Genomic DNA, 57,671 nt, shown 5'->3' on the forward strand with positions numbered 1-57,671 from the left:
CGCCATCAAAGGCGTGCAGCGGCTGCCCCCACTCCAGCAGCACGTAGTTGGTCACGTCCACCACGTTGTTAATCGGACGAGTTCCCGCTGCCTGGAGCCGCCGTTGCAGCCATTCGGGAGAAGGGGCGATCGCCACGCCTTTGATCACCGTCCCCATGTAAATCGGGCAGGCCCCCGGCTCCGAAATCCGCAGCGCCAAATCTTTTCCACCGGACTTTACAGGCAATTCGGGCACCTCCGACAGCTTGAGTGTTGCACCCGTCAGCGCCGCCACCTCCCGCGCAATGCCCACCATGCTCAGCGCATCGGCCCGGTTTGCCGTAGAAGTCAGGTCTAAAATCACATCGTCCAAACCCAGCAGCGGACGGGCATCCATGCCCACCTGAAGCGAGTCCTGCGGAAAGATATGAATCCCTTCTGACTCCTTCGCCAGCCCCACCTCTGCCAGCGAACAAATCATCCCTTCCGAGGGCACATCCCGGAGCTTCCGGGGGCGAATCGTCAGGTCAATTATCGGCAGGTGCGTCCCCAGCGTCGCCACGGGCACGTAGATATCTGCCCGCACATTGGCCGCGCCGCAGACAATCGTGGAAGGTGCGTCGGCTCCAATGTCCACCGTACACACGCTCAGCTTGTCGGCATTGGGATGGGGCTGACGCTCCAGCACGCGACCCACCACCACGCCATCCGCCCAAGTGCGGCGATCCTCAATCTCTTCGACTTCAAACCCCGCCATCGTCAGCATATCCGCCAGCGCTTCTGGAGATACGTTGATATCGACTAGCTCTCGCAACCAGTTCAGAGAAATTCGCATCGCCTACCGTGCCTTTTTGCCCAGCAAAGATTAACGTGATCGAAATCTAATCCAGTCCAGCCCCGGCACGGCTCCATCCAGACATTAATCCCAGTGGAGCGACTGATAAACCGCCAAATCTCGTGCCTCGGCCCTCCCAATTCTACCGCCCGGTTGCCTCGGAACGCGCTTCTACCCCCTAGCACATCCATCAACAATCTGTTAAACAATCTATAGAAGCTAAATGCTTTTACCCGCTGCATCTCGCCCATCTAGCAGTCTTGGCAACATCTCGCTTGGATGCTTCGTCAGTGCTTTAGACTAGACGCTTGGGCGAATCGCTACCTGCTGACTCCGTGCATCTATGGATATTTACTGGGGCTTCAAGCGAATCAGCGTGATCTTTAGCAAGTCTTCAAGGGTTTCCCCGAGAGAACTGCACTCTACCTTCATGCTCTTGGGCCGATAATTGTAAAAGAGGTGCATGTTCTCACTATGAGATATACGCCCGGCGGTCAACCTAACGAGTGATGCCGAATGAGCTACTGCTTAAATCCTGCCTGTCCAAAACCAGAGAATCTGACTCATACTGAGCTGTGTCAGGCCTGTGGCTCCAAGCTGCTGTTGCGCGATCGCTATCGGGTAGTGCAGTCCCTGGGGCATGGCGGGTTTGGAGCCACGTTTCTGGCCAAGGATGAATCACTTCCCGGTAGTCCCCATTGCGTGATCAAGCAGCTTCGTCCTGTTGCCTCCTCGCCCCATGTGTTACAAATGGCACGGGAGCTGTTCCGCCGAGAAGCCAAAACACTAGGTAAAATCGGTAACCACCCCCAAGTGCCTCGACTGCTCGACTATTTCGAGGCGAACCAGGAGTTTTACCTAATCCAGGAATATATCAGCGGCTCCACCCTCCAGCAAGAAGTGAAGCAAAATGGCCCCTTCAGCGAAGCGGGGGTCAAGCAGTTTCTCAGCGAAGTGCTGCCGATGTTGCAGTACGTGCATTCCCAGCAGGTGATTCATCGCGACATCAAGCCTGCCAACCTGATTCGTCGCACTCAAGATAAAAAGCTGGTGCTGATCGACTTCGGCGCGGTAAAAGATCAGGTCAACCCTGTGCGGGCCGGCGCAACGGAGCAGACTGCCCTGACGGCCTACGCCATCGGCACTCCCGGCTATGCCCCGCCAGAGCAAATGGCGATGCGTCCGGTCTATGCCAGCGATATCTACGCGCTGGGCGTGACCTGCATTTACCTGCTGACGGGCAAAGCGCCGAAGGATATGGACTATGACCCGACCACCGGCGAAATTCTATGGCGCGAACAGGTTCACATCAGCGAACACTTTGCGGGCGTATTGCAAAAGATGCTGGAGGTTTCCGTTCGCCATCGCTATCAGAACGCAGGAGAAGTGCTGCGGGCGCTGGATCTAGAGCCATACCTCGACAGCCTAGCCCAGAGCATGGTCAAGCCTGTACGGCCTTCTGCCCGTCAGCCTGAGGTTTCGCCCCATCATTACATACCCTCTGGTGACCTCAGCGGCGACCTCTTCCCCTCTTCGCCTTCTGCCCGTATGGCGGCCGCGATTCGCGCACGGCAATCCAAGTCCGGCGGAGATTCTGGCGGTTCGCCCTACACGGGTGGTCATCGCCGCACCGCCATCCAAAAGCCTGTCTCCGTCACCACGATCGAGCGAGGTCGGGGCGCATCGGGCGGCAGCAGCGGCAGCTCTGGCGGACATCCAGCGCTGATGCCCAAACTGCGAGCGGATGAGTTGCTGAACGACTACGCCAAGGGTAAGCGCGACTTTACCTCCCGCGACCTGAGCCAGTTGAACCTGTCTAAGGTCGCGCTGACGGGGGCAAACTTTCACCAGTCCAAACTGCATAAGGCGAACCTCCAGGGCGCAAACCTGTTTAACACGGATTTTGGTCGAGCCAGTCTGAATCAGGCGATTCTGAAAAACGCAAACTTGGCGCGGGCCTATCTTAGCCATGCGGATTTGCAGGGAGCAGATCTGCGGGGGGCAGACCTGAGCTATGCCTATCTGAGCAACGCCAACCTGCGGGGGGCGAACCTTTGCGGCGCGGACCTGACCGGAGCCAAGATTAGCGACGAACAACTGGCGCTGGCGCGAACCAACTGGGCGACAGTTCACCCCAGCGGCAAACGAGGGCTATGGTAGATAGGCGGGGCCCATCACGCCCGCTGAGTTTTACCTGAACAATTGCTAGGGTGGTGAATAGCCATGACAGATCGGTTGCGGGAGCGGGGCGAGAAGCTGAAAGAGCGTGATCCAGAAGCCTATGCTCGGCTAGTAGCAGAATCAAAAGCACCCTATCGTGGGCTGCGACAGTTTGTCTATCTGGCGTTTGGCGCGTCCGGGCTAATTGGCGCGTTCATTTTTGCCACGCAGTTTGCAGCCGGGCGGGGAGACAGCGACACACTGCCTAATCTGGCGCTGCAATTGGGACTGGTGGCGCTGATGGTGTGGCTCTTTCGGCTGGAACAGAAGGCTGCCGCTCGTCGGCGGGGATAACGGGTTTTGACGACGCTGCATAGTTTGTGCAGTTTGTGCATAGTTTGCATAGTGTGCTGTTGAGCTGCGCTGCTACCTTGTGGGCAAGTCGAATAGCACCGTGGTCATGTAGCGTTCTGCCCAGTCTTCGCCAAAGGCTTTTTCTAGCACGCGGCGGGTTTTGTCGTTTTGCTGCTGCTGGGCGCAGTAGTGCTGCTGTCCGGCCAGGATTTCAGACTGCTTTTCGGGGGTGGCCGGAGTGGCGATCGCCCGTTTACAGTGAATCTTCAGGTAGGCTTCGACGCGATCGAGAAACTGCTGCTGTTCATCCTCCGACTCTGGGCGGATAAACAGGCAATAGCTGGAAAAAATCGTGCCCCAGGTGGGGAAACTGCGCGTCTGCGAAAACTGGAGCGGCGGCAGAGATTCCAACTCGCCCACGTAGCTGCTGGGCAGGCTGCGATCGCCCCGCACGGGAGACAGATCGGCGATCGCCATGCTCACCTGGCCGCGCCCACCTACCAAATCTGCGCCAAACATGGGCAGATCATAGTCCGAACGGGGAAACATAACACAGTGTAGGATATCTAGCCCCGTGCCCAGCTTCGCCAGTTCTAGATGCAGCTTGCGAAACTGCGGCGTTTGGTAGCAGTGATTTTCGATCACCAGACGCTCGCCCTCTAGTCGTCCTTCTACGTAGCCCAGATCTTCGGGCAGGCGATAAGGCGACAAGTCCAGATGAGTTTGCCATACAGCCTCGATCCGATCTGCCAGGGCGCGAATCAGGGGATGCTGTTGGTGGCGGATCGAGTCGGACTGGGGAGCGGGCGATGGAACGGAAAAAGACATGGTGGTAAATCGTGATGACAGGTGTCGAGAGGCGGCTCTAGAGATAGGCTTGAAGTTAAGGTTTCGCTCTAAGGCTTTGCAGAGAAAACTTTTCAGTGGCGCTACAATTGGGCGGCATACCGGGCAGCATACTGGATGGTATGTTGGGCGGCAGGTTCAGCCATAGGCAGCGCCCCGAACGAACATTCATCACCTCAACTTTTGTATTATGTCAGGTCAGATACTTGGCGATCGTTACGAAGTGGAACAGCAACTCGGCAAAAAGTCTGGCCGCTGGACGCTGCTGGCCCGCGATCTGATGACCCATGAACCCGTCATCCTCAAGGTCGTGTTTATTGACGAAAACCTTGGTCCCGATGACCTCAAGCTGTTTACCCGCGAGGCCGATGCGCTGCAAGTGCTGGCCCATCCTGCTACGCCGCGCTACCTGGGCTATTTTGAAATCGACCTGCCTCGCGGCGGAAAGGCCCTGGCGCTGATTCAGAGCTATTTGCCGGGAACCTCGCTCGATAAATACCTCAAGGCCGAGCGCACCCTCAGCGAAGCCGAAGCCAAACAGGTTGCGCGGAAGGCACTGGAAATTTTGCAATATCTGCACGCGCAGCAGCCGCCCATTGTGCATCGAGACATCAAGCCCAGCAACGTGCTGCTGTCGGACGATGAAGGGGCGATCGCCACTCAGGTCAACCTAGTCGATTTTGGCTCCGTCAAGTCTCTTGCCTCTGCGGATGGCACCACCTTTAGCATCGTTGGCACTGAAGGCTACGTTGCGCCAGAGCAAATCGGTCGCCGCGCCATGACCGCCTCCGATCTCTACAGCCTGGGCATGACGTTGGTCGTCGGCATGACCGGAATCGAACCCATGAATCTGCCCCACCGGGGACTTCGCATCGATCTGGCTCAGTGCCTCCAGTGCAGCCCCGACTTTGCCACTTGGCTGAAGCAAATGACCGAGTCAGACGTAACCCAGCGATTTCGCACGGCCGATGCGGCGCTGGCGGCTCTGCCCACGGGGTAGAGGGGAGGGGATTTTGGATTTTAGATTGGGGATTTTGGATTTTGGATTGGGGATGGACTCGGACTTAATCCACGTAACCCAGCCACAGCAGACCCATCAGCGCCAGCAGCGACCCAATCGCAAAGACCCCCATGCCGCCTGCAAAGCTCAGAAAACGGCGCGTATTGATAGGTCGCCTGCGATAGAGCCAGAACGCCGCCAGCCACGCTGCCCCGCTGGCAAGAAAAATTGGCAGATGGCTCCCAAACGAGCCACTGCCCACCGGGATGCCCATAAAGCTTAGGAGGTAAGCACCCGGCGACTGCGCCAGCAGGCTAAACAGCGACACCCCCGCCAGCAGGCTCACAATCAGACGCATCACCGGGCCAAAGGGGAAATAGAGCAATGCCGCTGTGCTGATCCAGGTGCCGATGCCAGCGGCGATCGCCAGCCCATGCGTCAGCCATTGCCACTGGTCGTCGGAAATGCCAACCCCATACACTGTTTCCAGCAAAACTCGCCCAAAATAGTTAGCCACCAGCATTGCCATCCCCATGCCACAGGCAAAGCTGGCAATGCCCTTGGCCCAGCGCCCCGGACTACGCCACGCCCCTAGCGCCACCAGCACCCCGCCCGCCAGCGACAGTCCCAGCCCCAGCCCAATCAGCCCCAGGTCTCGCAGAGACATCAGCAGGTTAATGCCCCAATAGTGCCACCGCAGCCCGTTCAACTGTGCCGCGCTCAGCTCTAGGTCGCCCTGCAAGGTGTAGCGGTATTGCAGCCCACGCACAAAGTCCATCCCTGCTTCGCGGCATGAAACCGTCCGACCTGCATAGGTTGCGCCACAGTCCCCCAGTTCAGCAGGAAATGCTGGGCTATAGCTCCAGGTCAGGTCGAGCGGCTGTTCGGCCAGAGCAGCGCTGCACTGCCACTGGGCCGCACCCTGGGTGCAGTCAAAAATGCGGTTGGGCAGGTGGATCGGCCGGCCGGCGCGGGGCTGAATCTCGATGCTGGCAAAGGGCGTGTAAGCCAGCGTGGGCGATTCGCGGATCAGCAGCGCCACCAGCGCCACCGACAGAACGAGCCAAAGGGCGATCGCCCGCTTCAGCGAAAACCGGGGCATGGGGCATAGCTCCTTGAACAAGACGGTTGGACTCAAGAAGGAATACGGGCAGGTCTATCGATGCACCCAGATGAGCTAGAGTTCCGCTCGATCGCCGATCATAGCCCGCTTCTCATGTTTACCGTACAGGAAGTACGCCTTGTCAGTGAAGGATTATCGTTGCGCTGCTCAGAGCCGGAACTTTCCCCATTGCTGAGAGGCCTGGCTTTGAGTTCAAAGCTACAGGAACAGTTCCCACGATTCTCGAATGTGTTCTGGGGTAATGCCCTGTTGCCGGAGCGATCGCAGGCTGCGGGCCCCGTCGCGTTTTGCCAGTCGCTTGCCTGCTGCATCGCGCACTAAGGGACAGTGATAGAATGCCGGAATTTCCCAGCCCAGTGTGCGATAGAGCAAAATCTGCTTGGCGGCGGAAAGCAGCAGGTCTTCGCCGCGCACCACTTCGGAAATCGCCATTGCGTGGTCGTCGGTCACTACGGCCAGGTCATAGCTGGGCAGCCCGTCTCGCCGCCACACCATGAAGTCACCAAAGTCCTGCCCTGCAATGAAGCGCTGTGGGCCTAGATGTTCGTCTATAAAGGCGATCGCCTCGCCATCGGGCACACGAAATCGCCAGTTCACCTCGCCGGGTTCCGTTGCCACTTCCCACGTTGCAGGACGCAATTTGACGGGAAAGATCACTTCGCGATCGCCCTCATGGGGCGCACGGAGCGCATTGGCCACGTCTTTACGAGAGTGGGGACTGGGATAAATTGCGCCGAGATGGTTCAACTGCTGCCAGGTTTGGTGGTAGAACGACTGGCGATCGCGCTGCCTGTAGGGCTGAAATGGGCCGCCTACGTCGGGCCCTTCTTGCCAGCAAAAGCCAAACCAGACCAAATCTTCCAGCAAATCGTCAGCATATTCGGGTTTGCAGCGATTGCGGTCGAGGTCTTCGATTCGCAAAACCAGCACGCCGCCATGCTGCACAGCCCGCTGCTGCGCCGTCCAAAACGTTTTGGCATGACCCAAGTGCAGGTGCCCGGTGGGTGTCGGCGCGAGTCGCCCGCGATAGGCATGGGTCAATGGCAACACCGCAAATGAATCATCCACTTCCAACAAGGGCAGGACTTATGCACTTGCAATCAGCTTTCTAGGTGTTGGAGGATTTTTCGCGGGCGCAGCCCGCGAAAAATCCTCCAACTGCGTAAGTCCTAAAGGAAAATGGTAAACCCGAAGGCGCAATGTCCGCGGTGAATTCTCATGATGAATTCTCACGATGAATTTTCGCTATGAATTCTTGCGATGAATTCTGATGAATTCTACAGACTCAGCCTCACGTTGCCAGCAGGCGCATCTGCACTCGAACCGTTCCATTCTCCTGAAACTGGAACTGGAACAACCGAGACTCCGCTGTGCCGCTCTTGGGTGGTGTTCCGCCTAGACCTTGTGGAACGTCCAAGATGCATTCGTACTGATTCTCTGCACTTGGAACAGGACAGCCCAGCGTGTTTACAAAGGCTTCCAGGTTGTCCGCAGGCATCACAAAATTGACGTGGGCAATATATTCAATGTCTGTCGGAATGGGGCCGAGCAGCCCGCTAAAGTTCACCTCTGGCGTAACGCCGTAGGGTAGGGGAACCCCAATCATGCGTTCCGTCAGGTTGCGGGGCGATCGCCAGGGAGCCGCGCCCGCGGCCCATCCCAGCAGCACTATCGTCCCCAAAGCAAGCGTTCCGCAACCAATGGCAATCTTTTGAAGGCGGTTCATTCAGATTTCACCTCACGTATGGATTCTGAATAGCTAGAACAGTTTCGTAGACATGGCAGCAATAGGATGGGCGATCGCCCTAATTCGATCTTCCTAAATAAACTCGCATGTCTGGATATTGCTCAAAAAAAGCGACCGTTTCCATAATCCTGCCAGCATAGCCGCCGCACTCCATCACTCGATTATGCGGCATGGCTTTGGAGAGGATCTGGGGGCTAAGGGGGACTGGGAGGAGCCAGCGGGCAATTCAAATGCGATCGCCCCTGCTGGTAGGATGAAGGCTAGTAGCAAATCTAAAAAAAACCTAAAGCAGTCATGACTCACTTCCCCGATCCGGCCCCTGCCCACGGCGGGACGTTGATTAACCGAATCTGCACTCCAGAGCAGCGGCAAGAGTTTTTGGATAAAGCCGACTTTTTGCCCCGGCTCCGGCTCGATGAGCGGGCCGTGTCAGATTTGGAGCTAATCGCGATCGGCGGCTTTAGCCCCCTAACGGGCTTCATGGAGCAGGCAGACTATCAGCGCGTGGTCGATGAAATGCACCTGGCCAATGGGCTGCCGTGGTCGATCCCAATCACGCTGTCGGTGACGGAAGAAGAAGCCACGCCGCTGAAAGAGGGGATGTTGGTGCGGCTGGATGACTCTCTGGGGCGGTTCGTTGGCGTGCTGCAACTGACGCAAAAGTACACCTACGACAAGGTTCACGAGGCGCTACATGTCTATCGCACCAATGAAGAAAAGCATCCCGGTGTAAAGGTGGTTTATCGCCAGGGTCCGGTGAACTTGGCCGGCCCGGTGTGGCTGCTTCAGCGCGATGCCCATCCACGGTTTCCCACCTATCAAATCGACCCGGCTGAGTCGCGGGCGCTGTTTCGAGATAAGGGCTGGAAAACGATCGTCGGCTTCCAGACCCGCAACCCCATCCACCGGGCCCACGAATACATTATCAAATGCGCGATGGAAGTGGTGGACGGGCTGTTTTTGCATCCGCTGGTGGGCGCAACCAAAGAGGACGACATTCCGGCAGACGTGCGGATGAACTGCTACGAGATCATGCTGGAAAACTACTTCCCGAAGGATCGAGTGATTCTGGCGATCAACCCGGCTGCGATGCGCTATGCCGGCCCTAGAGAGGCGATTTTCCACGCGCTGGTGCGGAAAAACTACGGCTGCACGCACTTCATCGTGGGGCGCGATCATGCGGGCGTGGGCGACTATTACGGAACCTACGACGCACAGTATATTTTCGACGAATTTGACCCGCTGGCGCTGGGCATCACGCCGCTGAAGTTTGAACACGCCTTCTACTGCACCCGCACCAACCAGATGGCGACCACCAAAACCAGCCCCAGCACGCCCGAAGAGCGGATTCACCTATCGGGAACAAAGGTGCGGGAAATGCTGCGAAACGGACAACTGCCACCGCCGGAGTTTTCTCGTCCGCTGGTGGCGGCTGAACTGGCGCGGGCAATGCAGATTCCGCAGCCGTCGTTTGAGATTTAGGTGGGGCTTAGCATTGGATGAATTTAGGTTGCACGTGGTTTGGATTGTCAAAGAGGCAGATGGGGCTTTTCGATGAGGGGTTCCTATCTTCAACTTGCTGACCAAGGCCGGAATGCCGCCTGGCGCTATTTGGTCGGTATATTAATCACGATTTTTGTTTGGATAGCCGGCAGCGTATTGTTCGCGCTGCCGATCTTCATCGGGCTGATTCAGCCAGAGTCCCCTTTCGGTCTTACGCTAATGCTGCTTCCTTTCGGCCTGTTGCTTGCTAGCTCGTTGATGGCTGTGGGGCTACTTCATCAGCGTCCGAGTGCAACACTTATAGGGCCGCTTGGCAGAATTAGCTGGCCGCAGGTGTGGCGTGGGTTTATTCTGTTTTTCTTGCTAGCGGCGATCGCCACGATAGTCGAGGCATTGCTCCACCCTGGACGCTACAGTCTGAACCCCAGTTTTGTGGTTACCCTGCCTAGTCTTTTAGTTGGCCTTGTGCTGATTCCCATCCAAACCAGTGCTGAGGAAGTTTTTTTTCGAGGCTACCTCCTACAGGGCTTGGGACGACTGACGCAGAACTGGTTGCTACTAAGTGTTGCGAATGGCATTCTGTTTACCCTGCCCCATCTCTCTAATCCAGAGGCTGAAGGACAGCCTTGGCTAGCGGCGTTGAACTGGTTTGCGGCTGGCGCGTTTTTAACGCTAGTCACCCTGAGGAGTGGCAGCCTGAATCTGGCGCTGGGGATTCATGCAGCGTTTAATCTATTTGCGTTCGGTGTTGCGGGTTATCCCAATGCTGCGTTGCCGCTATTTTCCCTCTTCAAAGCCTCTACTCTAGATGCAAGGTTTGCTTTGGGGTCCTTTTTGATTTGCTGTGTAGTGGCTCACTGGTTATTGTTCCGGTGGCGAGGTATTATGGCTGAGCCTTCTTACCGCTGAACTGAGCGTTATCTGACCATTCACAAGGCTTTAGTTGCAGAGTCTTAGTCCTCTGAACCTTGGGTCAGAGCAGCAGTCAAGCTTAGTCTTCCTCTGCTGACTATGATGTTTAGAGATGTTAGGCAGAAATAAGGGGGTAGATGAGAGATGTCTGTTTTTCGTCAGTACATTGCGCCGCTGCTGGTGGTGTTGATGTTTGTGCTAGCGCTGGTGGTGGTGAGCGCCCGCATCTTTTTGCCCGAAGATATGGCTGCGCCTGCGCCAATTGAAGCAGTAGAGCAAGTCGGGTTGGGCGGTTCCGACGACGTGGCAGATCTGGGAACGGCTTCCTCGCTGGATGTGCTGATTCATGGGCTGCCGGATGAAGCGGCGATCGCCCCGGCAAGCTAAGCAGTTGCAACCCGTTCTGATAACCCGTGCTTGACACTGCTGACCTGTGCCCCGGATATCTGATTTACCGCAGCACTGGGGTTGATCGAGCGCTGCTAGTTAAGTTTATGCAGCGCACCTACTGCGAACTGTTTCCTGGCGAAGGGTTCGACCATCTCGCGTACACCGTCGAGCAATATTTCTCTGGCGACACGCCGCTGTGGTGGGTGCGGTCTCATACGGATGCGAACCTGCGAATTCCCGATCCGGTGGCTTGTTTGTGGATGGGCAGCGCGGTTGATCAGGTGCGGGGCGATCGCCACGCTCACATTTTCTTGCTCTATGTCTCGCCAGAGCATCGTCGCCGGGGAATTGGCACCGCCCTGATGCGGCAAGCTGAAGACTGGGCCAGGCTAAGGGGCGATCGCCAGATGGGGCTGCATGTGTTCTGCCAAAACCAGCCTGCCCAACGGCTATACGAATCGCTGGGCTTTGTGCCGCAGTCGATCTGGATGGTCAAGCTGCTCGACCGCTAGGCAGCGGGAAGGGTTGAGGTAGAGGGGCAGATTTGGGATTTTAGATTTGGGGCTTCGGTTGCGGGTGGAAGCATCAAGAGCGCTATGCGAGACTGATGTAGGTCAATTGGCGATCCAAAATCGTCAATCTAAAATCCAAAATGAATTATTTAAGTCAGATTGATGCAAGCAGGAGAACACCCCATGACCCCTACCGAAATTAACTGCGCCGAAGCGTGTAAAAACGGCTGCGTTCTGGGCGATCGCTGTCCCAATCAGGAATATCGCAACCAGGCGTCGCAGTTTATCGAAACCACGTCGCTGGATAAGATGCTGGAAATGGCAGAGGAAGCGCTGCGCCGCAAAGCGATGGAGCCGCCCAAGTGGGTTTTCCCAGAAGATGGAATCGGCCCGGATGTTGAGTAAGATACCTGGCATTGATGGGGACAGCCTGCGGAGGCACTGTGGATAACCGTCCGAGCAATGATTCAGGCGATTTTGACAATGAAGCGGTTGACGATGAAGCGTTTGACGATGAAGCGTTTGACGACCCGGAGCTAGCGCCCCAAGGCATTGATGCAGCCGTCGATGTAACCGCCGATGTAGCCGATCTGGAGCTAGTGGTGGATGCGGGAATCGGTAGGGGCGATCGCCTCGATCGCTATCTCGCAGCCCGTTTGCCCGATCTGTCCCGCGCCCGCCTGCAAAAGCTAATCGAGCAGGGGCAGGTGCGCGTCAACGGGGTTCCCTGCACGTCCAAAAAAGCGGAGGTTCAGGGGGGCGATCGCCTCACGGTGTCTATTCCGCCTTCTGAGCCGATGACGCTCCAAGCCGAAGCCATTCCCCTCAATATCCTGTTTGAAGACGCACACCTGATTATTGTGAATAAGCCCGTGGGTCTGGTGGTGCATCCTGCGCCAGGCCACACCACGGGGACGCTGGTGAATGCGCTGCTAGCGCACTGTCCCGACTTAGCGGGCATTGGCGGCGTGCAGCGGCCAGGCATCGTGCATCGGCTGGATAAAGACACCAGCGGTGCGCTGGCGATCGCCAAGACCGATCAGGCGCATCAGCGTTTACAGGCTCAGTTCAAAACCAAAACCGCCCGACGCACCTATCTGGCAGTAGTCTACGGTGCGCCCAAGGCAGATGCGGGTACCGTGGACGCGCCCATTGGTCGTCATCCGGTAGATCGCAAAAAAATGGCGATCGTGCCGGAAGATCGCGGCGGGCGACGCGCCGTGACCCACTGGCAGGTGGTCGAACGCCTGGGCAATTACACGCTGATGCAATTTGACCTGGAAACGGGGCGCACGCACCAGATCCGTGTCCACAGCGCCCACCTGGGGCATCCGGTGGTAGGCGACCCGGTCTACAGCGGCGGCAAATCTGTCGGCGTGAACTTACCGGGGCAGGCGCTCCATGCCTGGAAGCTGCGGCTGTATCACCCGATTTCTGAGAAAGAGATCGAGGCGATCGCCCCTCCGCCGGACTCTTTTGCGACGCTTTTGCGCGTTTTGCGGCAGCGTTTTGTGTGACAAATCTCAAATTAGCGAAGGACTTGTTTACATTGCTTAAAATTATGAGTACACTCAGACCGCCCTCAGAGAGTATTTATACCTTTGTCCAGGCAACGGTTTTCAGAATTCTTAAGAGAATCTAAAATGCCAAATTCTGCTTCTATGAGGAGTTGGCAGGCGCGAAAATGTAAACAAATGTGCCGGAAATGATTTGCAGAAATATGCCGCAAAGCTTTGCCTGTCAAGCCTTTGCGGGCATATCTGAGCGGTTCTATGCAATTTAATAACTTGTAACAAGTAAATGGGTTAACCGCATTGTATAAAGAGATTCGGAAGGGTACAAACCACAGACAGAGTACGACAATTCGCTGGTTTGCCAGGTTCTAAACCTTCTCATCTAACTGTGAAGTTTTTCTCAGATTTATGAGAAGCGCCTTGCGTCCGGGAAGATGAGTTCAGCGGCTAAGCCGTTCTCTCTCATCTGTGGGAGCCTTTCCAAGCTGCATGTGTCGCCGTGTTAACTCAGCACTGCTATCCATCAGCAACAGTGAAGACTGGGCTACCTTTCATCCAGTTTTTAAGACCGAACTCAACCAAAACGATTAGGAGATTGAGTCCATGTTAGATGCTTTCGCTAAAGTCGTTTCCCAGGCTGACACGAAGGGAGAGTTTCTGAGCAGCGCCCAACTCGACGCTCTGAGCAACGTAGTCAAGGATGGCAGCAAGCGTCTGGATGCCGTTAACCGCATGACCAGCAACGCTTCCACCATCGTTGCAAACGCTGCACGCTCTCTGTTTGAAGAGCAGCCCCAGCTGATCCAGCCCGGTGGAAATGCTTACACCAACCGTCGTATGGCTGCTTGCCTGCGCGACATGGAGATCATCCTGCGCTATGTGACCTATGCAACTCTGGCGGGTGACTCCAGCGTTCTGGATGACCGCTGCCTGAACGGCTTGCGCGAAACCTATCAAGCGCTGGGCGTGCCCGGTGGTTCTGTGGCTGCTGGCGTTGCCAAAATGAAGGACGCCGCAATTTCCATCGTCAACGACCCCAACGGCATCACCAAGGGTGACTGCTCTGCGCTGGTGTCTGAAATTGCCAGCTACTTCGATCGCGCTGCTGCTGCGGTTGCGTAATTTGGCTTTGGTGATGGGCTGGTGCTGTCCTGTGCAGCCTCAGGCTCTAGCCTACAGTTCTCGGCTCCGTGCCGACGGTTTTCAAAATACTCAAGGACAACTTTAGGTTTTTTAGGGAGATATCTCGACTATGAAGACCCCGATTACTGAAGCGATCGCCGCAGCAGATACCCAAGGCCGTTTCCTCAGCAACACCGAGCTGCAAGCTGTTAACGGTCGCTTCGAGCGTGCCGCTGCCAGCATGGAAGCTGCTCGTGCGCTGACCAATAATGCTCAGCAACTGATCGACGGTGCTGCAAATGCCGTGTATCAGAAGTTTCCCTACACCACCCAGATGCAGGGCGCAAACTTTGCCTCGGACTCCCGCGGCAAGTCCAAGTGCGCTCGTGACATCGGCTACTACCTGCGGATCATCACCTACTCGTTGGTTGCAGGTGGCACCGGCCCGCTGGATGAGTACCTGATCGCTGGTCTGGATGAAATCAACCGCACCTTCGATCTGTCTCCCAGCTGGTATGTGGAAGCTCTGAAGTATATCAAGGCGAACCACGGTCTGTCTGGTCAGGCTGCAAACGAAGCTAACACCTACATCGACTACGCAATCAACGCCCTGAGCTAGTTGATTGTGCTTGCCCGGAAAGGTAAGCAATTGCTGGTTCACGACTGGCAGGGGTTTACCTTTCCGGGCATTGTTATATCTGTGCGCGAGATTTGGGTGGGTGATGTCTAAGTTGCAGGATCTGAACGAAGCTTCTGCACTGGGCTATACCTAGTCTGATCTGTTCGCACCAATTTGCGATTGAAGCTTCTGTGTTTATTTCGACGCGCTTGTGGCAACGGCGGAAGCAGTCTGGGAACGCAGGCGATCAGAACCGGTGAAGTTCTGCTGGTTCAGGCTTCTGAGATTTTTGTTCTGGCGTTCGTTCTGGCCTGATGGATTGATTTTCCGCATTGGGCGCTGAGCTTTGAGCACCCTCTCGTCACAAGGGCTTTTCAAAACCGAGTGCCAGTTTTAGGAGGAGGGATTTGAGATGAGCGGTCTGGTTGCGGCAGATCGATTGGGCATTACTGCGTTTTCGCCGAGCGATCGCGTAGAACTGCGTCCAAACTGGACAGAAGACGACGTGCAGGCTGTGATTTGGGCAGCCTATCGTCAAGTGCTGGGAAATGATCACCTGATGGCAAGCGAACGTCTGACCAGCGCAGAGTCGCTCTTGCGCCAGGGGCAGATCAGTGTCCGCGACTTTGTGCGGGCGATCGCCCAGTCTGAACTGTATAAGGAGAAGTTTTTCTATTCCAATCCCCAGGTTCGATTCATCGAACTGAATTACAAGCATCTGTTGGGCCGCGCACCCTACGATGAGTCCGAGATCGCCTTCCATGTTGACCTGTATGACCAGCAGGGCTATGAGGCAGAGATTAACTCCTACCTCGACTCGACGGAATATCAGGAAAGCTTTGGCGATTCAGTCGTGCCGTCCTATCGCGGGTTCAACTCGCAGCGGGGGCAAAAGACCGTCGGATTTACGCGCATGTTTCGGCTGTACCGGGGCTATGCCAACAGCGATCGCGCTCAGTATGGCAAGAACCGCCCCCGGCTGACGCAGGAAGTGGCTCGCAACCTGCCTATGCCGATCCAGCCGCCTTCCACAGGCCGCGTCAGCGAGTTTGTCGGAGCCGGAGCTGGGTTGGTGGGTGCAGCAGCGGGCGATCGCGACCAGCTCTATCGAGTCCGCTATACCCAGTCCGTTGCCAGCGGACGGGCCCCTCTGCGGCTCAGCAATCGCGACCTGCTCGTTTCCTACGATCAGCTTTCCACGCGCCTCCAGCAGATCAATCGCGCAGGCGGTCGGGTGCTTAGCATCAGCGCCGTCTAGGGTTCAGGGTAGCCTCAAGAATCGCCCGCTACCCGTTTGAGTTCCGGTTTCTAGTGGTTGGGGTTTGGGGTCAGCTTCAAGCGCCAACCGCTTCCAAGCCATTCGCAAACACGAAGGAGAGATCGACCGTGCCAGTTACCGCAGCAGCATCCCGTTTGGGAACATCTCCGTTTGACGGAGCGCCCCGGGTAGAACTCCGCCCCAATTACACCAAAGAGGATGTCGAAAACGTCATTCGCGCCGTCTATCGGCAGGTGTTGGGCAACGACTACCTGATGAAGTCCGAACGACTCACCAGCGCCGAATCGCTCCTCCGCGACGGCAACATCAGCGTCCGTGAATTTGTTCGCGCCGTTGCCAAGTCTGACCTTTACAAGCAGAAGTTCCTTTACGGCAACTTCCAGACCCGCGTGATCGAGCTGAACTACAAGCACCTGCTGGGTCGTGCGCCCTACGATGAGTCGGAAGTCATCTTCCACCTCGACCTGTACGAAACCCAGGGCTTTGATGCGGATATCGACTCTTACATCGACTCCGAGGAGTATCAGTCTAACTTCGGCGAAAGCATCGTGCCCTACTATCGCGGCTTCGAGTACTATGCCGGGGCCCGCACGGTTGCCTTTAACCGCATGTTCCGTCTCTATCGCGGCTATGCCAACAGCGATCGCTCTCAGGCAGAGGGCCGCGTGCCCCACCTGGCCCGCGACCTCGCTCAAAACAAGCCGACCTCTATTGTCAGCCCCTCTGGCAGCGGCAGCTTTGCCTTCTTCCGCGCTTCAGATGATGTGGCTCCCAGCAAGTGCCTGGGTGGCTCCGTGGGCGAAAGCACCCGCGTCTATCGGGTAGAAGTAGCAGGCCTGCGAAACGGTGGCTCTGGCGTTGGCTATCCCAAGCTGCGCCGCAGCAGCACTGCTTACCTGGTGCCCTACGATCAGCTCTCTGCCCGGATGCAGCAAATCCAGCGCCAGGGTGGTCGCATCGTTAGCGTGTCGCTAGCCAGCGCAAGCTAGGTTTCAGGAATCAGGGTTTGGGACTTGGCGCTTGAGCCTTTGACTGGCTTCCAGGCTTGCGGCTTGACCTGAACCTCCTGAACCCTGATCCCTCCCTTTTATCCTCTAGACAATGGAGAACAGGACAATGTACGGTCAAACTGCTGTGGGAAGTGCCGCAAATTCGCCTTCTGGGGCGCGGATGTTTCGCTATGAAGTCGTGGGTCTGCGTCAGAGCCAAGAGACAGACAAGAATAACTACGCGATTCGCAACAGTGGCAGCGTCTTTTTCACAGTTCCTTATAACCGCATGAACGAAGAGATGCAGCGCATCCTGCGGATGGGCGGCAAGATTGTCAAGATCGAACCGCTGACGAGCGATTCATAAGCACGCGATCGCCCCTTTGGACGGAACGCGACACCCCCAGGTTCAGGAATGCTTGACGGAACATCGGAGACGCAGTTTGAGGAATCGACCGCTGTATCGGAAGCCACTGGCGCAGAAGCGCTGACGGTGGAGCAGGCGATCGCCAATCTTTCCCATCCCGACACCAGCTTGCGCTATTACGCAGCATGGTGGTTGGGGAAGTTTCGTGTGTCTGATCCGGCTGCTGTGGATGCGCTAATTGCAGCACTCCGCGACGAGTCCGATCGAACCGAACTGGGCGGCTACCCGCTGCGGCGGAATGCGGCCCGGGCCCTGGGGAAGCTGGGCGATTGCCGTGCCGTTCCGGGGCTGATGGAGTGTCTTGGCTGTGAGGACTTTTATGTGCGCGAGTCGGCGGCGCAGTCGTTAGGAATGCTGGGCGATGCGTCCTGCGTGCCCGCGCTGCTGGGCCTGTTGGCGGGCGGCGTAGCGGCGGCGATAAAGGTTCCGGGCCGGCCTCACCTGGCCCAGCCCTACGAAGCCATTCTAGAGGCGCTGGGCGCATTGGGGGCTGTGGAAGCCGTCGAGGTGATTCGTCCCTTTGTCGAGCATCCGCTCCAGCGGGTTCAATATTCGGCGGTGCGGGCGCTGTACCAGTTGACGGAAGACGCGGCCTACGGCGATCGCCTGGTGGCCGCGCTGCAAAGCGACGACATCAACCTGCGCCGCGTCGCCCTTTCGGATCTGGGTGCTGTGGGCTATTTGCCCGCCGCCGAGGCGATTGCCACTGCTGCCACCGAAAACAGCTTCAAGCTCTTTTCCCTGAAAGGGCTGCTGGAACGCGCCATGCGCCAGTCGCCCCACAGCCTCAGCGCCGATGCGGTCAAAGTGATGACGCTGATGGACGAGATGCTCTGAGCAGCCGCCAGGTTGGCCAGCCGCCAAATTGTCCGCCAAGTTATCAGATAGCAGAGTTGAATAGCGAAGTTGAAAAAGGCAGCGGGGAAGCAAGCCCCTACCCCTTTTCTCTCAACCCTGTGTCTTTTCACGCTGATCCTCTGTCGCTCCCCGCCTCTTTCCTGCTTTATTCATGTTCACCTCCCTTGCCACCCTTATTGCCGACATCGACCGGGCTGATTCCCCGGAACGGCTGATCGCGGCAGTGCAGGCCTTGGCGGCAGCGCGTCTGGAAGGGGGCATCCCAACGCTGATTCGAGCGCTGGGGTTCAACAATCCTGGCGCAGCGGTAACGGCTGTGAAGGGGCTGGTGCAGATGGGTGAAGCGGCGGTGATGCCTCTGTTGACGCTGCTGGATGACTATAACTACGGAGCGCGAGCCTACGCAATTCGGGCACTGGCGGCGATCGCCGATCCGCGTGCGCTGGATGTGCTGCTGTCGGCGGCCGAGGCGGACTTTGCTCCCAGTGTGCGCCGCGCGGCCACCAAGGGCGTAGGGCAGTTGCTCTGGCTCAAGCTGGCAGACTCCGAGCGGGCGATCGCCCAGTCCCGCACCTACGATACGCTCGTTCGCATCCTAGACGATGCTGACTGGTCGATCCGCTATGCGGCGATCGCCGGACTGCAAGCCCTAGGACAGTCCACACCCGACTTGCAGCCTCAGATTCTCGAAACACTGCGAACTCTCGCAGACTCGGATATTGCCGTGCAGGCGCGGGTTCAGTGGGCGATCGCTACGCTGCAATCTCCCCAGCCCGTTCCCAACAGCTTCCCTGGCTCCCAAACCCCAATCCCAAACCCCTAAACCTCTAACCACCATGTCAATTCCCCTGCTCGAAATCACACCCAAAACCCAGAACCAGCGCGTACCCGGCTACGATGTTCCCGACGAGGACGACGCTCGGATTTATCGCCTGACGGATGCCACCTCCGACACCGATGTCAACAACATCATCTGGGCCTGCTATCGCCAGATCTTGAGCGAGCATCTGATTTTGGAAAGCTATCGGCAGGAGTTTCTGGAATCGCAACTGCGGAACCGCGCCATTTCCGTGCGCGAGTTTATCCGAGGTCTGGGCAAATCGGAAGTCTATCGAGAGCAGATTGCCGAACTCAACTCCAACTATCGAGTGGTTGAGCTAACAGTGCAGCGCTTTTTGGGTCGCCCGTCCTACGGCAAACAGGAGCAAATCGCCTGGTCGATTGTGATTGCCACCAAAGGGCTGCATGGCTTTATTGATGCGGTGGTGGACAGCGACGAATATCGTTCCAACTTCGGCGACGACATTGTGCCCTATCAGCGCCGCCGCATGGAGGCACGACCGTTTAATCTGGTGAACCCGCGCTACAACGACTATTGGCGCGGTCGCCTGCTGGAGCGGGAAATGATGACCCGTTCTTACTACCAGGTGCGGCAGTATCAGGCGGGCGAACTGGATAAGAAAGTGGTGCGGCAAGCGATTCCGGCATCCTTCTTCATCATGGCAAAGGGTATCATCACGCCACAGCTTACGCCCCAGCGCGACGTGGCCCGCTCCACCTCCAGCGCCATCAAGGTGCCCGATATGAGCCGCGACGACAACGGCACCCCCAAGCCTACCGTCAAGCCTGTCGCCGCTCGGTTGCCCTACAGCTATATCCCGCCGCTGAAGAAGAATTAGGGTTTCGGTATCCGGTGTCAGGGGTTGGGGTTCAGGAATTTACTCACGTCCTGGCCCCTACATCTGGTTCCCAAACCCCTAACTCCTAAACTCTAACCTCTGGAAAACCATGAGCATTCCCCTTCTTGCATACAAACCTGCGTCTCAAAACCAGCGCGTGCCGGGTTATGAAGTCGGCAACGAGGACACCCCCTATATCTATCGCTTGGAAGACGCAGCCGATAACTCCGACATCGAGCAGCTAATTTGGGCGGCCTATCGCCAAGTGTTCAGCGAGCACGTCATTTTGAAAAGCAGCCGTCAGGGTGATCTGGAATCGCAGTTGAAGAACCGCTCGATTACAGTGCGGGACTTTATTCGCGGGCTGGCCAAGTCGGAAACCTACCGCAAGCTGGTGGTGGAAACCAATTCTAACTACCGGATTGTGGACATTACGCTGAAGCGCCTGCTGGGTCGTGCGTCCTACAACCAGGATGAGCAAATCGCCTGGTCGATTGTGATTGCCACCGAAGGCTTTGAGGGCTTTGTCGATCAACTGCTAGACAGCGACGAGTACAGCACTAACTTTGGTGACAACACGGTTCCCTACCAGCGGCGGCGCTATCGCGATCGCCCCTTTAACTTGGTGACTCCCCGCTATGGCGACTATTGGCGCGATCGCCTAGAAGCCGAGCGCTATAAGTGGGGTGACGTTCGCAACTTCCTCGAAATGGCGAAGGCCGTACAGCCAAAGCCGATGCAGTTTACCTCGGTGTCTACAGCAAATATCAAAATTCCCGATATGAGCCGCAGCAGCGCCACCGCAGGCGTGCCCGTGTCCATCAGCCCCTCGGCCAGCTTCCCCGTCCGCTAAAAGTCTGGCCTTCAGGCGTTGGCGGTTTGTGAAAGGCGGTTTGTGAAAACTGCGGATCAACCCTCAACGCCTGAAGCGCTGGAAACTGTTTAAGACACCTAAGGCACCTAAGGCGCATTAAGGCACGTTAGGATACGCGCTGATTTCCGTTCTAGATTGACCACCTCTTGCATAAGAGACTTGCATAGAAGATTGGATTTAGCCGTTCAGAGCTAATTTATGAAGCAAATCTTAAGAAGCCTGAAACTCTTGGCATGTGTGGCTTTGAGGTCATGTTTGCCCAGGAAAAGCGGTTTCTCGGAAATCCTTGATTAACAAGGCTTTCAGGCTCCTTTACAAATTAGCTCTCAAACTTGTCCGTTCAAACTTAGCCGTTCAACCATAGTTCGTGCAGTGATTCGCGCTAATTTTCTCAACTCTGGCTAAATCGTATTTTGAGATTGTTCTACTGTCGGGTTAGGGATTGGTTCGCAAAGATTGAAACCGGTGTGTTTTTTAGCTGACTGATTGTTTGATGAAGGGGCGATCGCCCGCATACTGTGCCCAATCGTTCCAGCTTACTCAGCCTGAATGCAACGCTATGCTCTGGTGCATTCGGGTTCCTGTAGAATCCCCGACCCCTGACTCTGTGCAAGAAGTCTCTTCACCTTTCAGATGTTGAAGGAGAAATCGAGATGACATTGCCTCTTTTAGACTACAAGCCAACCGCGCAAAACCAGCGGGTATCTAGCTTTGGCACGGTTGATACCAACGGCGACATTCTCTATATCTATCGGCTCGAAGACTCTCGTGCGGCGGATGAGGTGGACGAGTTGATCAACGCTGCCTATCGCCAGGTGTTTAACGAGCAAGAGCAGCTTCGGTTTAATCGCCAAATTGCGCTGGAAACCCAGCTCCGCAACCACTCCATTTCCGTGCGGGACTTCATTCGGGGGCTAGCCAAGTCGGAGCGATTCTATCGGCTGGTGGTGGAGCCAAACAACAACTATCGCCTGGTCGAAATGTGCCTGAAGCGGCTCCTTGGCCGTGCGCCCTACAGCAAAGACGAAGAAATCGCCTGGTCGATTGTGATCGCCACCAAGGGCTGGGGCGGCTTCGTGGATACGCTGATCGACAGCGACGAGTATGCCCAGGCCTTTGGCGACAACGTGGTGCCCTATCAGCGCAAACGGATGGGCGATCGCCCCTTCAGCTTTACCCCGCGCTATGGAGCCGCCTACCACGACAAGCTGCCGAAGCCCCGCCCCTACGTCCCTGCGGGTCGATTTGCCCTGATCTTTGACCAGCCTTTCGACCTGCAAGCCTTCCTCAAGACGGCCAACTGGGGGCGCGTGTCGATTGTTGTGCTGACGCTGGTGCTGATGCTGGTCGTGCTGGCGCTGGTGAGTTCGCTGCCCGGAGCCACCGGATAAGCTGGATTCCATTTGCAAAAAAGCCGATTGCAGATGGAGTCTAGAGGTTCAATCCACGGGATAATAAGCCAAAGACTGTCGTTAGACCGCTGGCTTGAACCATTTCAGACGTTCCATAAAACTGAAGGGAGATACTTGAATGGCGTTGCCGTTGCTTGAATACAAACCAACCACTCAGAACCAACGGGTTCGCAGCTTTGGCGCTGCTGACCAGAACGAGGACACTCCGTACATCTATCGTCTAGAAGACGCTGCGGACGATTCCGATATGCAGCAAGTCATCTGGGCGGCCTATCGTCAGGTGTTTAGCGAACATCAGATCCTCAAATTCAACCGGCAGCCCGCGCTGGAATCTCAGCTCAAAAACCGTGTGATCACCGTGCGCGACTTTGTGCGGGGGCTGGCGCTGTCTGAGCGCTTTTACAGCCAGGTTGTGAGCGTGAACGACAACTATCGCTTGGTGGACATTACGCTGCGCCGCCTGCTGGGTCGCAAAGCCTATAACCAAGACGAAACCATTGCCTGGTCAATCGTGATCGCCACCAAGGGCTTCGACGGTTTTGTGGATGCGCTGCTCGATAGCGAAGAATATACCAACGCCTTTGGGGACTATACCGTGCCCTATCAGCGCAAGCGCATGGGCAACCGCGATGAGGGTCGTCCTTTTAACCTGGTAACGCCGCGCTATGGCGAAGAGTTTCGCGACAAGGTGGGAACCACCAAGACCGACTGGCGCTTTGTGGTGGAGAAGTTCTACAGCCGCAAGTTCCAGGAGCGGATGCTGTCCGAGGGCGATCCCCGCAAGTATCGCGACATGGCCGCCGCTGTGGGGGCCAAGGGCAACTATGCTCAAACCCTCCGCGCCAACGATATCGACTACCTGAACAAGGTTCCCTATCGCGGTCGCCGCTAGTGGGGTTCAGGGATCACAGGTTGAAGATGAGCAGTGGGGCGATCGCCCTGTTGAACATCACGCCTTCCCGCTAACAAACCTCATCAGTGTGCCAACATCGCCAGAGCGCGATTTCCAGAATCCGGTTTTGCAAATCTTGAAGCTGCTCACAGACCGCGCTGCCTAAAGCGCCGCCCAGCGAGTGGTTTTGGGACTGGCAAAGCCGGATTTAGTTTTTGCGCCTTTGCTTCCAGGCCCCATCACGGCATAACGCTGAGCCAGCCAGATGGCGCTAAGCCAGCCGATGACGCTAAGCCAGCCAGCCTACGCGAGTCAGCGGCAAATTCCAGCGTGTCTCCGACTTTGGACGCAGCAGCGTTTGATAAAGCCCCATCTGATTCTGTTCAAAGCCGAGAGCAGAGCCAAGCAGATAGGCCCGCCAGAGTTGCAGATAGCGATGGGGCAGCGTTTCAGGCAGGGTGCTGGGCAAGCGGCCCGATTGCTCACTGTTTTCTAGCATTCGGTTCCGCATTGCGTCGCCCAAAAGCCGTTTTGCCTGAGCAGCAGCGTTTCGCAGATTGGCTTCCCAGCAGCGCAGGGTTTTGGCGTAGTGGAGTCGCCAGGCATCTACATCCACAATTTCCCAGCCTGCTGCTTCGGCCGCCGCCAGCAGTGTCGAAATCTGTAGCAGTTCGCCGTGGGGAAAGATGTAGCGGTTGATGAACCGTTCGCCCAGGCTGCTGCCGTTCCATTCGGTGCTGGCCGTGATGCCGTGGTTGAGGAATAGCCCCCCTGGTTTGAGCGATCGCCCAATTCGCTGAAAATAAACGGGCAGGTTCCTGCGACCCACATGTTCCACCATGCCCACGGACACGATCTTGTCAAATGTGGGCGTTTGCGGCAGGTCGCGATAGTCCATCAACTGCACCTGGAGGCGATCGCCCAGGCCCGCCTCTGCAATTTTTGCCTGGTTATAGTCCAATTGCGCCTGGCTGAGCGTGATGCCAACGCCGTGTACGCCGTATCGTTCCACCGCCCAGCGCAGCAGCGCCCCCCAGCCACAGCCAATATCCAGCAGCGTTTCCCCCGGCGACAGGCGCAGCTTGCGACAGATCAGGTCTAGCTTGGCTGCCTGCGCCTCGGCCAGCGACATCTGTTCTGTTTCAAAGTGGGCGCAGGAGTAGACCATGCGCGGGTCGAGCCAGAGCTGATAAAAGTCGTTGCCCATGTCGTAGTGGTGATGGATGGCGGCTCGGTCTTGTGCTGGGGTGTGGCGCGTCTTTTCGGAAGACAGGCTGGGCTGGGTTTTGAGGGAGGGCAGCGACAGGGCGGCGCGAGCGGCTTGCAGCGTGGTGAGGTTGAGCGGAATCGGGACTCGACCCAACTGCTGCATGGCCACGATCAGCGTTTCCAGATCGCCCACAAAATCACAGTCGCCGTTGAGATAGCCCTCTACCAGGATGAGCGGATCGCGGCGGGTCAGGAGCGATCGCACGATGCCAGGATGCCGAATCTGGAGGCTCACAGGCGGCGGATCGTCGGCATTGCAGTGAATCCAGAGTTGCTCACGTCCCCAAAAATCCAGGCAAAGGGGAACGGATAGCTGACTGAATGCTGCTTCTAGCCAGGTGCGGAGGGCGGGCGGCAGGGCGATCGCCCACTGTGGCGCTGCGGAAGCCTGAGACCGTTGCAATTCTGAAACAACCATCGGAGTGTCCTCCAGTTGAATCTGAGGCTAGTTATTCTAGGATAGTGTTTGCGTTGGGTCGGCTGCTTTGGCAGGCTCCGGGACGCAACACAACTGCAACACAACTGCAACACAACTTCAGAGACGGGTTCCAGAGACAGGTTTCGGGAGTCTTCGAGAACTCCGGGAACTCAACTCCCGGAACTCAACTCCGGGAACGAGTAGAGAAGCGTTTTATCGATCGAGTGCATGGCAGGACATAGTAAGTGGGCGAACATTAAGCGGCAAAAGGCTCGCGTGGATGCCGTCAAGGGCAAGACGTTCGCAAAAATTTCTCGACAAATTATCATTGCGGCGCGAAACGGCGTGCCCGATCCGGCGGGTAATTTTCAGCTCCGCACGGCGATTGAAAACGCCAAGGCAGCGGGCATCCCAAATGACAATATCGAGCGGGCGATCGCCAAAGGGTCTGGCAAGCTGGCAGGCGACAACCTGGAAGCCATTCGCTACGAGGGCTATGGCCCTGGCGGCATCGCCATCCTGATCGAAGCGCTGACCGACAACCGCAACCGCACCGCCGCCGACCTGCGGGCCGCCTTCAACAAGCGTGGCGGCAACTTGGGCGAGACGGGCTGTGTCGGCTGGATGTTTGAGCAAAAGGGAGTTGTGACCGTGAAGGCCCCGCCGCCCGCCAGCAAAAAGGAACTGCCTGTAATCGATGAGGATGACCTGCTGGAAGCCTCTCTGGAAGGTGGCGCAGAGTCCTATGAGCTAATTTCGCTAGAAGACGACATTCCCGGCGCGGAAGTCTTCACCGATCCGACCAACCTGGAAGCCCTGACCCAAGCCCTCAAAGACCGAGGCTATCTGGTCATCCAGGCAGAGCCGCGCTGGTTCCCAAACAACAGCGTCGAAGTCAGCGACCCCGCCCAAGCCTCTGATCTGCTGCGGCTGATGGATGCGCTGGAAGACCTGGACGATGTGCAGTCCGTCACGGCTAATTTTGAAATGTCGGACGAACTGATGTCGCTCAGCATGGCGTAGGAAGGAAGAAGGAAAAAGGAAGAAGGAAAAAGGAAGAATGAAAAACGAAGAACGAAAAACGAAAATTTTTCCCTCTTCTCTCTTCGTTCTTCTCTCTTCCCTCTTCCTCCTAGCTTCCTAGTAAAAAGTACGTCGTCATCTCGCCTTTGCCTTTGACCTCGATGGGGCCGCGCTTCTCGAACTGGAACTTGTCTTGCAGGCGTTCGTAGGTGGTGGCGCTGACCTGGATGCGGCCAGGCAACGAGAGCGACTCCATGCGGCTGGCGATGTTTACCGTGTCGCCCCAGAGGTCGTAGGTGAATTTCTTGATGCCGATGACCCCTGCGCCGACGGGGCCGGTGTTGATGCCGACGCGCATTTGCAGGGGGCCAAAGCTAGGGTGGATGTGGCTGATGTTGATCTGGGCGATCGCCTTTTGCATGTCCAGCGCCATCCGGGCGATCGCCTCTGCATGACCCGCCTGGGGCAAAGGTAGCCCGCCGACGACCATATAGGAATCGCCAATAGTTTTGATTTTCTCTAGACCGTGCAGTTCTGCAAGCTGGTCGAAGGTAGAAAAAATCTGGTTCAGCAGCGCCACCAGTTCTGCGGGGGAGAGCTTGGAGGAGAGTTCTGTAAAGTTCACCAAATCGGCAAACAGGACGGTGACTTCGGTGAAGTTATCGGCGATGGTTTGGGAGCCTTGCTTGAGCTGGTCGGCGATCGCCTTGGGCAACACGTTCAGCAGCAGCCGTTCAGATTTTTCCTGCTCTGCCTGGATGAGCTTCAGGTAGGACTGTTCCTGGTCGCGCAGCCGCTTTTTCTCCAGACACGCGCCGATTCGCGCCTTTAGCAGCGTCGGGTTAAACGGCTTAAACAGGTAATCTTCGGCCCCTAGTTCGATGCAGCGCACGACGCTCTCAATGTCATCCAGCGCCGAAATCATGATCACCGGAATATGGCGCAGGTCGGGGTCTTGCTTCAACTGCTCCAGCGTTTCGTAGCCGTTTAGCTCCGGCATCATCACGTCCAAAAGCACGAGGTCAAAGGGCTGCGATCGCATCTTGTCAATGGCTTCGCGCCCATTATTTGCCGTCACAATCGTATGCCCCTGGCGCTGGAGCCGCCGAGACAGCAAATCGCGGTTCATCTCGTTATCATCGACAACTAGCAGAACGCCTTGCTCAGGAGTCATTTCAGCGAGCCTTCCCCCAAAATCGCCTGAATTTTGCCTGTCAGCCGCGCAAAGTCTACAGGCTTCGTATCGTAATCATCACATCCCGCCTCTCGACACTTTTCCTGATCTCCCGCCATTGCGTGGGCTGTCAGGGCAATAATGGGAATTTCCTTCGTTTCCGATGCCGCCTTGAGGGTGCGCGTTGCCTCCCAGCCGTCCATCACGGGCAGGCTCATGTCCATCAGAATCAAGTCCGGACGCTCCGCCTGGGCCATTTCGACTCCTTGCGCTCCATCTGTTGCAATCAGCACCTCTGCGCCCCGCCGCAGCAGCCGCCGCGAGAGCATATCTCGGTTCATTTCGTTGTCTTCTACCAAGAGTATCTTAGGCATTTTTCAGATTCCCCTCCCATCATCTCTTTATCTCTCAATCCTGGCTGTCATGCGGATTGCTGGCAGGCCGCCACCAACTGACGAATTCTCACCAGCAGGTCTTCCTGGCTGTAGGCTCCTTTTTGCAGGATTTGTTCAACGTAGCCGCGCAGTCGAAACTGGTCTTCGGCCGTAATGTCTTTGGCGGTGATGATAATGACGGGGAGCGATCGCCATGCTTCGTGGCGCTGTAATTCTGCGACGAAACCAAAACCGTCCAGTTCCGGCATCATCAGATCCAGCAGGATTAGCTCTGGCTGGACGGTTTGCAGCTTTTCTAGGGCCACACGCCCGTTTTCGGCTTCGATCACCTGCCAGTGTTCTTTTTCCAAAAGCTGGCGCAGCAGGTCGCGGTTGGTGGGGTCGTCTTCTACCACCAGAATGGGGCAGGCAGGGCGAGCGCACTCATACTTTTTCAGCACCGAGAGCAACTGCTGGCGATCAATTGGCTTGATTAAATAGTCCGACGCACCCAGCGCATAGCCCATATTCTTGTTGTCCAGCATCGTCAGCATAATCACGGGAATATTGGCCAGGTCTGGATTGCTCTTAAACGCCGACAGCAGCATCCAGCCGTCCATCTTGGGCATCATCACGTCTAGCGTAATGGCGATGGGGCGGATGCTTTGCGCCAGAGTCAGCCCTTCTTCGGCGGTGAGGGCGCTGTGGACGGTGTAGCCTTCGCGGGCAAGCTGGCGGTGGAGCAGGTCGTGAATCGCCGGGTCGTCGTCGATCACCAGGATTGGGCGATCGGGGCGGGGCGGACTCTCTCCAAAATCCTCGCCCTCGTCAACCGATGCCATCTGATCTGCGTCCGCATCGGGCGCAGCGTCAGGATGATGAACGACCTGGGGCAGCGTCATGGTAAACGTACTGCCCTTGCCCAGGGTGCTGGTGACGGTGATATTGCCCTTCATCATCTGACAAAACCGCTGGGCGATCGCCAGCCCTAGCCCCGTGCCGCCATACTTGCGCGTGGTCGAAGCGTCTGCTTGGGTAAAGGCTTGGAACATCTTTTCCATCTGCGCTTCGGTCATGCCGATGCCCGTATCCGTCACCTGGAAGCAAATTACGGGTTGAGTTGTTTCGGGATGCAGTTGCTTTTCAACTGTGAGCGTAATGGTGCCGTTTTCGGTAAATTTGGCAGCGTTACTCAGCAGGTTCAGCAGATTTTGCCGCACCTTGGTCAGGTCGGCGTGCATGGTTTCTAGCTGGGGATCGGCGTGAACCACCAGGGTATTGTTGTTTTTGCTCACCAGCGGGCTGACCGTGTGGACGACCTCGCTGACTAGATCGGGCAGACAAAATTCTTCCAGATACAAATCCATCTTGCCTGCTTCGATCTTCGACAAATCCAGGATGTCGTTGATCAGGTTGAGCAGGTGTCGTCCGGCGGTGTGGATTTTCTGCAAATCGGGAACCAGATCCTCCTGTCCCAGGTCTTCTGCCTCTTCTTGCAGCATTTCGCTGTAGCCAATGATGGCGTTGAGCGGTGTGCGGAGTTCGTGGCTCATGTTGGCCAAAAACTGGCTCTTGGCGCGGTTTGCTTGCTCTGCTGTTTCCTTTTGCCGCAGCAGTTCCTCGGCCCGCTGGCGCTCGGTGATGTCGCGCAAGGTCAGGATGATGCTCTCCACCGCCGGATTATCCAGCAGGTTCGTGCCTACGGCCTCTAGCCGGGCCCAGGAGCCATCGATCCGGCGCAGTTGGATTTGAAAGGGCAATGTAATTCCGGGCTGGTGGACGGCGTGGCTGAGGGCGACGCGGGCGGTGGTGTGGTCGTCAGGATGGACGAACTCAAGCAGGGTCTTGCCGTATACATTTTGCGGGTCGTAGCCCAAGACGGCTTTGAGGGCGGGGCTGCTGTAGCGGATCTGGCCGTCGGCGCTGAGCAGCATGACGATATCGGACGTGTTTTCAATAATCGAGCGAAAATATTCTTCTCGGCGGTGCAGTTCAGCCTTGGCCTGGTGTAGCCCCTGTTCGCGATCGCGCACTTCCCCCACCATCCGCTGAAACACTCGCGCCAGCGTGCCCAGTTCGTCTTGGCGGATGGCTACGTCTGCCAGAGTTTCTGTGTCAAAGTCTTCTGTTTTCATGGCGGACTTGATCGCGTTGGCAGCATCGGTGAGGCGGGCGACGGGCTGCGTGACGCGCCGCGACAGGAGCAGCGACCCCAACAGTCCGGCGGCCATGATGCCCGTTGAGGCCAGGGCAACATGATACAGATCGCGCTGGAGGGCGCTGCGAACGGAATCGGTGGATAGATAGACTAGCGTTGCCCCCTGAATCCAGTTGGCGTTGCCCCGAATCGGCACGGCGACCTTGAGCAGGTTTTCGTCTAGGTAGGTTTTGGATTGTCCAGTCTCTAAAACGTGCAGCAGCTTGGCGCGATCGCCCGCCGACAGACTGACAATATTGCCGTTGCTGGAGGTGACGCTGCGGGCCAGGCTGTTGAGCTGGCGATCGACAATCCGAATACCCACTATCGCATCGCCATCCACCAGTTCATTGGTCAGGCGCTCCAGCCCAATCTGCTGGGGCAGGGTTTTAAGGATTTCGGCATCGTGCCCGATTTGCACAATACGGGGCTGATCGACCCCCGCCACGGCGACATACTTGAAGATTTTGCCGTCGGTATCCCTCGCTCGCGCATCCACATCGACCGTGGCCGCCCCCCCCATCAGCAAGGACTGAAAGCTGAGCGCCTGGGGTTGCTGGCTGCCCAGGGCAGACTGGTTTTGGTATTCCACCCTGCCCTCACGATCGGTAATCCAAAATTCGTCGATTGCTGTGGTCTTGGCCAGGTCTTCTAGCTGCTGATTGATTTCAGCGGGGCTGAGGTTGGCTTGCTGGGCGATCGCCACCAGCCGTGCGGTGAGGGCCGCCTGGGCCAGCATTTGGTCGCCCATCATCGTGTCTACATCGGCGGGAACCTGGTTGGCAAATCGCGACATTCGCGCCAAAAACTCCGCAATCAGTAACCCATTGGACTCCGTTTGCGCCAGGATCGACTGGCGAGTCCCCCAGGACAAAACGCCCGTTGTGACTGCGACCGTCGCCGCCAGCAGCGAGGTCACCATTAGCAAGATGCGGAGTTGGAGCTTCATAGCGCACTCGACAAATGAAGGAGGACAGCGTCGCGAATCTGGGTGAGAAAATCGCCCAAAGACCCCGCATCAGGCTGATCATGCTGAAGAAACTGCTCTAGCCGATCATTCAGCCGGGATTGGTCGGCCGGGCTGAGGTCGCGGGTGAGCAGGCTGATCACCGGGGGAACGCGCCCGCTCATTGTTCGCAGCGGGTAAACATGCTGAAACCCCTCTTTGGCCAGCACCAGCAAGTCCACCAGCAGCACATCCGGCAGCAGCGCATCCACGGCTGAGGATGATTTTGGACTGGGGTGGGGCAGGGTGTCTTGGGGGCGATCGCCCTCCGTCACGCGCCAGCCCGCCCGCTCTAGCACCTGTCGCAGGATGGAGCGCGTGGCCCGGTCTTGATGCACCAGCAGCGCTCGATTGCCCCCCTTAAGCTGTGGCGCTTGGTAGGTTTGCAGCAGGGCCGTCAGTCGGGAAAAGTCTGCGGGCCGGGTGAACTGGTCGGCAATGCCCAACACCAGGCCGTTGGGCGCATGAAGTCCGGCGGGGAGTTCGGCTGGGGGTGTGGCGGTCAGCATAACGGGAACCCCTGCCAGCAGCGGGTCGGCCTTGAGGGTCGCCAGCACGGTCCAGCTATCCAGCGCGGGCATCAGCACATCCAGCACAATCAGATCTGGCTGTAGCTCCTGCGCTAGCCGCAGCCCTTCCTGCCCACACCAGGCAGTGACCACGCGATAGCCCTCTTGGTTCAGGCTTTGCACCATCCAGTCGCGGATGCTCCGGTCGTCGTCGATGATCAGCACCAGCGGGCGATCGCGCGTCGAGGGTTCCTGCGGCTGATAGACCGGGGGAAAGCGGGCGGGGCGATCGCTACTGACCAGAGGCAGCCGCAGCGTAAACGTAGACCCATGCTCTGGCTCACTCTCCACAGAGATCGTGCCGCCCAGCATCTCGCAATAGCGATAGCTAATCGACAATCCCAGCCCCGTCCCGCCATAGCGTCGGGTAGAGGACTCGTCGCCCTGAGCAAACGGCTGAAAAATCTTCTCGCGCTGCAATGGAGCAATCCCAATCCCCGTATCGCTCACCCGAAACTCTACAAACGCTCCGCCGGGGACAGGGAACGCTGCCTCTGCCGCAAATTTCTCTCCGTCCTCCCAGCCTGCCGCCTCCAGCCCCTTCACCGCCACCGTCAGCGTAATGGAACCCTGTTCTGTGAACTTGGCGGCATTGCTCAGCAGGTTGACCAAAATCTGCCGCACTTTCGACAGGTCGCTGTACATTGTGCCCAGATGATCGGAACACTGCACTTGCAGTGTGTTGCCATGCTCCAGAACCAGCGGACGCACCGTGTTTACCACTTCTTGCAGCAGTGGGTTCAGCACCACCGTCTCCAGATCCAACGACACCGTGCCTGCCTCCAGCGCGGAAATATCGAGGATATCGTTGATGATGCTCAGCAGGTGTTGCCCAGAGGTACGGATTTTCCGCAAATCAGGAATCAGATGGGTGATTCCTTCAGCCTGCAAATCTTCCTGCACAATTTCGCTGTAGCCGATGATGGCGTTCAGCGGCGTTCGCAGTTCGTGGCTCATGTTGGCTAGAAACACGCTCTTGGCGCGGTTGGCGGCTTCGGCCGACTCTTTTTCTGCCTTGAGCTGCCGCAGGTAAGATTGCTCTTGGTCGCGGAGCCACTTGCGCTCTAGGCAGGCTCCCGTCCTCGCTTGCAGCAGCACTGCGTTCAGCGGTTTGAGCAGATAATCTTCGGCTCCCAGTTCGATGCAGCGCACCACGCTATCCAAGTCATCGGCGGCAGAAATCATAATCACCGGAATGCTCTGAAGCGCCGGGTCCGCCTTCATCTTTTCCAGGGTTTGCACGCCGCTGAGGCCCGGCATGATGATATCCAGCAGCACCAGGTCAAACGGCTGGTTTTTCAGCAGTTCTAGCCCTTCTTGTCCGCTTTCTACGGTTGTCACCGAGGCCACCCGATCGCTGAGGCGACGAGCCACCAGTAGGCGCGTTACTGCTTCATCATCAATGACCAGTACCGATCCCCAGCCTAACTTCATAGGGAAACCTCCCGAACCCTGGTGGGACAGTGGCGAATGCAGGTTAACACCAGATCATGGACTTCGTGCAGCAGTTCGTCGCGGCTGTAGGTGCCCTTTTGCAAGATTTGCTCTACATAGCCATTGAGCCGCAGATGGTCGGACGGGGTGAGGTCGAGGGCTGTGACGACGATGATCGGGAGCGATCGCCATTCGGGATTCTCTCGCACCGCGCTGATGAACTGAAAGCCATCCATCTCTGGCATCATCAGGTCGAGCAAGACCAAATCGGGGCGCTGTTGTTGGAGAACCTGTAACCCTACGCACCCGTTCTCGGCCTCAGCGACCTGCCAGTGTTCCCGCTCCAGCATTCGGCGAAACATCTGGCGGATGTCGGAGTCGTCTTCGACCACCAGCACCCGACGGGTTTGCGCCGCATCCCCTGAGCTATTGGACTGGAACTTTTGCAGCAGGTGGGTAAGCCGCTGATAGTCAATAGGCTTGGTGAGATAATCCGCTGCACCCAGCGCAAAGCCCCGGTTTTTGTCGTCCACAATTGTCATCACGACGACAGGAATTTCAGCCAGGTCGGGATCGGCTTTGAAAGCCGACAGCACGCTCCAGCCGTTTGTGTCGGGCATCAGCACGTCTAGCGTGATGGCATCGGGGCGAATCTGGCGGGCAAGATGCAAGCCTTCTGTGCCGTTGGCGGCCGTTTCTACCCGAAAGCCTTCTTTGGTGAGATAGCGCTGCACTAGGTCGCGCACGGCGGGGTCGTCGTCGATCACTAGCACGGTTCTGCGCTTCCCGCAGGGATCGCTTTGCAAATCGCCCAAGTTAGAGGAGGGGTTGTCGCAGGACGGGCGATACTGCTCCGCAAGAGTGCTGCGATCGCCCTTCTGAGGAGTCTCCTGATCCGTGTCAGCAGCAGGGGTCAGAGCGGGCAGCGCTTCAATCTGCTTGGGATCGACCACCCGCATCGGCAGCCAGATCGTGAAGGTGCTGCCCTTGCCCACCTCGCTCGACACCGTGATGTCGCCGCCCATCATCTGGCAAAAGCGGCGGCTGATGGCCAGTCCTAGCCCCGTGCCGCCATATTTCCGCGTAGTCGAAGCGTCCGCCTGGGTAAAGGCCTGGAACACCTTCGCCATCTGCTCGACCGTCATGCCAATGCCCGTGTCGGACACCCGAAACAGGAGGAAGGGGGCAGGCGCAAGGCTGAGCGGCGCGTCGGGGTTCTCGTAGGCAGGGCTAGTGACTTCGCGCGTTTCGACCGTGAGGGTGACCGTGCCGTTTTCAGTGAATTTAGCAGCGTTGCTGAGCAGGTTAAACAGTGACTGGCGCACCTTGGTCAGGTCGGCGTGCATGGTGCCCAGGCCGTCGGGGCAGTGAATCGAGAAGGTATTGTGGTTTTTGGCTATCAGTGGCTCGATGGTCGCCTGCACCTCCAGCAAAAGCAACTCTGGCTCGAAGGTTTCCAGGTACAGCTCCATGCGCCCCGCCTCGATCTTGGAAATGTCGAGGATGTCGTTGATCAGCGCCAGCAAGTGCTGCCCTGCACCGCGAATTTTTTCCAGATCGGGCACGATGTCGCCATAGCCAAAGTCGTGGGCATCTTCTTGCAGCATTTCGCTGTAGCCGATGATGGCATTCAGCGGAGTGCGTAGCTCGTGGCTCATGTTGGCAAGGAACTGGCTCTTGGCGCGGTTGGCCTCTTCGGCGGCTTCTTTGCCCCTGCGGAGGGCTTCTTCCGCCGCTTTGCGATCGCTAATATCCCGCTGCACCGAGATCCAGTGGGTATATTCGCCGCCTTTGTCGGCAATGGGAACCATCTCGATTTCCACCCAAAACTCGGAGCCGTCCTTGCGATAGTTAATTAGCTCTAGCTGAACCGATTTCCACTGCGCTAGGTCGGCCCGCGCCCGTGCCACTGTCTCTCGGTCAGTGTTTGCCCCCTGGAACATGGCAGGATTTTTGCCGATGACCTCCTCTGGCGCGTAGCCCGTCATGCAGGCAAAGGCTTCGTTGACGTAGACGATCTTGAGGTGGGCCGGGTCGCCCGCCTCCGTGATCATCACCGCGTCATTGGTGTTCACCACGACCGACTCCAGCAGACGCAGGCGCTCCTCGGTCTGCTTGCGCTCGGTGATGTCAAACAGCACGCCATCCAGACACAGCATGGTGTCGCTGTCAAACACGCCCTGTCCTTTTTCGTAGACCCAACGGATGCTGCCGTCTTTGTGCTGGATGGGATATTCCAAAACGTAGGGTTGCTTTTGGGCGATCGCCTGTTCCACCGTCTGGGCAATGATCAGTTGATACTCCGGCGGAGTAATGTCATTTATGCTCAGCCGTCGATTGCCGATGAACTCCTCTGGCTCATAGCCCGTCAGGTTGCGAATTGGATCGCTAATGTATTCCATCGTCCAGTGTTCATCGCAGGCGCAGCGATAGACCACGCCCGGAATATTGTTCACTAGGGAGCTAAAGCGGGCTTCTCGTTCGCGCAGGGCCGCATCGGCCTGGTAGCGAGCGGTAATATCCTGCACAATACACACCAGCCCGCCATCGTCTAGCGCTGTGAGAAATACCTCCTGGGGAAAGGTGCTGCCATCTTTGCGGGTACCGATTGCTTCGCCGCGCCACTGCCCCGTCTGGGCAAACTCCGGCATGATCTCCTGCTGAAATCTGGCTAACTCCTTGGATTGATAGAGCATAGTCCAGGATTGACCGATGAGTTCTGCTGGGTCGTCATAGCCATAGATGGTGGCGTGGGCGCTGTTGAGATAGAGAAATTCGCCTGCTGCGTTGAGGATGCCCACGCCTGTAGCAGATGCCTCGATTGCTGCCAGTTGTCGCTTCAGGGTTTCTTCAGCCTGCTTGCGCTGGGTGATGTCTTCGATTGTGCCTTCGTAATACAGCAGGTTGCCCTGCTCATCTCGAACGGCGATCGCATTTTCAGAAATCCAGATAATCTCTCCATCCTGGCGATAAACCTGGGACTCAAAATCCTCCACTGCGCCGTGGGCTGCCATCTGGTCGATAAAATCCTGCCGCCGAGTGGGGTCTACGTATAGCTGATGCTCGATGTCTTGCAGCGCCTCCATTAGCGCCTCGACAGACTCGTAGCCATAGATTTTCGCCAAGGCGGGGTTGGCGCTGAGATAGCGGCCGTCGGCTGTAGTTTGGAAGATGCCCGTGACCGCGTTTTCAAAGATGCTGCGGTATTTCTCTTCGGCGGCCCGCAGGCGGCGTTCGCTCTCGGCTAGAGCCAGTTCCGACCGTTTGCGCTCAGTGATGTCCATCGTCACGCCGACCAGCCGCGTGGGGTTGCCCTCGGCATCGCGCAGCACCCGACCACGGCTGGCGATCCAGCGCAGACTACCGTCCCGCAAAAGGACGCGATATTCTGGCGCGTAGTCTGCCCCGTCTTGGAGCGATCGCGCTTGGGCTTCGTTCACCCTGTCGCGGTCTTCAGGATGGATAAATTCAAAGAAGTCGGCATAGGTTCGGGTAAACTGTCCGGCTTCTAAGCCAAAAATGCGCTCTGCTTCTTCTGACCAGTTTTCCTCCCCTGTGAGGACGTTCCAATCCCACGCGCCCATCTTGGCCGCACTCAGCGCCATTCGTTGCAGTTCCTCGCTCTGGCGTAGCGCCTCCTCCGACAGCCGAATTTTGATAAACTGCCCCACTTGGCTGCCAATCGTCGTCATGACCTTGAGCAGGTCGGCATCGGGCCTTTGTGCCTCGCGGCTGAGGAAACACATCACGCCCAACACCTCGTCTCCATTCAAAATGGGGAACCCCAACCAACTCCGCAACCCCAGTGCTTCGATCACAGATCGGCGAATGGCTCTTTGCAAAAAGAAATCATCACTAAGGATATCAACCAGCCAAAGCGACTCGCGGCTTGTGGCGACCTGTCCGATGATGCCTTCGCTTTCGGCAATGGGGCGTTTCCATAAGTCTGACTCAAGCTGGACTGCGTCTAGCTGTGGGCAATGCCAGCCTGCCACATAGGCCAGTGTTTTGGTTTCTGGGTCGAGGCGGCGCAGTTCACCTACGTCCCAGCGGAAGCTTTCGCAGATCGTCTGTAGGATTTGGGGTGCAGATTCTTCCAGGGTGGTGGCTTCCGACAGGATGCGGGTGAGGGCGTGTTGGGTGGCGAGGCGAGTCTGCGATCGCCGCTGGCTGACCAAATTGCGGGCAAGCGAGATGAACACATAGAACACTGTCCCCAGCACCAGCAGCGCAAACGCTTCAACGGTGTAAATCTTGCGGGCAAACCTCTGAATTCGCCGCTCCAGCAGGCGATCGAGCTGGGCGGAGGTGTCTTGCCAGAAGGCATGGCTGGCGGTGAGCATTTCAGTTGCGGCAGCCTCGTACGCCACGGGATCATACGCCGTGGGCTGCACCTGCACGGTTTTGGACTGGGCAATAGCCTGCCTCAGCGCTGCCAGAAACCGATCGGTCTGTTGGGTTAGCGTCTGCATCGGCGCTTCCAGGGGAATTTGCAGCGCAGGGTTGTTGTGAATGGCCGTGTTCAGGCTGGTGCGGCTGTCTTGCACGATCTCCTGGAGCCGACCCATCAGCACGAGCAGGCGGCCCTTTTCTTCCGACGAGAGCGATCGCCGCTGCACAACCAACTCCCCAAGCTGCTGCACTTGCGCCATCAGGTCTTGAGCGCTGGGCAACTTGAGCAGAGCCAAATCCATCAGGTAATAGCTATCCAGAGCTGGATCAAGAATCAGTTTAGAAACGTCGCCTACCTGGGAGATCAGCCCGCGCACCTGAGCAATCAGATCGGTATACCGAGTTTGCACCTCGTCGGGAGGGAGGGGCGTGCCCGTCGCGTCTACCCCAGTCCGAAGCGCGTCCCAGCTTTGCACCAATGCCCTATAGCGCTCTGGGGTCTGGAGGCGCTGCCCAAACTGCTGTTCAACCGCTTGCAGTTGTGCCAGATCTAGGTCGATCTGACTCTGAAACGCTTCCTGTAACTGGGTTAACGCCTCCAAGGACGAGTCTTGGGCTGTCTGCTGGGCCAGTCGTCGTCCCTGAGGCAAGTCCAGCATCAACTGCTCTAGGGGGCGCAGGTAGGCGTTGCCGAAAATTTCATATTGAGCAAAGTTAATTCGCTGGTTGACTTCCGCCACCAGTTGGTAGACCACCATTGCAAACGGCAGGATAAAAATTAGCAGCAGCGCCACTAAGTTAATCCGCTCGGTGGTGCGGTTTTGCCCAAGGTTCTCCATATCCACCCTCTTTGGTGTGTGCTGGGGTTAGGTGCTAAAGGCGAGAGGCTGAGTTGAGACTAAGAGTTGAGACTAAAAGCCAGACTGCATTCATTCAGGATTGCCGAACTTGCGAGACTTTTCTATACGCGCTCTGCGACGCGAACAATCCAACCCTCTGCAAGGGCTGGTGTGAGCCTTTGAGGATGCTAAATGAGGATGCTCAAACGGTAAAAACTGAAGGTTTTACGGTTTGGCTTGGCGTTCGGTGCTAAATTCGGTTTAACCCAATGGCTTTCTTTTGGCTCTCTTTACTAATTCCCTGATTCGCTTCAAAAATCGAGATTCGGTCTGCGATTGATTTGGTTGGATTTCGTCTGGCTTTGATGGTCAGGGGTAGACGCTGGGATAAAGCCGTGCCTGAAGGCCGGGCGATCGCCCCTAGTAGTTTTCTATTCCCCAAAAGCCTTCATTTCGCAACAGCAGTGCCGTTAAAGCTGCTTTTTCAGTAAAAATGCGTGAATGCGGTAGATGAAGTTCTGTATTTACCCAAAGTTGCAGCGAGACTGTCTCTGGGCTTAATTTTAGAGTGCCCGAAATCTCAGTATTCTCGACTAAGGATCAGAATTTTTAACGCAAAGCATACGCAAGCTTCAAATTAGAACTCGTTGAAAGTGTGGAAATGTGGCAGTTTTCTGGCGATCGCCAACTGATTTGGGGCGATCGCACCTATCTGATGGGCGTGTTAAACGTTACGCCCGATAGCTTTAGCGATGGCGGCCAGTTTGACCAGTTGGACTCTGCGCTCCAGCAAGCCCATCGGCTGGCAAAAGACGGTGCAGACGTGCTGGATATTGGCGGCCAGTCCACCCGTCCCCAGGCCGAAGATGTGGCGCTGGAGGAAGAGTTGCGCCGGGTGATTCCGGTGATCCAGGCACTTCGCCAGGGGGCTGCCGATTTTGCGCCGCTGGATACGCTGATTTCCGTTGATACGACCAAGTCCGCCGTGGCCAGAGCGGCGATCGCTGCCGGAGCCAATATTGTCAACGATATTTCGGGAGCGACCTTTGATGACGCAATGCTGCCCACCGTTGCTGAACTGGGCGTGCCCATTGTGCTGATGCATATTCGCGGCACGCCCAAAACCATGCAGCAGTTAACCGATTATAAGGACGTGGTGCAGGAAGTCTACGACTTTTTGGCGAGGCGCGTCGAGATGGCGATCGCCCACGGCATTCCCCACCAGCACATCGCCATCGACCCCGGCATTGGCTTTGCCAAGACCGCCGCCCAAAGCCTGGAACTGTTGCGCCAGATCGAGGCCTTCAAGCCCCTCGGCTGCCCCATCCTGATCGGCCCGTCCCGCAAGAGCTTCATTGGGCATATCCTCAACCAGCCTGATCCGAAGCGGCGAATCTGGGGCACGGCGGCGGCCTGCGCGATGGCGATCGCCCACGGAGCCGATATCCTGCGCGTCCACGATGTGGCTGAGATGTGGGATGTGTGCCGCGTGGCGGATGCGATTGGGCGGGGAGTGTGAAGGTTAGAGTGCCAGAGCGGCACAAGGTGAGATAGCGTGATAGAAATAGCGTGATAGAACACTCATACTCCAGTTCTCCAAATGCCTCGATTTCTCCACATCGCCGATATTCACCTGGGCTTCGACCGCTACGACAACAAAGTGCGGACGCAGGATTTCTTCTACACGCTGATGGATGTGGTCGAACGGTATGCGATTCGCGAAGCGCTCCCTTCGGGCATTGCCCCCCAGGTAGACTTTGTGCTGATTGCGGGCGATCTTTTCGAGCATCGCAACCTCCAGCCGCACATCTTGAACCAGGCACAGGCAGTGCTATCCCTCCTCAAAGACGCAGGCATCCCCGTTTTGGCCATCGAGGGCAACCACGACAACCGACCCTACGGCGTGAATACAAGCTGGCTGCGCTATCTGTCAGATTGGGAAATGCTGTACCTGCTGGAGCCGGGGGACGTGGCGCAGGGCGAACCGTTCTATTCTCCCTGGGATGCAGAGAGGAAGCGCGGCGGCTACATCGACCTGCCCTGCGGCGTGCGGGTGCTGGGGTCAAGCTGGTATGGCTCGACGGCTCCCAAGGCGATCGAGCAAATTGCCGCTTCTATTGGGGAATTGCCGCCTGCGCCAGGGCCGACGGTGCTGCTGTTTCACCACGGGCTGGAGGGGCAGATTGCTCGCTATCAGGGGGCGCTGCGCTATAGCGATCTGCTGCCGCTGAAGCAGGCGGGCGTAGACTATCTGGCGCTGGGGCATATTCACAAAAATTACGAGATAGAGGGCTGGGTGTTTAACCCTGGCTCCCTGGAAGCCAACAGCATAGACGAAGCCCGGTTTGAGCGGGGCGCGTATGTGGTAGACATTGACCCAGACGGCATCCGGGCAGAACTGAAGCGCGACTATCGCCAGCGGCCAATTGTGCGGCTCAGGCAGTCCCTGCGCGGCTCGGAAACGGTGGAGGAGGTGGAACAAACGGCGATCGCCCTGGTTCAGCAGGCTATCTCCTTGGGACAACTCCAGCCCGATGCACAGCCAATTGTCGAACTGCGGCTGGAGGGTGAGGTCGGGTTTGAGCGGACGGAGCTAGACGTGCGATCGCTCCAGCAACAGCTCCAGTCCCTCAGCAACGCGCTGATCTTCCTGCTGAAATTCGAGGCAGACGTGCTGACGTTTGCCTCCCCTCTGGGGGAAGAGGCCAGCCGCGACCAGGTGGAACGGGAGGTGTTTCTCGACCTGCTGACCGCCAACAGCGCCTACAAAAACCGCGCCCCCGCGCTAGCCCAAGGCCTGATCGACCTGAAAAATCGCCAGCTTGAAGGGCGGCCAGAGCCAGATCTGTATGAGCTAGTGCAATCCTTGCTGACGAGCGAGAGCAGCGAGCGTAGGGATTAAGAGTGGCGGAGTGTGGGAGGAATCGGGTGTTTTTGGGGTGGTGCAGACCGTTGAGCCATATTGCGCCGCAATGCTGAATTGCACCGCAATGCTGATAATGCTGAGGTCAAGCTCTACCCCCATCACACCGCCATTTGCCCCAATTGCGCTAGTCTAGCCATTGCAAAAGCTGGGCCCGACACGGTTCAAATACAGACGAGACGTGTGAATCTCTCTGCACCCCCAAAGCTCCAGCCTCAAGCTCCACTCCCAGGCCCCAACCCCCGATCCCGATTTATTGACACTCGGTATGACTCGAAACAAACGCACGCGCTCCTTTGCGGCTTTTCTGGCCTCCCTGGTCGGATTCACGACCCTGGCCCCGGCGGCATCTGCCCAAGCTCCAGTGTCCGCCAATCGCCCCGCCCCTAGCGAAACCGTGGACTGCGAAATTCTGGTCGTCGGCGGCGGGCTGGCAGGCGTGGCTACCTCCTACGAGGCGCTGCTGGCCGGGCGCACCGTCTGCATGACGGAACTCACCGACTGGATGGGCGGACAGATCACCTCCCAGGGCACGTCGGCGCTGGATGAGGCGCGGCGGCAGCGGCAGTTGCTCTACTATTCCAAGGGGTATCTAGAACTGCGCGATCGCATTCAAAAGAAATATCGCAGGCTCAGCCCTGGCGACTGCTGGGTGAGCGTTTCCTGCTTTTTGCCCCGCGATGCCGAAAAGATTCTGGAAGACATGCTGCGGGACGCGGCGCGAAAGGGACGAGGCCGGCTCAAGTGGTTTCCCTCGACCGTGATTAAGGAACTGGACTACACCGCCGACGGCAAGCAGATCGCCGCCGCTACTGCCATCCAGCACAGCCCTGCCCCCAACACGCCGCCCCTGAATACGGAGCCGCTGTCGCAAATCATCGAAGATGCCTACCGCTACGAAAATTCCAGCCGTTTGAATAAGAAGGTGATCCGCTTCGTGCCCAAGGCGCGGCGACAGCCCGGTGTGGCGGATTGGTACGTGGTGGAGGCGACGGAAACCGGAGAGCTAATTGCCCTAGCGGACGTGCCCTATCGGCTGGGCCTTGATCCGCGATCGCACCTCAACCCGTCCCTCCCCACCACCAATGGCGACCCCTACTGCACCCAGGGCTTTACCTACACCTTCGCGATGGAGCGCACGGCAGAACCCCAGCCCCAGCAAAAGCCGCCTTTCTATGAGCGCTACGAACCCTATTACGGCTATGACCCCAACCCGCGCCTGGCCGACATTGACGTGGTGTTTACCTATCGCCGCATCTGGAGTCCAGAGCCTCGTTCCACCGAGCGCGTGTTTGGCGTGTCGCGTCCCAAACCAGGCGATATTTCGATGCAGAACTGGGTCTGGGGCAACGACTATCGCCCCGGCACCTCCCGCGACAATTTGATCTATACCCGCCAGCAGTTGCAGGAGCGGGGACAGCTTGCTGCCGGTGGCTGGCTAGGCGGGCTGCGGACGGAAACCCTGGCGGCGGGCGAAGAACTGGCCCTGGGCTACTACTACTGGTTCACGATGGGCACGACGGATTCGCAACTGGGGGATGGGGTGAAAAAGCCTGCACCCAATCACCGCTTGCTGGCAGGGCTAGAGTCGCCAATGGGCACGGTTCACGGTCTGTCGAAATATCCCTACATCCGCGAAGGACGGCGCATTATCGGTCGCCCCACCTACGGCTACCGCAACGGCTTTAGCATGAACGAGTTGGACATCTCTAAGGCTGACTTCCGCGCCGATTTTTACCGCCAAAATCTGTCGCCAGAGATGTATCGCAACCTGTGGATTGCGCTGGCGGGGCTGGAAACTGTGTCGGCGATCGCCAAAAACACGCCCCCCGACCAGATTCAGCGCCGCACCCGCTCGACGATTTACCCCGACGCGGTGGGCATTGCCCAATACGCCATTGACTTTCACCCCTGCATGGCCTATTCTCCACCCGAAGCACCGGGAAACATCGAGCGACCGGGCACGCGCCAGGGCCACGGGCAGGCCTATCCGGGGCAAATCCCGCTGCAAGCGATGATTCCCCAAAAGCTGGATAATTTACTGGTCGCGGGCAAGAGCATCGCCACCAGTACGATGGTCGCTGCTGCCTACCGGGTTCATTCCTTTGAGTGGTCTGTTGGCGCGGCTGCGGGTACGACGGCCGCCTTTGCCCTGCGGGAAAACGTCCCGCCCTACCAACTGGTAGACGACCTGCCCCGCCGCGAACCCCAGCTTGAGCAACTCCAGCGCCTCCTCGTCCGCAACGGCAACCCGATCGAGTTTCCCGACACGTCGATCTTCAACCTCGACTGGGCTGATTGGGCCCCGTGGTAAGGGAGGGCGGAAAAGAAGAACGAAGAACGAAAAACGAAGAACGAAGAACGAAGAACGAAGAGTGAAACTTTTTCTCTTTTCTCTCTTCACTCTTCGTTCTTTCCTTTTCTCTCTTTCCTTTTGCCTATGCTTCCTCCCTTGGTCCTTGCTTCTGCCTCTCCTGCCCGACGGCGACTGCTGCAACTGGCGGGGATTGAGCCGATTGTCTATCCCAGCGCTTTTGATGAGGCGCAGGTGCGGGAGCCAAATGCCAGCGTGCTGGTGCAAAAGCTGGCGGAGGGCAAGGCACGGGCAGTTGCGCCCAAGTTTCCCGATGCGCTGGTGCTGGGCTGCGACTCGGTGCTGGCGCTGAACGGCGAGATCCACGGCAAGCCCGCCCACGCAGAGGAGGCGATCGCCCGCTGGAAACAGATGCGGGGGCGCGTCGGCGAGCTATATACCGGGCACGCGCTGATCGACGGGACGCAGGGCAAGATGCTGGTGCGGTGCGGCATGACGCAGGTACAGTTTGCCAATGTGAGCGATCGCCAGATTGAAGCCTACGTTGCCACGGGAGAGCCGATGAACTGCGCCGGATGCTTTGCGCTGGAGGGTCGGGGCGGGCTATTTGTGGAACAACTGATGGGCTGCCACAGCAACGTCATCGGTCTCAGCCTGCCGCTGCTGCGCCAGATGATCGCCGAGTTGGGCTACGACGTGACGGGCTATTGGTCTGGAGGCTGAAGGATGGCGCTTGCTGTAGTTTCATGGCGAGGTGAATCCGATGGACGAAACTGGAACTTGTGCAACACGGCAGATCGTCGGCATACTTCAGCAGCCAGTCCCCTGTCGCACTCACCTGCCCCTCATTCCACCCCCTTATAGTCCATCCCCTTATATTGAAGACAGCCCACCCTACCCTGGTGCATCCGCCAGACCGGATGATTTTGCATGAACCTTGCCAAGCTCTTTGCGTCCAAGCGATTTCGTCAACTGCTGGTGCTCCTGGCGGCGGGCGGATTGACCACCATGACGGGTAGCGTCGTTACGCCTGTATTTCCAGAAATTGTGCGAGATTTGCAGCTCGATCGCTCCTGGGCAGGCATGTTGACCAGTACTCACGCCCTGACGACGGCGCTGTTTACGCCCGTGTTTGGCATTTTGGCTGATCGGGTGGGCAAGCGGACGGTGATGCTGCCTGCGCTGCTGTGCTATGCGCTGTTTGGGGTGGCGACGATTTTCATGACGACGCTGCCGACGCTGCTGCTAATGCGGGGGCTGATCGGCGCGGCCAGCGGGGCGGTGGCGGCGGCTACGATTGGGCTGCTGGGCACGATGTATGAAGGCGACGAGCGATCGCGCATTTTGGGCTTTGCCACCAGCGCCATGACCACGGCGGCGATTATCTTTCCGCTGCTGGGCGGCTGGGTCGGGCGAAACCAGTGGCAGCACGCTTTTTATCTCTACCTGCTGGGGATTCCGCTGATGGCGATCGCCGCGCTGGTGTTTCGGGAGGAACCTCGCAATACAAGCGGTGCGGGCTTGTCTGATACGGGTGGGCTGTTGCCCGTGGTGCGCCAGCCGTCGGTGCTGATGATTTACTTTTTTTTGGCGGCGGCGGCATTGGTGATGCAAGCCACCGTGGCCTATGCGCCGATTTACCTGAAAGAAACCATCGGCGCAGACCCGGCGCTCAACGGCGTGGTGCTGGGTCTGCGGGCGGCGGGGGCGGCGGTGAGTTCGGCGGTGCTGGCCAGTCGGCTGGCGCGACGGTTGAACAATCGACGGGGGGCGATCGCCCTTGGCTTTTGTCTGATGGGGCTGACCATTGCCACAATTCCGTCGCTCACGCAGATTTTTGTCATCCTTCCCGTTGCGGCCCTGTTTGGCGCGGGCTTCGGCATCATTACGCCAAATCTCTACGATTTACTCGCTGATCAGGCTCCGGCAGAGCTACGAGCCAGCGTCCTGGCCATTGGTACGGGGTTCAACTCGCTGGGCCTGTTTTCAGCCCCCCTGCTGCTGGGCCCCATTTGGAAAAACGTTGGACTCCCGTCTGTGTTTTACCTAGCGGCGGCGATCGCCCTGCTGGTCAGCCTTCTAAGCCTCCGCCGAGAGCGCAAATTGGGAACTAGGGGCTAAGAGCTAATTTATGAAGCAAATCTTAAGAAGCCTGAAACTCTTGGCATGTGTGGCTTTGAGGTCATGTTTGCCCAGGAAAAGCGGTTTCTCGGAAATCCTTGATTACTTTAGTTTGGACTAACTGGCATCACAATAATGCTCAACAGGATGCCATAAAGAAAGAATCTGCTCAACCGTTCATAACAGTTGAACTTAAGGAATTGGATACAATCCTGCTCGCAGTTAAGCTGCTGTTGCAACCGGACTGTTCAGGGATTGTTCGGATGTCTTGCGTTTCGAGGCTCGTTTTTTGACCATCGGATAGCAGGGACGAGGAGTTGGCTTGTGCCCCTTGCCTCGTCCTGGCGATTTACCACGAGGTTTAGGCGCAGGAGCAGGGGTGCCAATCGCTGCCAAAATGCCTGCAAACGCTTGTGCGACCCGACCCGGAGTCAACGTTTCTTGCGGTGCCTGCCAGGGCAAGGGGTGGTCAGTACAGTCCTTTCGCGCTAACCACAACTGCCAACTGAGCAACGGCATCAGGCTGCTCCACTGTTCGGTTGCCGATACAGAACTGAACTGGGGATGTGTCCAATATAGCCTCTGCTTGGCAAAGCGATACCAGTGTTCAATGGCAAAGCGACGGAGGTAGTGCAACCACAGGGTTTCTAACGGAGGCATCTGCTCACCCAGCCAAACTAACCACAAAGGAGCCAAGCGTCGCGTGCTGCTCTGTGTCTCCAGCACCTCCACGCGCAACACTTCCATTGCCCGTTTGGGGCAATTGCGGAAATGGTATGCACTCCAACGACTGACCCGCACTCGTCCCCAGTTGGGATCATCGACTTCAACGGTTTCGACCGGGACACTCCAAGTGTCAGGGTCATTGAGTTTCATCTTATGTCCATGCTTGGCAGGTGCGCCTCGCCCTCGATACGCTGGGGGCGCGCCATAGACACATCGATTGGATGTAACCCGCAGCAGCAAGTCTGCCTCAATCCCTGCCGTTTGGTTGACAAAACTGGCATTGCCGTACCCTCGGTCGTAGATCGCCAACGGACGCACCGCTAACTGCCGAGTCACTTGTTTGAGTTGGAATGCCGCTTTACTGGCGGGTGTTTCAAAGCTGGTGATGCGCTCATGCCGCAATGGTAATGCCCAACTGCCCCTGTCTTCAGCAATCCAGGCTAAGGTACTGTAGTTTTGTCCGGCTATCGGGGCATGTCCTGTTCTGCCTGATAAGGTGCGGTCTTTCAAACGCCTGGCAGCAGGACGGTTCCACCGACTCGCATCACCTGCCAACAACGGTTGCTGCTGAGTCGGTATCTGCTGCACCAACAGCTTCAGCACCTTTGAGCGGGGTAGGCGGCTATCGCGCAACGCTTCATAGGGGCTCGACCACTGGCGACGAAAGACAGGACTCTGCGATAGCCTCACAAACGACACGATGCACGCACTCACTAACACGGCATCCATCAGATCAAACAGGGCATCTCTGGCGTTTCCCAAGCTGGCATACAACGTTTGGCGAAATTGCTGAAGTTCGTTGAAAATCATGGGGTCAATGTTGGTTGTACTTCATTGACCTTACGGCAGTCGGTGCTTCTCATTGACTGCCTTCCTCTTCACCATTAGTCCAAACTAAAGACAGCATCCAGCAGAGGTGCATATGGACGCAAGAAAATGGGCTTGGGGAGGATCGACCAACGCTGACCTAGGCCCCAAGATAAAGCATCAGGAGAGTGGACGCTTGGTACTGCAAAGCCCAAGGTGGGAACCGATGGTTGCAGTCTTCATGTCAATGTTTGTACTTACTGCTCTCTTTTTTGGGGGCAGCAGTCGGCTAACGTGCGATCGCCCCACATTTTCGACAACGCACTGTCAAGTTACGCGCTTCTTTGGGCCAGGGCTGATTCCCTTGAGAAGCCTTGAACTAGGTTCCTTAACGGACGTGCAGGTCGTTCGTGAATTCCAGCATTCTGATAGCTGCGAATATTTGGTTTACGATGTTCAACTCACGGGCACAAAAACTACGACTCGACTGAGGCTGCACAATAATCGAGATATTGAACGGGCCCAGCAGATTGCTGACAATCTTCAGCGATTTCTCGCGAATCCTGCCCGTTCTGAGATTGCTGTAGATACCATCAATGTACTCGACGACTGGGCCCTCACGTCGATGTCTGTCGGAGGTCTGATAGCAATCAGGGCCTTGTTGCGTCGCAAGGGCTTTCGCTTCGAGTTTGACCGTTTGGCAGGTACGCTGCAAATCTCAAATCTTTGGGGCTGATGGCCGCCTCAAGCGGCAGATTTCTTTGAGAGAGATTCAGTCCATCGTGATTGAGCAATCCACTTTGGAAGGCCAGGCCGTGGCTCGAATTGTGTTTGTGATGCAGTCGGGCGATCGCCTTCCGCTCATACATACCTACAGTGCTGGTGTACCCGGCAAACAAGCGGTAGCCGAGGCGATTCGCGAGTTCTTAGAGTTGCCGCCAGTAGAGATGGAAGGTGGACTAGCTGCAAGAATTTGATCGTCGGCCCACCGTGCCTAGTAATCACTAATAATCACTAATAATCATACGGATTCTGGGGTTCCTCAATCGGGGTCAAGGACGTAGCCTGAATGACCAGTTGGCGCTGACCGTCGAGGGTTTCTGTCGCCATGTCACCGTCTACGCGGAGCCACTGGTCTTGTTCGTAGGCAGTGCGATCGCCCTTAATCCGCACGGGCAGCCCAACTGGATATACGTCTGCGGCGCAGCAGGTAATCACAAAGCGGGTGATGGTGAAATAGTTGCTGGGCAGGTTTGGCGAATGGATAACGAACCCCTCGACCGAAGCTTTTTGTCCGGTGTAGGCATCGGGTTCGGGGTAGACATTTAGCAGGCGCACCCAGTCGATTAGCGAGCGGTCTTCGGGGCGGGTGTTGGTGCGGAAGGACTGGGGCTGCGATCGCGTTAGGGTGAGCGTATCCGCGACGCCGCGCTCGATGGCGACCTGGCTGGCAAAGGCGCGGGGCGTAAACTGGAGACCAAACAGGGCGATCGCCAGCAGCAGGGCGCTACTCCATCCAGGCGGCAGCAGGTTTGCATGGGACTCTGAGGGCTGGGTAATGGCGATGCCGCGTCGCGCCAGCCGCAGCGCCTCCCAAAGTTTGGCAACGCCCAACCCCAACAGCGCAAACCCAGCGGTGATCGCCAGCCAGACATAATCTGGATGCAGCAGAATGTTGATCCGCCCGGTTAGCCAAAAGCGCAGCATCAGCCCGCCCCACGCTAGCAGCATGACTGCATCCAGCCAGATTAGCCAAAGCCCTGTCCGATTTTTACGAGTCTGGTTGCCTCTTCTGCTTGCCATCACTCCGTCACTCTGTCACTCTGTCACCCTGTCAGTCCGTCACCCTGTCACCCTGTCACCCTGTCACCCTGTCACCCTGTCAGTCCGTCACCCGACCTCACGTTCTAGCTGATATCTACTGGTATCTAGCTGATAGTATCTAGCTGATATATAGATTAATCAGCAAGCAAAACAAAAACGTGAGCTGACCCGCCAGAATAAACAAATAGGCGATCGCCCGACCGCGAAACATCGACAGCAGCAGCGCAATGTTTTTCAGGTCGATCATTGGGCCAAACACCAGGAACGCCAGCAATGCGCCGCTGGTAAAAGTAGAGGCAAAGGACAGGGCAAAAAACGAATCCACTGTCGAGCAAATCGACACAATCCACGCCAGCAGCATCATCGCCAAAATCGACGTGACCGGGCCCTGCCCCAGCCCAATCACCCACTCGCGCGGCACAAAGACTTGAACGATTGCGGCGATCGCCGTTCCCAAAATCAGCACACCGCCCAACTCGCGCATCTCCTGCACAATGTTATTCACCAAAAGCCACAGCTTGTCCGACAGCGGCTTGGTGAGGACGGGATTGATGGCGATCGCCGACGAAGACAGCGACCCATCGGGGCGAATGGGCTGATCCGCCTGCCCCAGCCAATAGGTTCCTGACTGCAACAGGGACGACTCACCCGAAGGCTTTGTAGCCGCCCCGCGCACCGCTGGCATGGCCCGCGCCACTCCCGGTTGCATCAGCGGTCGCAGGTCTGCCTGAGCGCTAAACACCCAGCCCACAATTACTGCCACCACCAGCGACAGCCCCACCCGCAAAAACACAATCTCCGGCTGATCCCGAAAGGCAATCCACGTTGCCCAAAACACCACCGGATTCACCGTGGGAGCCGCCAGCAAGAAGCCCACCGCCATCGACGCGGGCGCACCCTGCACAATCAGCCGCCGCGCCACAGGCACATTGCCGCACTCGCACACGGGAAACAGGAAGCCAATGCCGCCGCCAATCATCGCCGCCAGCAGCGGATGTTTGGGCACTGCCGCAATCAGCCGCCGCTCATCAACGAATAGCAGCAGCACGCTCGAAAACAGCACGCCCAGCAGCAAAAAGGGCATCGCCTCCACTAGCAGGCTGAAAAACAGCGTCAGCGCATTATTCAATCGATCCATGCGGTCTAGCCTAATCCTTCGGTCTAGCGATCCCCGATTGGGTCTGAGAGGCTATTCTACACCGTCCTATCGCAGACGGGTTTTTCAAAAGGCGGGTTTCCGCCCAAAAAGCGAGGCTTTTGCAGGATCAATCGCGGGGGAAAACTAGCCCAATCCCCCACCGGAATCGCGATAAGGTTGAGTGGGATGAGTGGTGTTGCCATCGCCACAACCCTCAGCGTTATCCGTTTTCCTGATTCATTCTCCCAATCCATCCTTCCGACCCGGCAGCCCGACCCGGCAGCCCGACTCAGCAGCCCGACAGGTATTCCAAACGTTCTAATTTCAGACGGCATTTCAGCCAGCTTTCTGCTCTTGCTCTTATTCCTGAAACCCTACTTTCCAATCCTCTGACCCCCAACTATGGCTTCCCATTCTGAAACCAATAAAGCTGAGCGGGAACGGGCGATCGCCAACTCCCTGCCCGTCGAGATTCGGGACATGGACATCGACGACCTCGCCCCGGTGTTTCATCTGGGGGAAAGCCTGTTTACCAGCGACCTCTATCCCTACCTTTATCGCACCTGGGACGAGTGGGAAGTGATTGGGCAATACAATACAGACCCAGAATATTGCCTGGTCGCAGAGATTGAAGGCGAATTGGCAGGCTTTGTGCTGGGCACTATTATCAGCAAGGCATCCTGGGTCTATGGCTATATTATCTGGCTAGGAGTCAGTCCCAAGTTTCAGCGGCGCGGCGTGGCGGATAAGCTCGTAGACAAAATCGTCGAGCGCATGATTGAAGAAGGCGCTCGGTTCATGCTGGTGGATACCGATCCAGCCAACGAACCTGCGATCAAGTTCTTTCGGCGCAAGGGGTTTGGCAATCCGCGTCGCCACGTTTACCTGTCGATGAATTTAAGCAAGCACGAAATCTACGGCCGCCTAATCGCCTACGAGCGGGACAAGGCTAGCCGGGTGCGTCATCACCGTCCCAAGCGACCCTGATCAAGTGACCCTGTTCCCCTGCTGCCGTCTAAGCCGTTCAAGCTGTTTAATCTGTTTAATCTGTCGCCATGGGAGCGCGATCGCCCACGCGATCCCTCTCAACTTGGCATGGCAACTTTGCGCGACAGCCAACATCTACACAGGGACTTCAAGACAGGGACTTCAAGACAGGGACTTCAAGCTTCTCATGCTCCCCTCTTCCCGACTTGGGAGAAGCGGTTGGGGGATCAGGGCAGATTGAAAGTTGCACATCGCATCAACATTTAGCAAACAGAGCGATCGCCCACCCAGTCGCGACCCACTCGGCATGAGTATCTAGCATCGCCACTCAGCAGGGCGATACACATTGTGAAGAAGTATTGTTTTTTCTGATAAAACGCAATTCTGTATTTTTAGATACAGAATTTATTGCTATGATTAAACAAGAAGCGTCAAGATTCCATCACTTAACACCAGAAGGATTTCACTATGTCTACTCAAGATCAAGCCCGCGCCCTGATGATGCGCCACCACCACAACATCAAGAATCGCCAGCAATCGATGCTCAGCCGGGCCGCCGCCGAAATCGGGCTGCCTGCGGAAGCACCCACCCTCTGGAACCATGTCCAGGGCAAGCCCCACCCATCTTTTGTGCAGAGCTATGACCGCAGCGGCTCGACCATGAGCTAGGTTGCCGGGATAAATAGCTCCGCGACACCGTTAGAACTGGAATGGTTAGAACAGCAATTCGGAACCGGAATTCGGTTTTACACGTAGTTTGAAAGCGTGGGCGATCGCCCAATCCACCCTTTTTCTCCGCTCCGTCGGGGAGGTATCGACACCGATGCCTCCCTGAATTTTTTTGAATTTTTTTTACAGACCACGCGAGTTTTTTGCAGACCAAGCCTCATGCCTCACCTAAGCAAAGCCCAGTCGCTTGAACCGACGGCGTTGGGCTTGGGGCTGGGCAGCAGCGGCTTCCAGGCGTTCCTGGCGCTCCAGTTCTGGCAATTTCAGCACGACTCCAGCAAAAAACCAGTAGTAAACCGCCACTGGATCAACGTCGAGGGGATAGTAGTAGGTGTTGTAGCTAATGAACAGCACGAATAGCCACAGCGCTGCGCCATAGCTCCGCAACGTGCGATCGCGCATGGAGCGGTAGGCCAAAAAGGTCAGCGCCGTCAGCATCGTCACCAGCGCCAAAAACGCCAGCGTCCCCAGCATTCCAATTTCATACAGCAGCTTGGGATAATACGTTTCGATTAGCTCAGTGTCGCCCAGCGTGCGGGCGGCGTTGGTGGCTCGACCTAGCCCGTTGCCCAAGAAGTTTTGATGATTCAGCGACCACTGAAACTGTTCCAAAATAAACAGATGCGGTGGCGAGGCTTCCCAGCGACTTTGCAGGCTCTCGAATCGCCGGGATAGGATGTCGGGGTTTCGCAGGGCGGCGTAGCCCAGCACCAAGCCAAGGATGGCCGCACCTGGGATAAAGCGCCTCAGGTTCACCACCTGCCCCGTCAACACCAGCAGCGTCACGAACACGCTGGGCACCAGAATCAGCGCCACTCGCTGCCCCGATAGCACCGCCATGATGAAGACTGACGCAAGAGAAATCAGCCCTGTCGTGCGCCATTGCGCCCTGGGGTCGCTAAATGCCGTCGCAAATGCCAGAAATGCGGCAGAAATCAGGAACCAGCCCCATTGCCAGGGCGCAACAAAGGTTCCAGGCAAGCGAATCTGATTGTGTTGGGGCGTATAGAGCAACGACCCACCCACAAAGCAGCGGGCATTGAGGGAAGCGCGGTAGAGGTCTGGCCCTTGGGCAAAGCGTGTGCCAGCGCAGTACCCGGTTTTGAGCAGGACATACTGGATAAACGCGAGGGCGCAGCAGGTGAGGATGATGATAACCGTGAGCCGCATCAGGAATAGCAAATCGCGGCGATCGCGCAGCAGATAGTATGCACACACCACCAGCGGCATATAGCCCATTAGCACCTTTAGTCCTAAAATGCCCATCAAGATAGGCTGCTCTCCAGGCGTGGGGCTAAGCTGCTGCCCTCCGTTCACCACCAGCAGCGTCATCAGACACAGCCCCAGCAAAATGCCTACGGGCGCAACCATCTGCCGGGGAATCAGCACGGGCAGCTTTTCGCGGCGGCAGTATTGAATTACGCCGAAGAGGGCAGGGATATAGAACCCGTCTTTGGCAAGCTGAAGCAGGGGGCTGCTGCCCAGCGCATAGGTGACAGATCCGCTGAGGGGCATGTAGATCAAAAAGGCCCACAGCGCTTGGCGGGGGTATTTGAACGACAGCGCGGTGCAGAGCGTGCCAATGAAGGTGCCAATGCCCGGACGAACCCCCGCGGCCAGGCCCACGACAAAGCCGACTACCGTCGCAAATAGCGCCGCAAAAATTGTGAAGATGACCAACTCTTGCCGCAGGCGATTGGCTTTACGGCGCTGAGAAAGACGCTGACGCAGGGTGGGTTGGGGCGATTCAACCGCTAGACTTGGGCTGGGCTGGGATTTGGACTTGGGCTTGGTTTTAAGCACGGGGCAGGCAGAGGGCAGGCAGAGGGTGCATCTAGCAGAAGGGCGATCGCGCGATTGATTCGGGAATCGGGGAGACCTGGCTCAAGTTACACACGCCCTACCCGTAAGCGAAGTGTTTAGAGCATTCCAGCATCCGGTTCACCGCATACCTATCGTAGCCGAGCGTCCCGTAGCTCTGTTCCAGCGAGCCGAGCTAGGCATATTGCAGCGCAACGGCGGCATCTGATGGCAACTCAACCCTCAACTCTGCCCAAAGTCGATACTGCTGCGGGGAGGTCGTGATGATGGCGGCGGGGTGATCGGCGCTGGAATACTGGAGAAGCTGGCCGCAACACGAATAGGCGCTGTCTTCCTCGTGTTTCCCAAAGGTTTTGACCAGGCGATACAGCGTATTGCCGTAGCGGATGCCTTCACAGAGGTAGCCGTCCCTATAGAACCGGAACGAGCGGACAGAGCGTTCATTTACAACAGTCGGTATCATGGCTCGTTCTTGCATAAGATGCATTCGGAATTTCAAGATTGCTGGGTTCAGTGTGAAGCCTGCTTTTTGATTGAGAACTTAGTGAAAAAATATACGCTTTGCGCGTAGTTTTACGGAAATCCGCAAACTTCTATAGAATCCAGCAATTTATCCTGGAACCCTGATGGGCAGTCTCTCTATAAAGACTATAAAGACCGCAACGCCTTAGTTGTAGCCCCGGTCGTTTGGTAGCTACAACCGTAAATTCTCGGTGACCGTTGCCCTAATTTTATGAAAATAAAACATTTCCAGGCGGGCTTTTTTTGACAGACATTGCTCAGCGACGACGCGATTTAAAGCTCGGCCCTGGCTGGCGGCTGAAAAAACCACGACGCGGACGGGCGATCGCCCTTTCATTTGGCTCTTCTTCAGATTTGCGCCCCAAGCTGAGCCGGGGAATCAGATCGCGCTGGCTCTTTTGCTCTGGGGGCAGTGGCTTATCCTGTTTGCGGTAGCTGGCGATGAGTGCGCCCGACAGTCCGGCGATCGCCCCCAGCCCAATGCTCAGCGGCACCCAGTAGCCCAGCAGCGCAAAGCCAATGAGAAACACGATCCATAGCTTGATGCCGACAATCACCGGATCATTCTTGCCCATCGCAATGCCTCAAGCGCAATTCCTTCCAATGCCATGAGCCGCAGTCAACGAGAGAGTGCGAATCACGAGAAATCCTACAAGCCTCAACGGTTCTGACTTTCAGCCCCAGCCACCAACCGCTATGCGCCTACTCTCTCCGGAATCAGCCGCTCCAAAATCGTCAGCAGCCGATCGATTTGCTCGTCGCGCTTTTTGGACTGTTCGCGCATTTCTCGAAAGCCTTCGTGCATCTCCCGAAACCCTGCCCTAATCTCGTCAAAGCCCTCTCGCGTAGAAATTTCTGAGCGAGTGATCTCTTCTGTCATCCGTCCAATTGGGTCAGATAGAATCTGCACGCTCTCGGCCAGCGTATCGAGCCGCTGGGTGAGGCGCTGATCCAGCACTTCGATGCGGGTATCTACCGCTGCAACGTGGGAATCGAGGGTGTCTAGCCTTTCAACAATCAGTTCGTTGGTCATAGCGAGTCTTCATCAAAGCGAATCTAAGAGCGCGTCGAGCGGCTGGGTGGTGTCTACTGTTCTAACGTATTCTGCTTCGGTGGGCGTAAAGGGTTCAAAGCTCTGCTTCGCCAGGATTTCTGGAGTGGCATCGGCGATGTCGCCTGTGCGCTGGCTAAGTCGCTTAGCAAGAATTTCTAGGGGAGCCGTGCAGTGGAGAATGTGGAGTGGGATGCCGTGGGCGCTGACCTGGGCGATCGCCCCTTCTCGCAATGCCTGCCGATCGTATTTGGCATCCAGGATTACCGTATAGCCTTCGGCGGCCAGCGTCGTGCCCAAGTGCAGCAGCCGATCGTAGGTCTGTTGGGTCATTTCTGGCGTGTAGAGGTCGTCGCCGCCGCGCTCCGTCAGCGCCACGCCGCCCAGATGTTTCCGCACCGCGTCGGAGCGGATGTACACTGCGCCAAGCTTTTGGGCGATCGCCCTAGCAGTCGTGCTTTTGCCCGATCCCGACAGCCCGCTCATCAGCAGCAGGCGGCCAGTTTTGGGCTGCGTATAGTTCCACGCCAGTTGATAATACAGCGCGGCGGTGTCGTGGGCTTTGCGCTTTTCCTCCTCTGGCACGCCGGGGTCATTCAGTAAAAAGGACGTGACCTTGGCCCGCACGTAGGTCTGGCGGTTAACGTAGATCGGCAGCACCCGCAGCCCGTCCCAGTCGCCCGTCCGCTCTACATACTCGTTTAGAAACACGGTTCGCAGGTCGGGTCGCTGCCGCGCATCCAGATCCATCACAACGTAGGCAATGTCGAACATGACATCGACAAACCGAAACGGCTCGTTGAACTCGATGCAGTCAAACAGCAAAAACTGCTGGTTCCAGTAGGCGATATTCCGGAGGTGCAGGTCGCCGTGGCACTCGCGAATCCAGTTTTGCTGAAGGCGCTCGTCAAATAAATCAGCCTTTTCAGCAAAAAAGCGATCGCAGTAGGCCCGCGTCTCATCGAACTGCTGCTGGGTCTGCGGCCCGCCGATATATTGCGCGGTTTGCGCCCAGTTTTCATCGAAGGCCTGTCGCACGCGCTCGACACGACCGAATTCGCGGATGTAGTCGCTGGTTTCGGTGGCGAGGTGGAAGGTGGCGATCGCCCCCGCCAGATCTTTTAGCAAGTCCTCCGTCAGTTCGCCCCGCTCATACAAATTGGTCAGCAGGGTGGATTGCGGAAACTGCCGCATCTTCACTGCATATTCCACCACCTCGCCCGGCCCGTCCAGGTGAAAGGTGGGCACGCCCTTGTCCAAGGTTTGGGTAATCGGCAGCACATCCAGATAAATCGCCGCCGCCGCCCGCTGATTCAGCCGCAGTTCCTCTTTACAAAAATGCTTCCGCTTTTCCAGCGTGGAATAGTCCAGGAACCCGAAGTTCAGCGGCTTTTTGACCTTGTAGGCATACTCGCCCGTCAGCAGCACGTAGGAAATATGCGTCTGAATCAACTGCACCGGAGACGCATCCGACGGATAAAAGTCTTCAGGATATTCTGGCGGCTCTCCGGCCACAGTCTGGAGCGGATCGGGCGGCACCGGATGGGGATAGAACTCCGGCTTCAGCATGTGCTGGATCACGGGCGGCAGGGCAGAGTCGGACATGATGGATTGGGGATTAGGAGTTAAGGTATGCCGTTTGCTTTTCACTAGAATAAATGCGCCCGGAAATCTTCCAAGCGCATTTGCAACCGTATTCTGAAACGAATCATGAACTGCGTGCGCCCCTTAGGTTTTTTTGGGCGTTTATTGGGCGGTTTCGACTGCGCCGTTGGTATACAGCAGCGCCCGTTTGGGCCCGTGGATCGGGTCTTCCACGATAATCGTCTGGTCGCGGCTGGCTCCGAGCGACACGATGGCGATCGGCACTTCCATCAGTTCCGCTAGAAACTTAAGGTAATCCAGCGCTTGGCGGGGCAGGTCATCGAGCGATCGACAGTGGGAGGTGTCTTGCTTCCAGCCCGGTAGAGTTTTGTAAATGGGCTGACAGCGGGCAAACACTCGCGCATTCGAGGGAAAGTCGCGCACCTGCTGGCCGTCGATTTCGTAAGCAGTGCAGACTTTGATTTCGTCGAGGTCATCCAGCACATCGAGCTTGGTAATGGCAAGACAGTCTAGCCCGTTGATGCGGACGGCGTAGCGACCAATTACTGCGTCAAACCAGCCGCAGCGGCGTTTGCGCCCGGTCGTGGTGCCGAATTCTGCGCCGCGATCGCACAACGCCTCGCCCACATCTCCCAGCAGTTCGGTCGGAAAGGGTCCTTCGCCCACGCGAGTGGTGTAAGCCTTGGCCACACCAATCACCCGGTCGATGATCGTCGGCCCTACGCCCGCCCCCACACACGCGCCACCCGACACCGGGTTCGACGAGGTGACATAGGGGTAAGTGCCGTGATCTAGATCTAGCAGCGTGCCCTGTGCGCCCTCAAACAAGATATTGCGGCGCTGACGCACGGCCTGACTAATCCGCAGGGAGCTATCCACCACATGGGGGCGCAGCCGCTCGGCATAGCCCAGGTATTCATCGATCACCGCGTTGGGGTCGAGCGGCGGCAGGTTATACAGCTTCTCTAAAATGACGTTTTTGTATTCGATTGTCCAGGTCAACTGGTCGCGCAGTCCCTCTGCGTCCATCAGATCCACCACGCGAATGCCCGTGCGCTCGGACTTGTCGGCGTAGGTGGGGCCAATGCCACGCTTGGTCGTGCCGATCTTGTGGCTGCCGCGCTGCTCTTCGGCGGCGGCATCGATCATGAGGTGATAGGGCATGGTGACGTGGGCCGTCTCAGAAATCAGCAGGTTCTCGCTGGAAACGCCCAGCTTTTCGAGCTGATCCAGTTCACCCAGCAGCACCTTCGGATCAATCACTGTGCCAGAGCCAATGATGCATTCCGTTGTGGGATACAGAATACCCGATGGAATGAGGTGCAGCTTGAAGGTCTGCCCCTGCACAACGACCGTGTGACCCGCATTCACCCCGCCCTGAT

49 protein-coding genes (2 of these 49 running past the window's edge) are annotated in these 57,671 nt (G+C 57.2%); 29 read left to right on the top strand and 20 right to left on the bottom strand.

All coding sequences use genetic code 11. The features are described 5' to 3' along the window. Positions 1–814: the beginning of a phenylalanine--tRNA ligase subunit beta gene (gene pheT / locus JTM80_RS00690; protein WP_172353703.1), read on the bottom strand. The gene continues 1,649 nt to the left of window position 1, outside the view; only the first 814 of its 2,463 coding nucleotides appear in the window; the start codon lies at positions 812–814; its stop codon lies beyond the left edge, outside the window. A 516-nt stretch (positions 815–1,330) separates the two neighbouring features. Here pheT and JTM80_RS00695 point away from each other — a divergent pair. Both JTM80_RS00695 and JTM80_RS00700 read left to right on the top strand, forming a co-directional pair. Further along, positions 1,331–2,974, top strand: a complete 1,644-nt coding sequence (locus tag JTM80_RS00695; RefSeq protein WP_205370376.1) for a serine/threonine-protein kinase — start codon at positions 1,331–1,333, stop codon at positions 2,972–2,974. Positions 2,975–3,037: 63 nt separating this feature from the next. Beyond that, positions 3,038–3,328, top strand: coding sequence for a DUF3493 domain-containing protein (locus tag JTM80_RS00700; RefSeq protein ID WP_172353705.1), 291 nt, complete (start codon positions 3,038–3,040; stop codon positions 3,326–3,328). A 72-nt stretch (positions 3,329–3,400) separates the two neighbouring features. Here JTM80_RS00700 and JTM80_RS00705 read toward each other — a convergent pair whose 3' ends face one another. After that, on the bottom strand, positions 3,401–4,156 hold the full coding sequence (locus tag JTM80_RS00705; RefSeq protein ID WP_172353706.1) for a phycocyanobilin:ferredoxin oxidoreductase: 756 nt from the start codon (positions 4,154–4,156) through the stop codon (positions 3,401–3,403). 208 nt (positions 4,157–4,364) lie between these two features. On the opposite strand from JTM80_RS00705, the gene JTM80_RS00710 reads away from it, so the two are divergent. Next, positions 4,365–5,174: a serine/threonine-protein kinase gene (locus tag JTM80_RS00710; RefSeq protein WP_172353707.1), complete on the top strand. Its 810-nt coding sequence runs from the start codon at positions 4,365–4,367 to the stop codon at positions 5,172–5,174. Positions 5,175–5,238: 64 nt separating this feature from the next. Here the strand turns inward: JTM80_RS00710 and JTM80_RS00715 are convergent, their stop codons facing one another. From JTM80_RS00715 to JTM80_RS00725, 3 genes are all read right to left on the bottom strand, one after another. Next, on the bottom strand, positions 5,239–6,276 hold the full coding sequence (locus tag JTM80_RS00715) for a hypothetical protein (protein ID WP_172353708.1): 1,038 nt from the start codon (positions 6,274–6,276) through the stop codon (positions 5,239–5,241). 219 nt (positions 6,277–6,495) lie between these two features. Beyond that, positions 6,496–7,365, bottom strand: coding sequence for a glutamate--tRNA ligase family protein (locus JTM80_RS00720; RefSeq protein WP_205370378.1), 870 nt, complete (start codon positions 7,363–7,365; stop codon positions 6,496–6,498). Between the two features lie 223 nt (positions 7,366–7,588). Next, positions 7,589–8,023, bottom strand: coding sequence for a hypothetical protein (locus tag JTM80_RS00725; protein WP_172353709.1), 435 nt, complete (start codon positions 8,021–8,023; stop codon positions 7,589–7,591). A 315-nt stretch (positions 8,024–8,338) separates the two neighbouring features. On the opposite strand from JTM80_RS00725, the gene sat reads away from it, so the two are divergent. The 17 genes from sat (at position 8,339) to JTM80_RS00810 (ending at position 23,026) form a co-directional block, all read left to right on the top strand. Further along, complete coding sequence (gene sat / locus JTM80_RS00730; RefSeq protein ID WP_068510418.1) at positions 8,339–9,526, top strand: sulfate adenylyltransferase; 1,188 nt, start codon at positions 8,339–8,341, stop codon at positions 9,524–9,526. A gap of 72 nt (positions 9,527–9,598) precedes the next feature. Further along, positions 9,599–10,456 (top strand): CPBP family intramembrane glutamic endopeptidase, encoded by an 858-nt coding sequence (locus JTM80_RS00735; protein WP_205370380.1) that lies wholly within the window; start codon positions 9,599–9,601, stop codon positions 10,454–10,456. 147 nt (positions 10,457–10,603) lie between these two features. Next, on the top strand, positions 10,604–10,846 hold the full coding sequence (locus JTM80_RS00740) for a hypothetical protein (RefSeq protein ID WP_205370382.1): 243 nt from the start codon (positions 10,604–10,606) through the stop codon (positions 10,844–10,846). A gap of 26 nt (positions 10,847–10,872) precedes the next feature. Beyond that, the gene (locus tag JTM80_RS00745) at positions 10,873–11,361 is read left to right on the top strand and encodes an N-acetyltransferase (RefSeq protein WP_225906730.1); all 489 of its coding nucleotides are present in this window, start codon (positions 10,873–10,875) and stop codon (positions 11,359–11,361) included. Between the two features lie 183 nt (positions 11,362–11,544). Beyond that, positions 11,545–11,766, top strand: coding sequence for a hypothetical protein (locus JTM80_RS00750; RefSeq protein WP_068510416.1), 222 nt, complete (start codon positions 11,545–11,547; stop codon positions 11,764–11,766). A 185-nt stretch (positions 11,767–11,951) separates the two neighbouring features. Further along, positions 11,952–12,878, top strand: coding sequence for an RluA family pseudouridine synthase (locus tag JTM80_RS00755; RefSeq protein WP_225906904.1), 927 nt, complete (start codon positions 11,952–11,954; stop codon positions 12,876–12,878). 600 nt (positions 12,879–13,478) lie between these two features. Continuing rightward, entirely contained in the window at positions 13,479–13,997 is a 519-nt protein-coding gene (locus JTM80_RS00760; protein WP_172353713.1) for a phycocyanin subunit beta, read from the top strand. Positions 13,998–14,127: 130 nt separating this feature from the next. After that, entirely contained in the window at positions 14,128–14,616 is a 489-nt protein-coding gene (gene cpcA / locus JTM80_RS00765) for a phycocyanin subunit alpha (protein ID WP_068510412.1), read from the top strand. A 412-nt stretch (positions 14,617–15,028) separates the two neighbouring features. Then, the gene (locus JTM80_RS00770) at positions 15,029–15,874 is read left to right on the top strand and encodes a phycobilisome rod-core linker polypeptide (RefSeq protein ID WP_172353714.1); all 846 of its coding nucleotides are present in this window, start codon (positions 15,029–15,031) and stop codon (positions 15,872–15,874) included. Between the two features lie 128 nt (positions 15,875–16,002). Beyond that, positions 16,003–16,884: a phycobilisome linker polypeptide gene (locus JTM80_RS00775; protein WP_172353715.1), complete on the top strand. Its 882-nt coding sequence runs from the start codon at positions 16,003–16,005 to the stop codon at positions 16,882–16,884. A 127-nt stretch (positions 16,885–17,011) separates the two neighbouring features. After that, positions 17,012–17,251, top strand: coding sequence for a phycobilisome linker polypeptide (locus JTM80_RS00780; protein WP_068510401.1), 240 nt, complete (start codon positions 17,012–17,014; stop codon positions 17,249–17,251). A 48-nt stretch (positions 17,252–17,299) separates the two neighbouring features. After that, positions 17,300–18,148: a HEAT repeat domain-containing protein gene (locus JTM80_RS00785; protein WP_172353716.1), complete on the top strand. Its 849-nt coding sequence runs from the start codon at positions 17,300–17,302 to the stop codon at positions 18,146–18,148. A 172-nt stretch (positions 18,149–18,320) separates the two neighbouring features. Next, on the top strand, positions 18,321–18,992 hold the full coding sequence (locus JTM80_RS00790) for a HEAT repeat domain-containing protein (RefSeq protein WP_205370384.1): 672 nt from the start codon (positions 18,321–18,323) through the stop codon (positions 18,990–18,992). A gap of 13 nt (positions 18,993–19,005) precedes the next feature. Next, complete coding sequence (locus JTM80_RS00795) at positions 19,006–19,848, top strand: phycobilisome rod-core linker polypeptide (protein WP_205370386.1); 843 nt, start codon at positions 19,006–19,008, stop codon at positions 19,846–19,848. A 109-nt stretch (positions 19,849–19,957) separates the two neighbouring features. After that, positions 19,958–20,701: a phycobilisome rod-core linker polypeptide gene (locus tag JTM80_RS00800; RefSeq protein WP_172353719.1), complete on the top strand. Its 744-nt coding sequence runs from the start codon at positions 19,958–19,960 to the stop codon at positions 20,699–20,701. Positions 20,702–21,375: 674 nt separating this feature from the next. Then, a complete protein-coding gene (locus JTM80_RS00805; protein WP_172353720.1) occupies positions 21,376–22,113 on the top strand; it encodes a phycobilisome rod-core linker polypeptide in 738 nt (245 codons plus the stop codon). Positions 22,114–22,252: 139 nt separating this feature from the next. Beyond that, entirely contained in the window at positions 22,253–23,026 is a 774-nt protein-coding gene (locus JTM80_RS00810) for a phycobilisome rod-core linker polypeptide (RefSeq protein ID WP_068510393.1), read from the top strand. Between the two features lie 289 nt (positions 23,027–23,315). On the opposite strand, the gene JTM80_RS00815 is transcribed toward JTM80_RS00810, so the two are convergent. Beyond that, on the bottom strand, positions 23,316–24,713 hold the full coding sequence (locus JTM80_RS00815) for a class I SAM-dependent methyltransferase (protein ID WP_205370388.1): 1,398 nt from the start codon (positions 24,711–24,713) through the stop codon (positions 23,316–23,318). Between the two features lie 228 nt (positions 24,714–24,941). On the opposite strand from JTM80_RS00815, the gene JTM80_RS00820 reads away from it, so the two are divergent. Continuing rightward, positions 24,942–25,736: a YebC/PmpR family DNA-binding transcriptional regulator gene (locus JTM80_RS00820; protein WP_172353722.1), complete on the top strand. Its 795-nt coding sequence runs from the start codon at positions 24,942–24,944 to the stop codon at positions 25,734–25,736. Positions 25,737–25,845: 109 nt separating this feature from the next. On the opposite strand, the gene JTM80_RS23400 is transcribed toward JTM80_RS00820, so the two are convergent. Genes JTM80_RS23400 through JTM80_RS23555 form a run of 5 tightly spaced genes read right to left on the bottom strand, consistent with a single transcriptional unit; the run spans position 25,846 to position 37,721 of the window. Beyond that, positions 25,846–26,910 (bottom strand): adenylate/guanylate cyclase domain-containing protein, encoded by a 1,065-nt coding sequence (locus tag JTM80_RS23400; protein ID WP_172353723.1) that lies wholly within the window; start codon positions 26,908–26,910, stop codon positions 25,846–25,848. Beyond that, positions 26,907–27,284, bottom strand: coding sequence for a response regulator (locus tag JTM80_RS00830; protein ID WP_172353724.1), 378 nt, complete (start codon positions 27,282–27,284; stop codon positions 26,907–26,909). Before JTM80_RS00830 ends, JTM80_RS23400 begins: the two co-directional genes overlap by 4 nt. Positions 27,285–27,331: 47 nt before the next feature. Further along, positions 27,332–30,430: a response regulator gene (locus JTM80_RS00835; protein ID WP_172353725.1), complete on the bottom strand. Its 3,099-nt coding sequence runs from the start codon at positions 30,428–30,430 to the stop codon at positions 27,332–27,334. After that, positions 30,427–32,490 carry a response regulator gene (locus JTM80_RS00840; protein ID WP_205370390.1) on the bottom strand — a complete coding sequence of 688 codons (2,064 nt, stop codon included), beginning with the start codon at positions 32,488–32,490 and terminating at the stop codon, positions 30,427–30,429. Before JTM80_RS00840 ends, JTM80_RS00835 begins: the two co-directional genes overlap by 4 nt. Further along, on the bottom strand, positions 32,487–37,721 hold the full coding sequence (locus JTM80_RS23555) for a PAS domain S-box protein (protein ID WP_255548852.1): 5,235 nt from the start codon (positions 37,719–37,721) through the stop codon (positions 32,487–32,489). The genes JTM80_RS00840 and JTM80_RS23555 overlap by 4 nt, the downstream gene beginning before the upstream one ends. 661 nt (positions 37,722–38,382) lie before the next feature. Here JTM80_RS23555 and folP point away from each other — a divergent pair. The 5 genes from folP to JTM80_RS00890 all read left to right on the top strand — a co-directional run bounded on the left by folP (position 38,383) and on the right by JTM80_RS00890 (position 45,079). Continuing rightward, complete coding sequence (gene folP, locus JTM80_RS00870; protein ID WP_172353728.1) at positions 38,383–39,240, top strand: dihydropteroate synthase; 858 nt, start codon at positions 38,383–38,385, stop codon at positions 39,238–39,240. A gap of 81 nt (positions 39,241–39,321) precedes the next feature. Further along, a complete protein-coding gene (locus tag JTM80_RS00875) occupies positions 39,322–40,623 on the top strand; it encodes a DNA repair exonuclease (RefSeq protein ID WP_172353729.1) in 1,302 nt (433 codons plus the stop codon). Positions 40,624–40,912: 289 nt separating this feature from the next. After that, entirely contained in the window at positions 40,913–42,958 is a 2,046-nt protein-coding gene (locus tag JTM80_RS00880) for an FAD-dependent oxidoreductase (RefSeq protein ID WP_172353730.1), read from the top strand. A 126-nt stretch (positions 42,959–43,084) separates the two neighbouring features. Continuing rightward, positions 43,085–43,681, top strand: a complete 597-nt coding sequence (locus tag JTM80_RS00885) for a nucleoside triphosphate pyrophosphatase (RefSeq protein ID WP_172353731.1) — start codon at positions 43,085–43,087, stop codon at positions 43,679–43,681. A gap of 207 nt (positions 43,682–43,888) precedes the next feature. Next, positions 43,889–45,079, top strand: coding sequence for an MFS transporter (locus JTM80_RS00890; RefSeq protein ID WP_172353732.1), 1,191 nt, complete (start codon positions 43,889–43,891; stop codon positions 45,077–45,079). Between the two features lie 222 nt (positions 45,080–45,301). Here JTM80_RS00890 and JTM80_RS00895 read toward each other — a convergent pair whose 3' ends face one another. Beyond that, complete coding sequence (locus JTM80_RS00895; RefSeq protein ID WP_205370392.1) at positions 45,302–46,615, bottom strand: NF041680 family putative transposase; 1,314 nt, start codon at positions 46,613–46,615, stop codon at positions 45,302–45,304. A gap of 758 nt (positions 46,616–47,373) precedes the next feature. Here JTM80_RS00895 and JTM80_RS00900 point away from each other — a divergent pair. After that, complete coding sequence (locus JTM80_RS00900; RefSeq protein WP_172353735.1) at positions 47,374–47,589, top strand: hypothetical protein; 216 nt, start codon at positions 47,374–47,376, stop codon at positions 47,587–47,589. 37 nt (positions 47,590–47,626) lie between these two features. Here JTM80_RS00900 and JTM80_RS00905 read toward each other — a convergent pair whose 3' ends face one another. Then, positions 47,627–48,343 carry a TIGR03943 family putative permease subunit gene (locus tag JTM80_RS00905; protein WP_255548853.1) on the bottom strand — a complete coding sequence of 239 codons (717 nt, stop codon included), beginning with the start codon at positions 48,341–48,343 and terminating at the stop codon, positions 47,627–47,629. A gap of 211 nt (positions 48,344–48,554) precedes the next feature. Further along, the gene (locus tag JTM80_RS00910; protein ID WP_172353737.1) at positions 48,555–49,574 is read right to left on the bottom strand and encodes a permease; all 1,020 of its coding nucleotides are present in this window, start codon (positions 49,572–49,574) and stop codon (positions 48,555–48,557) included. 402 nt (positions 49,575–49,976) lie between these two features. Between JTM80_RS00910 and JTM80_RS00915 the strand changes: the two genes are divergently transcribed. Both JTM80_RS00915 and JTM80_RS00920 read left to right on the top strand, forming a co-directional pair. Further along, positions 49,977–50,561, top strand: a complete 585-nt coding sequence (locus JTM80_RS00915; RefSeq protein WP_172353738.1) for a GNAT family N-acetyltransferase — start codon at positions 49,977–49,979, stop codon at positions 50,559–50,561. A gap of 468 nt (positions 50,562–51,029) precedes the next feature. Continuing rightward, entirely contained in the window at positions 51,030–51,230 is a 201-nt protein-coding gene (locus JTM80_RS00920; protein WP_172353739.1) for a hypothetical protein, read from the top strand. Between the two features lie 228 nt (positions 51,231–51,458). Here JTM80_RS00920 and hpsL read toward each other — a convergent pair whose 3' ends face one another. The 6 genes from hpsL to JTM80_RS00950 form a co-directional block, all read right to left on the bottom strand. Next, a complete protein-coding gene (hpsL, locus tag JTM80_RS00925; RefSeq protein ID WP_172353740.1) occupies positions 51,459–53,093 on the bottom strand; it encodes a hormogonium polysaccharide biosynthesis protein HpsL in 1,635 nt (544 codons plus the stop codon). A gap of 193 nt (positions 53,094–53,286) precedes the next feature. After that, entirely contained in the window at positions 53,287–53,598 is a 312-nt protein-coding gene (locus tag JTM80_RS00930) for a hypothetical protein (protein WP_205370394.1), read from the bottom strand. Positions 53,599–53,890: 292 nt separating this feature from the next. Then, positions 53,891–54,208: a hypothetical protein gene (locus JTM80_RS00935; protein ID WP_172353742.1), complete on the bottom strand. Its 318-nt coding sequence runs from the start codon at positions 54,206–54,208 to the stop codon at positions 53,891–53,893. A 119-nt stretch (positions 54,209–54,327) separates the two neighbouring features. Then, the gene (locus JTM80_RS00940; RefSeq protein WP_172353743.1) at positions 54,328–54,666 is read right to left on the bottom strand and encodes a hypothetical protein; all 339 of its coding nucleotides are present in this window, start codon (positions 54,664–54,666) and stop codon (positions 54,328–54,330) included. Positions 54,667–54,678: 12 nt separating this feature from the next. Then, positions 54,679–56,289: a bifunctional aminoglycoside phosphotransferase/ATP-binding protein gene (locus JTM80_RS00945; RefSeq protein WP_205370395.1), complete on the bottom strand. Its 1,611-nt coding sequence runs from the start codon at positions 56,287–56,289 to the stop codon at positions 54,679–54,681. A gap of 141 nt (positions 56,290–56,430) precedes the next feature. Next, a protein-coding gene (locus JTM80_RS00950) for an adenylosuccinate synthase (protein ID WP_172353745.1) crosses the window boundary here: on the bottom strand, positions 56,431–57,671 show its 3' portion. It continues 97 nt past the right edge of the window; the window shows 1,241 of its 1,338 coding nt (coding positions 98–1,338); its start codon lies off the right edge, out of view; the stop codon is at positions 56,431–56,433.

Origin of the sequence: Thermoleptolyngbya sp. PKUAC-SCTB121, from assembly GCF_016919485.1 — a bacterium.
GTDB lineage: Bacteria > Cyanobacteriota > Cyanobacteriia > Elainellales > Elainellaceae > Thermoleptolyngbya > Thermoleptolyngbya sichuanensis.

Coding starts and splice junctions, on each gene's coding strand:
- folP (WP_172353728.1), top strand. CDS start 38,383: ATGTGGCAGTTTTCTGGCGATCGCCAACTGATTTGGGGCGATCGCACC.
- sat (WP_068510418.1), top strand. CDS start 8,339: ATGACTCACTTCCCCGATCCGGCCCCTGCCCACGGCGGGACGTTGATT.
- JTM80_RS23400 (WP_172353723.1), bottom strand. CDS start 26,910: ATGACTCCTGAGCAAGGCGTTCTGCTAGTTGTCGATGATAACGAGATG.
- JTM80_RS00770 (WP_172353714.1), top strand. CDS start 15,029: ATGAGCGGTCTGGTTGCGGCAGATCGATTGGGCATTACTGCGTTTTCG.
- JTM80_RS00805 (WP_172353720.1), top strand. CDS start 21,376: ATGACATTGCCTCTTTTAGACTACAAGCCAACCGCGCAAAACCAGCGG.
- JTM80_RS00735 (WP_205370380.1), top strand. CDS start 9,599: ATGAGGGGTTCCTATCTTCAACTTGCTGACCAAGGCCGGAATGCCGCC.
- JTM80_RS00915 (WP_172353738.1), top strand. CDS start 49,977: ATGGCTTCCCATTCTGAAACCAATAAAGCTGAGCGGGAACGGGCGATC.
- JTM80_RS00890 (WP_172353732.1), top strand. CDS start 43,889: ATGAACCTTGCCAAGCTCTTTGCGTCCAAGCGATTTCGTCAACTGCTG.
- JTM80_RS00710 (WP_172353707.1), top strand. CDS start 4,365: ATGTCAGGTCAGATACTTGGCGATCGTTACGAAGTGGAACAGCAACTC.
- JTM80_RS00815 (WP_205370388.1), bottom strand. CDS start 24,713: ATGGTTGTTTCAGAATTGCAACGGTCTCAGGCTTCCGCAGCGCCACAG.
- JTM80_RS00875 (WP_172353729.1), top strand. CDS start 39,322: ATGCCTCGATTTCTCCACATCGCCGATATTCACCTGGGCTTCGACCGC.
- JTM80_RS00905 (WP_255548853.1), bottom strand. CDS start 48,343: ATGCTGCTAGCGTGGGGCGGGCTGATGCTGCGCTTTTGGCTAACCGGG.
- JTM80_RS00885 (WP_172353731.1), top strand. CDS start 43,085: ATGCTTCCTCCCTTGGTCCTTGCTTCTGCCTCTCCTGCCCGACGGCGA.
- JTM80_RS00740 (WP_205370382.1), top strand. CDS start 10,604: ATGTCTGTTTTTCGTCAGTACATTGCGCCGCTGCTGGTGGTGTTGATG.
- JTM80_RS00760 (WP_172353713.1), top strand. CDS start 13,479: ATGTTAGATGCTTTCGCTAAAGTCGTTTCCCAGGCTGACACGAAGGGA.
- JTM80_RS00945 (WP_205370395.1), bottom strand. CDS start 56,289: ATGTCCGACTCTGCCCTGCCGCCCGTGATCCAGCACATGCTGAAGCCG.
- JTM80_RS00795 (WP_205370386.1), top strand. CDS start 19,006: ATGTCAATTCCCCTGCTCGAAATCACACCCAAAACCCAGAACCAGCGC.
- JTM80_RS00695 (WP_205370376.1), top strand. CDS start 1,331: ATGAGCTACTGCTTAAATCCTGCCTGTCCAAAACCAGAGAATCTGACT.
- JTM80_RS00790 (WP_205370384.1), top strand. CDS start 18,321: ATGTTCACCTCCCTTGCCACCCTTATTGCCGACATCGACCGGGCTGAT.
- JTM80_RS00800 (WP_172353719.1), top strand. CDS start 19,958: ATGAGCATTCCCCTTCTTGCATACAAACCTGCGTCTCAAAACCAGCGC.
- JTM80_RS00940 (WP_172353743.1), bottom strand. CDS start 54,666: ATGACCAACGAACTGATTGTTGAAAGGCTAGACACCCTCGATTCCCAC.
- JTM80_RS00880 (WP_172353730.1), top strand. CDS start 40,913: ATGACTCGAAACAAACGCACGCGCTCCTTTGCGGCTTTTCTGGCCTCC.
- JTM80_RS00700 (WP_172353705.1), top strand. CDS start 3,038: ATGACAGATCGGTTGCGGGAGCGGGGCGAGAAGCTGAAAGAGCGTGAT.
- JTM80_RS00725 (WP_172353709.1), bottom strand. CDS start 8,023: ATGAACCGCCTTCAAAAGATTGCCATTGGTTGCGGAACGCTTGCTTTG.
- JTM80_RS00820 (WP_172353722.1), top strand. CDS start 24,942: ATGGCAGGACATAGTAAGTGGGCGAACATTAAGCGGCAAAAGGCTCGC.
- JTM80_RS00920 (WP_172353739.1), top strand. CDS start 51,030: ATGTCTACTCAAGATCAAGCCCGCGCCCTGATGATGCGCCACCACCAC.
- JTM80_RS00780 (WP_068510401.1), top strand. CDS start 17,012: ATGTACGGTCAAACTGCTGTGGGAAGTGCCGCAAATTCGCCTTCTGGG.
- JTM80_RS00930 (WP_205370394.1), bottom strand. CDS start 53,598: ATGCATCTTATGCAAGAACGAGCCATGATACCGACTGTTGTAAATGAA.
- JTM80_RS23555 (WP_255548852.1), bottom strand. CDS start 37,721: ATGGAGAACCTTGGGCAAAACCGCACCACCGAGCGGATTAACTTAGTG.
- cpcA (WP_068510412.1), top strand. CDS start 14,128: ATGAAGACCCCGATTACTGAAGCGATCGCCGCAGCAGATACCCAAGGC.
- JTM80_RS00715 (WP_172353708.1), bottom strand. CDS start 6,276: ATGCCCCGGTTTTCGCTGAAGCGGGCGATCGCCCTTTGGCTCGTTCTG.
- JTM80_RS00895 (WP_205370392.1), bottom strand. CDS start 46,615: ATGATTTTCAACGAACTTCAGCAATTTCGCCAAACGTTGTATGCCAGC.
- JTM80_RS00835 (WP_172353725.1), bottom strand. CDS start 30,430: ATGAAGCTCCAACTCCGCATCTTGCTAATGGTGACCTCGCTGCTGGCG.
- JTM80_RS00935 (WP_172353742.1), bottom strand. CDS start 54,208: ATGGGCAAGAATGATCCGGTGATTGTCGGCATCAAGCTATGGATCGTG.
- JTM80_RS00810 (WP_068510393.1), top strand. CDS start 22,253: ATGGCGTTGCCGTTGCTTGAATACAAACCAACCACTCAGAACCAACGG.
- JTM80_RS00750 (WP_068510416.1), top strand. CDS start 11,545: ATGACCCCTACCGAAATTAACTGCGCCGAAGCGTGTAAAAACGGCTGC.
- JTM80_RS00705 (WP_172353706.1), bottom strand. CDS start 4,156: ATGTCTTTTTCCGTTCCATCGCCCGCTCCCCAGTCCGACTCGATCCGC.
- JTM80_RS00910 (WP_172353737.1), bottom strand. CDS start 49,574: ATGGATCGATTGAATAATGCGCTGACGCTGTTTTTCAGCCTGCTAGTG.
- JTM80_RS00785 (WP_172353716.1), top strand. CDS start 17,300: ATGCTTGACGGAACATCGGAGACGCAGTTTGAGGAATCGACCGCTGTA.
- JTM80_RS00830 (WP_172353724.1), bottom strand. CDS start 27,284: ATGCCTAAGATACTCTTGGTAGAAGACAACGAAATGAACCGAGATATG.
- JTM80_RS00840 (WP_205370390.1), bottom strand. CDS start 32,490: ATGAAGTTAGGCTGGGGATCGGTACTGGTCATTGATGATGAAGCAGTA.